Origin of the sequence: Sporosarcina sp. P29 (assembly GCF_002743265.1) — a bacterium.
GTDB lineage: Bacteria > Bacillota > Bacilli > Bacillales_A > Planococcaceae > Sporosarcina.
This window is the reverse complement of record NZ_PDYX01000007.1, coordinates 115,343-167,945: the sequence shown is the minus strand read 5'-3', so window position 1 is coordinate 167,945 and position 52,603 is coordinate 115,343. Positions and strand designations below refer to the sequence as shown.

Genomic DNA, 52,603 nt, shown 5'->3' with positions numbered 1-52,603 from the left:
CAATACAAATGCACCTGTAAATAAAGCCATGCCTATACTTCCTCTTCTCAATAATAACGCCCCCCATGTAGATTAATCTGGCCCGATTGTTTAATTGTTTCATCTTTCAATGTCCCATAAATGCTTATCGTTGTAAATCCGCATTTTCCTGACGCTCCCCTTTACTTTAAAAGAGAGGAGGTTGTCGGATAGATAGAGCAATAGACTTTCATTTCCAGAATGAAATATAATAACCTGTACGCTACAGGTGTCTATTGAAAGTTTCCGACCGCAAATCAAAGGAGTGATTATTCCAAGAGTGAACCAATGGAAAGCGTGTATTGTAATGAATACAAAGAAGCTTTTAGTTATTGAGGTGGATAAAGGAACGGATATTCAGCAAAGGAGAACTGTTACACGAGCTTCTAAAACTGCAACCCTTTCCAACAGGAGAAAAAAAGATTCCTTATAGAATATCATGGAGACGAGGAGTGGTACTTATCACACTTCGCTTTTTGCTTTATACTCGCTATTAGAGTTAAAAAACTGTAGACATCTCCAAAACTTCTGGAGCTCGTCTACAGTCATAGAGCACCCTTGTATGTGATAAACAGCTAAGATATTCTGTCATGAACTAAATTATTTATTACCTTGGAAGCGTTGCCCAAACCTTTGCATATTCATATTTAGTTTTCGCACTGAAGCTGACACTTACTGTAGTTCCTGATGATATGGAAAATCCACTAAGAGCTACGTTTTCAACTCCATGAGCGTATTGAGCTGTTGCTGAACCATCATCACCAAACTTACTAGGAGTATACCATCCAGTATAGGCATAAACATTTGCTTGACGTAAAACGTGTCTCTTTCCACCAATCGATGGCAGGGCGTTCAATTTATATGCAGCAGAGGTTGTACCTTCATCAGTGTGAGTTGCTGGCTTGACTGTCTTCTTTGCTGTACTGTATAAATCTTCGTAAGTTAAACTAGCATTTCGATATCCTGAAGTACCTGTTGGACCACGATTCCATGCAAGGAGTAATATCTCATTTTCTTTAAAATCACTAGCAGTATTTACTACATCACCAGCAGTTCCTTTGTTAGGCCAAACGTATTTGCCATGGAGATAATTCCTCTTAGTTGTCCCAGACTTTTCTTCATAGACATAAAGATATGCGGTCACCTGTTTGTAGACTTTATAGCCCGTTTGTACATGTACTTTTTTAGCTGAATACTCAGCGGAGTTTCTTTTTATTTCCTTAATTTCTTCTTCCAATTCCCACTCTTTAATCTCTTCAAAAGTAGGATTTTCACCGATCCCTAAATTTCCCGCATCTAAAAATGTCACTTTGCCTTTTTCAGCAATCATTCTTTCAATATCACTTTCGGTTAACAATTTACCATTGCTATCTACGTACTTGGTATTTGCAACCACTGATACCAAGTCGAGATCACTGCCACTATCAATCGCAATCTTTTTAGCTTCTAGAATTTCAGCATCCATCGTAAGGTCAATATCTACTGAATCAAGAAACTCTAATTTTTCGTTTGCAATTTCATTCTTTGTTGGTAGCAGAATATCTGTCGTACCCAACTTATAATCGCCCATTTTATTAGAAAACAAGCTAGTTTGTTTGTTGGTCAAGTCTTCCTTCCCAATGACTATACTTTTTTCAAAATAAGGGTCCACGTCTTTTGATGGTTCGGCCTTTGCCACTCCTGAAAATGTCGATGAAAATAGTAGTGCTGCACCTAAAAATACTCCAGTAAATTTATACATTTTCTCTCCTCCTAGTATTGAAAATTAACACTATAGTGTTAAAATTAATTTTATTATGATTAGGGAGATGATTCAATGAGGAGAAAGAATATACTTTTATTGATATTTTTTACAATCATTCTGGCGTTGGTTCTTATTTACCAATATAAAGTTACGAAAAAAGAGAGTTTTGAAGGAGTAGCTATTGGGGAAGAATACCAAATTAATTACTCTTTGAATAAAGAAAAAAATGCTAATTGGACAATTGATGTTGATTTTTCTTCATTGAACAATGAAGAATTTGTTATAGAAGATACAGTAATCATATTCGCGAAACCTGTTTCCGATGAGATTCATTCAGTAGGGGATGAGCTAGTTAATCATCGTTTAGAAGGAAACGTCCTGAATAACACTAAGTTATTTAGTGAAAGTAAGATGAAAAAAGTTTTAGAAGAATCATACGTTAAGATTCAAGGTGTTTCTACAAACGGAGAAAAGAACTCAGATAAAATTAAGTTTGGAATATAGATAGAGCACCTCAAATAGGAAACACACTTGTGATTTGAGGGATCAGTTGGGTCACAACACAATTGACACCACTGTTCTGTACACAAAGGCTTTGTTGTCTTATATTTCTCAAAGGGGAGTACTATAAATTTACAAAACCGTTTGGATGAATTAAACACACGAGTAATCACCATTGAAAAAATGTTAAAAGAAGTAGATTGACTTAATAAGACCTCAAAGAATTTTGGGGTCTTCTTTTATTTGGCCCGATTATGTAATACAGGGCACAGATCCTTATTCCAGAATTGCGCCCGATTGTAAAGTTACTTTCTAGATTAATAAGGTCTTATAAAAAAATGAGTTCTTTTTTCTTTTTCAATAAATAATGTGCTCTTTATTAAAATAAATAATTAATAAGGTTAAAATAAAAATTAATATCCACCCATAATCTATAATTATCTTCCCTGTTTTCTTATCATACTTTTTATAATCCAAAAATTTCTCTATGATTGCGAATGAGCCTCCAACTAAGAAAAATGTCCCTACAGTAAAAAGATTAGAAAATAACAATACTAAAAGTACAGTACACAGAAATGTATATCTAATAATCGGTAGCTTAAACATCACCCCACCTTCTCCTTTCTTTTTTCTAGTATGTTTACACTAATTTTATGTCCTCTTATTAATCAATCTGGCCCTATTACTGAAATGGGTGCAGATCTCTTATACAAGAATTGCGCCCTTTTGATGAACTATTTAGTTGAAAGTCCTTCTATAGTTGACGTTGATATAGTTTGCTCTCTACTTTTTCCGTTTACACTATAATGGATTTTCAACTGCCTGTTAGTATTTTTATTTACGTTACTTAATTTCACTTTCAGAATAAGACGTCCTTCTTCTTTGATCTCATATCCTTGAATATTTTGTTTTCCACCTATAGTATTCTCGGGATAAACTCCAATGGCTTTATTTGGACGTCCCGCGTAAAACTCGTAAGAGATACCCTCTGTATCTGGTATCTCTGCATCGCCAATCACTATCTTAATAGAGTCAATAACAGCAGGTTGGCTTCCGGTCCATTCAATAGGCATAACCAAGAAGTAAGACTTATCTGGAGGGAAATCATCAGTGGACATACTGCCAACTGTAAACCTACCTTTATTTAGATCTCCTGCCTCAGTATTCGAACAGGCAGCGAACAATATTCCAGTAAGTAGAAACATAAAGCTAATGAATGACACCGTGAATACTTTTGCATTTCTATTTGACATGAAATTTCCCTCGCTATGTTTAATTACGCAATTCATTTCCGTGAATATTCAATTATCATTACAGATCATCTTCACTAACCCATCAATTAGGCTCTATTATAATAAAACTCTAATTCATTCTAAAGCGTGCCCGATTGCAGTACGGACGCAGTCGCTTGTATAACAATCGCGCCCGTTAACGGAAAACTAACTTATCCTTTTAACTTTGGGATTAGCTTAATAATTGGTGTTATTAAAAACATAAAACCAATAAATGAAACTGCCGCTAGTGTCTTAGCAATAATTGAATCTTTACTTATAAAAACATATATATCTGTCACTAGAAACATGATAATTATTATGTAGGCTATCGCAAATCCAATTATTTCGTCGCCTTTATTCAACTCTTTTTTCTTCACAAACTAACCCCTTTCCCACAGCAAACTATTTCACAATTTGGCCCGATTGCGGTATGGGCACGATTATTTTATGCAGCAATCGCGCCCGATTGCGATACTCGAAAACGTTTAAGTAATAATTTCTGCAATTAACTTTTCATTTCGGAAATGTAAATTTTCATTGTCGTTTAAAGAATATAACTTAATACCTGTTTGATTGGCTGACCAATTATCAAACGCTTCACGTCGCTCTTTGTCATTGTAATGAGGACACAAACTACCTTTCAGTAATCCTAAACCCTCAAACTCTTCGTACTCTTGATCGTTTTTTTCACTGAAACAAGTTTCGAACCAACACATTGCACCGGCACTTATTCCAGCTAAGATGACGCCATTTTGATATGCATTTTTTAATACAACATCGAAACCTGTTCTCTTCCAAATTTCTAGCATATTTTGAGTATTGCCTCCACCTACATATACAATATCTAAAGAATTTACGTTTTCTTGGATGTTTTGTGATTCAAAGTCTTTGATAGTGAGGTGGCTTGTATGTTCCGTTTTGAAAGCTTCATAAAATTTATCTATGTATCCTTGCGCGTCATTACTAGCGGTTGGAATAAACGCAATCTTTAATGGTCCCTGTCTTTTTGCGATTTTTAGTAGGTACTCATCAATATAGGCTTTATCTTCTTTAGAAAAACCTCCGCCGGAAATTGCAAGGATATTTCTTTCCAATTAATCATCCCCCCTTAACACCTTTGTTTCGTTAACTGGCCCGTTTGTTGAACACTGACTTCACTTCAATTAGCCACATTTATACCAATAGTATATCATTACCATTTTAAAAATCATATCTATTGTAAGAAATTTGCCAATATAAAAAGCGATAAAAAATTTATCGCTTTACAGAAAAAATATCTTGAGTCCTATATTTCATTAGCTGTTACCATCCGCAGCAAGACGGAATTTGTTTTCGAATAGACTCGCCATTAAAGCACCTATCGTTAAGTTCATTACCATATTGGCAACAGCTGGAACGGCCGCGAGTGATCCGAAGTGTTCCATCGCAAGTGTTGCGGCAAGCGCGGTGTTGCAAATACCTGTATGGAATAAAATTGCGCGAGCGTTGCGCTCAGGTACGCCTAGCCATCTGGAGATGAAGTAGCCAGCGCCCATTGGGATGCTGACTTGTAATGTGACCGCTACGAATACAAGCGGCAGCACAGACAAGTTCTCAGACAAGGCTTGCTGGGCATTGGATATGACCGATAGGATGACTAGAAATAGTGCAAGTTGAGACAAGACTCCGGTATATGGTTTGAACTTCTCCACTTGACGCTGAAACTTCCACTGAATTAGTAAACCGCCAATCAAAGGGAAGAACACGATATAAATAATGTTAAGAAATAAAGGCCAGAATTCAATAGGTATAAACCGTCCCGCAAATGTCTGCAATAAAACCGGCGTCAGCACAGGTGAGATGAATGTATCAAGTGTCGCCATCGTAATACTGAGCGCGACTTCTCCTCCTGCAATGAATGTATAAATGTTCGCGGATGTTCCGCTTGGTACTGTACCTGCCAAAATAATACCGGTCGCGATCTCTGCTTGATTGCCGAAAAATATATAGGCAATTCCTATTGATACTCCGACCATGATCGTCCATTTCAGCATGACACCAAGTAAAGCGTATTTCGGGTTTTTAATGACCTCAAGCAACTTTTCCGATGAAAGTGACAAGCCCATCAGAAAGAAGATCGTCCCTAATCCAAAGCCCGTCAATTGCCGAATTGAAATGAACGCATCCGGAATGATGTAGGCGATGATGGATAAGAGTACGATCCAAAGTGGTAAATACTTCGAAATGATTTTTGATAGAGTTTGTATGGTTTTCATTTATTTCTCCTCCTTGCGAGGAAATCCGTCTGCGTGTTTTTGCTATGAGCGGTTAGACCGTCGCTATGAGCGCTTATCGAAGCACTATGATCAGTCAAAGGTCGTGTATGAGCGGTTAAAGCATTCGATAGAGCACTCGATCCTCAACTATGAGCGCTTATCATGAATCTTTGAGCGCTCACCATAAAAACCTCGCTTCCCACTCAGCATTTCCGATAGATATACGCCCTATCCTCTACATAATCCAATTCCGCCACATCGCCAATCTGAACATTTCCATCCGTTCTGACCGTAACCTTCGCTTTGGATTCATCCAACTGAATAAGTGCCACTGTGTAAGGAGCTAGATGAGCAAATTCAGCAGGTGCAATATGGATATCCGTGTAACTATAGACCGTACCTTTCGAAGACACGTCTCGCTCTTGCAGCTTGCCTGTTCCACAACTCGGACAACGGTATTTATTCGAGACACTGGCATATTCACACTGATCGCATTGATAGACTTTCATCTCTTCACAACCTTTCCAGAATATGAACAGTGGAGTATGAACCTGTTCCACCCAAGTTTTGTGCCAAAGCGAGGCGGGCGTTTTCTACTTGATTTGGTGCAGTACCGCGAAGTTGTTGGACGAGCTGATACATTTGTGCGACACCGGTTGCGCCGATTGGGTGACCACGTGATAATAATCCCCCACTCGTGTTCACTGGTTTATCGCCAGTCGCCTTCGTTCGACCTTGCTCCACCGCTAGCCAGCCTTCTCGTTTATTGAAAAAACCTAACTCCTCAATTGCAAGCATTTCCGTCATCGAGAAACAGTCATGAATTTCCACGACGTCGATATCTTCCGGACCTACGCCTGCTTTCTCATATGCTAAGCGACCTGATTCTCGTACTGCGGGCAATGAAAGTAAATCATCCGCGTCTTGCATTTGTGTAGGCCCTGAACTTTGTGCAGACGAACGGATATGGATTGCACCTTTTTCACGCGTAATGACCAATGCCGCCGCCCCATCCGTTGTTGGAGAACAATCAAATAAGCCTAGTGGAGAAGTAATAATACGTGCTTCCATAATCTCTTCCATCGTCGTCGGCTTCTGGAATTGCGCCAATGGATTATGTAAAGCATTTTCACGATTCTTCAATGCAATCATCGCCAAATGCTCTTTCGTAGCATCCGTTTCATAGAAGTAACGGTTCGCGAGGACGCCAAAAAATCCAGGGAATGTGAGACCTGCTTGCTTTTCATTGGATTCGTTATCCATTGCGGCATTGATCGCCTGTGTAACGTCAGCAGTCGAAGCATGTTTCATTTTCTCCACACCTGCTATTAAGACAGTATCGTATTCGCCACTTAGAATCCCCATGATCCCTTGACGAAGCGCAATCCCTCCTGATGCACAAGCGCCTTCTACTTTGGCCGTCGGGATATGGCCAAGTCCTAGTTCATTGGCAACTAAGGCACCGAGAATTTCTTGATTACCGATCGAGCCACCCATAAAGTTTCCAACAAACACCGCATCAACTTTCGGATTTCCTGCATCTTCAAGTGCTTCTATCGACGCTTCAACTAACAGCTGCTTCATAGACTTGTCGACAAACTTCCCGAACTTCGTCATGCCAATTCCTTCGATATAGACATTCGTCAAGATTGCACCTCCACATGCTGATTGCGTAATTCCCGTTTCAAGATTTTACCGTACGAGCTTTTCGGTAGTTCATCCACAATATACATCTCTTTCGGTTTTTTGAAGCTCGCCATATGGTCTAGACATAATTGAAGTAATTCTTCTTTCATCACAGGCTTAGTACCATTCGGCACCACATACGCAATGACACTTTCGCCCCACTTGTCGTCAGGTACCCCGATGACGCATGTCTCTTTTACCCCGTCATGCTTATTGAGGACTTCTTCCACTTCCCTCGGATAAATATTGACACCTCCAGAAATGATGACGTCTTTTTTGCGGTCCACGATATGCACATAGCCCGTCCCACTTTTCCAACCGAGATCGCCAGTATGCAACCAACCGTCACGTAACGTTTCATTTGTCGCCTGCTCGTTATTCCAATAACCTTTCATGACAAGAGAGCCTTTACAAACGATCTCTCCGACTTCACCTGCCGGCAGTTCAGCTCCTTGCGCATCGACAATCTTCACATCGACAAAAGGTCCGACACGCCCACAGGACTCCAGATGATCACCTAGTTCGCGTTTTGGCATCATCGTAATGCACATCGGTGCCTCCACTTGACCGAATGTCTGTGCAAACATCGGGCCTGTCAGAGCGAGTGCTTGTGCGAGTTTACTTGCGGCAATTGAGGAACCGGCCATATTAATCGTCTTGATCGTAGATAAATTCTTCGGATCAAATTTCGGATGCTGGATCATTAAATTAACCATCGTCGGTACAAGAAAAATAACAGTGACCTTTTCTTTCGTTAAATTATGCACGAATTCTTCAGGCTCAAACTTATTGAACACAACTTGCGTTAATCCATACAGCCACGCTACATGCGACAGAAAGTTACTGCCGTGAGTCAATGGTGCGACATGTCCTATCACATCGTCATAATTGGTCTCACAAGCAAGCGCTAGTGACAAAGCTCCTGAAATGATATTGCGATGACTTAGCATCACACCTTTTGGATTTCCTGTCGTACCGGATGTATACATAATTGCAAATATATCCTCTTCCATAATCTCCGTTGTACATGTAGCACCTCTGTTTTGTTCAATCGCTTGTTCATACTGCTCACCGATTGTCAGTGCTTGGATGACTGTATCGATTGGATTAATTAACTCGGATTCACCAATGATCAACAGAACATCTGCATCGTTCAGCATATATTCATGCTCTTTCGGATGAAGCCGATAGTTTAACGGCACTTTGATGACACCTGATATCGCTGCCGCCACGTCAAGCTCAATATGTTCCAAGCGATTAGATGATAGAACAGCGAAGCGGTCCCCTTTTCGAAGTCCGACTTTCGCAAAGTATGCCGTCAGCGCAAGTGCTCGTTGCATCAGTTCTTGAAACGTAAGGGAGCGTCTTTCATCTTTCACTGCAATTTTATCCGGATAAGCTGCAGCTGATTTCATTGCCAGTTGACCAATTGTCTCCAATGTCACTCACTCCTTTTCGTAAAATGAAATAAGGGAATACCTGAATACTCATCTGGTTTTCTATGAACATGTGTAGTAGAGACCGGGAATATAATGAATTCCACTGTAATCGCCACAGGATTTTCCCCTCTAAGGAAGTGACCGCCATTCATCTGTTTATTGCAGTCTACATATAGACCGTGGAAGTGGATGTCCAACTGTCCTTGTTCATCGTAGCCAACAAACCCTGAACCTGAAAGCAGTTCGACGGGAGTATCTGTGACAAGCCGTTCGGAATACTGTAAACTTTTATCTGGATTTTGCTGGGGTTGTACAATGGTCGCAAACGCAAGAGAGCCTATACATTGAAAGTGAGCTGCTTCAACTTGATGTTGCTTACACACTGCAAGAATCCCTTCAAATAGATCGGTATCTTTCGTCAAACGACCGATGATTCGATTCGTTGTCTCGTCATACACCGCTTCAATTGGGTGATTCAATACAAAACCCTCCATCCACTTTCAGTATTTGTCCTGTCGTATAACTAGATTCAGATGAAGCAAAGTACAGCACGGCTTCTGCGATACTAACCTCTGTACCTGTTTGATGAATTTTAGTCTCGTCAAAATTTGTCATAGCTATCGGCGTGATCGAATTACAAGTGATTCCATACTCGCAAAGTTCTTTAGCGGTCTGCTTCGTCAATTTACTAATTGAACGCCTAGAAGCTGTAAACGTTCGTTCTTTGTCGCAACTTGATATCGAACTAATATTAATGATACGACCATACTTCTGCTCCACCATATACGGTGATACTCCTTGAATGAATAGAGAAGTTGCTTGTGCCTTCAAATCTGCTTCGAGTTGCCATTGATCAATAGATGACTGATTTTCATTATGAATACCACATATACACATATTGTTTACTAATATATGTAGTTCCCCGAAGGTATCCGATGCTCTAGCGATTGCCGCGTTCACAAATTCTTTATCACGAACTTCGCCCAAGCATTCTAAATAAATCGCTTTGTCCCTGAATGATTGAATGGCTTGCAACGTCCCCGCACAGCTCGCTGAATCCACCAGTACGACATTGGCTCCTTGTTGTGAAAGAAGGAGGGCCGTCTGGGCACCAATACCATTGGCAGCCCCCGTGACGATTGCCGTCTGTCCTTTCAGTTTCATAAGCCACCCTCCTCAATCTACTTGATATTTAGTAAATCCGGTAAAAATGTAGAGATCTGTGGAATATACGTAATGAGTAACAAAATAATGACGGAGGAGACAACGAAAGGCAAAACTCCTTTCGATATTTGCCCTATTGAAGTATTCGATATGCCCGCGGCTACGAATAAATTGAGGCCAACCGGCGGAGTGAAAAGTCCAATGGCTAAGTTGACTGTCATGAAAACACCGAATACAGTTGGATCAACATCGAACAGTAGCACAATTGGCAATAAGATCGGAATGAAAATATAGTAGGCAGAAATTGCATCGATAAACATGCCCGCAATTAATAGAATAATATTGATCAACAATAAGATAATGATTTTATTTCCTGAAATACTTAACATCACATCTGAAATCTGCGTAGCAATTTGCTCGGTCGTGATGATGTATGCATAGACACTCGCCGCACTGACGATAAACATGACGACTGCCGTCTGAATACCTGCAGCTACTAAAATGTCGTATAGCTTTTTCAATGTCAGTTCGCGATAGATGAAAAAGCCGATGAACAGACTATAGAATACCGCCACTACTGCAGCTTCTGTAGGTGTAAAGAATCCACCGTAAATACCACCTAAAATAATAACAGGAATCAATAAGCCCCAAATTGCATTGCCGAGAGCTTTAAAACGTTCCGCACTTGTTGCAGGTTCCACTATGTACTGTTGTGATATCGGGCCCTCACGTTTTTCTTGTCGATACCTAACGAACATGGCGGCTACAATAAATCCAACACCCAATAGCAATCCAGGAATGACTCCTGCCATGAACATCCTTCCGATTGAAACCGGAATCTGATCACCCGCCACTACAGCAAAGACAATAAACGCAATACTAGGTGGAATGATGATACCGATTGCTCCAGAACTTGCCACCAAACCTGCCGCAGTTTCCGTCTTGTAACCGTTCTTCACCATACCCGGAATTAAAATACCGCCAATCGCAGCAACTGTTGCAGGGCCTGACCCTGAAATGGCTGCAAAGAAAATTGCCGTCATAACGGTTACAAAAATAATCCCGCTTTTGCGATGCCCAACTAACGCCTGGGCAAAATCAATTAGTCTTTTTGAAATTCCCGCATGCTCCATTATGACTCCTGCTAATATGAAGAACGGAATCGCAAGCAACGTAAATTTCGCTACGCTCGTATACATGATATCTGCAACCAATTCCAAACCAAACAATCCACTGCCTGTAAATAGCACCACAATGGAAGAGACGGCTAAAGCCACAGCAATTGGCATTCGAAGCATGACTAAAATAAAAAATACGCCGAATAAAATGATTGCTGTCATATTGGCTGCTCTCCCTTCCCATTTTGCTGTCGAAATTCAACAATTGTTACTTGGATGGAACGAATTAAACAAAACAGTGCACCAATTGGCATCGACATCGAGAACCACCATTGTGGCCAACCAAGCGAAGGTGTTTTCTGTCCCATATCCATCTGATACTGCACCATCTTCAAACCAAAATATAAAAGAATAAAAAATAATAGCATCATCATCAATCCAACCAAAATCGTAATTATATTCTTCAGCAACAGATTGCCTTTATCATAAATCAGAGTAAAGCCAAGGTGTGCGTACTTACGCACACCAATGGCTGTTCCGACAAATGTTAACATCACAAATAAATTAACGGTAATTTCTTCTGTGAAAGAAAATGAATAATTGGCAAATCCTCTGGATAGCACGTTAACGAATGCAATGGTGGACATGATGGACAGTACAATTACGACAATCCATTCTTCTACCCTATTGAATATCTTTCCCATACATCCACCCTCCAGTTCTTATTGGTCTTGGAACTTGTCTAATAGATCCTTGCCCCAGATATCTTCATACTTTTCATAAACCGGTTGTACCGCTTCTGTGAACTCTGCTAATTCTTCGTCTGTTGGTGCGTAGAACTGCATACCCGCATCTTTCAACTCAGCGATTTGTTTCTCTTCCTTTTCACGTGCCATTTCTACTTGATACTCAGCCGCTTCTTTACCTAGCTTCTTCACAAGCTCTTGGTCTTCTTCACTCATCGAATCAAACAACTTCTTATTGATGCCCAATACGAGTGGATCATAGGAATAGTTCCACGTCGTTAAGTAGTCTTGGACTTCATTCAACTTAGATGAATGAATCACATCGATCGGATTTTCTTGACCGTCAATCGTACCTTGCTGTAGAGATGTAAAGACTTCAGAGAACGCCATTGTCGTTGGATCTGCACCTAGTGCACGGTACAAGTCTGTATACATCGTAATTCCAGGAATACGTATTTTCAGGCCTTTCATATCTGCAGGTGACTTGATTTCCTTTTTACTGTTTGTGATCTGACGGAAACCATTCTCGCCGAATCCAAGTAATTCTACGTTCTTTTCATTAAGGATTTCTGCGAGTGCTTCTCCACCTGCTCCATCAAATACTTTGTCTACTCCGTCTTTATCTTTAAATAGGAATGGCGCACTCGCTACACCAAAGCGATCATCTAAAATCGAGTAAATAATAGTAGAGTGAAGGCTCAAGTCGGTCTGCCCTTTTGTCAGAAGCTCTACACCTTTTCCTTGATCGCCATTTGATAATTGTTCATTCGGAAACACTTCAATATTAATACGACCATCCGTTTGTTCTTTCAAGTCCTGCGCTAACTTGTCTGCAGCCTGAAACCAAGTAGACGAATCATTAACCGTGACAGACATTTTCAGATCATAGGATTTCCCTTCTGACTCTCCCGCCCCGTCCGTTGTTTCTTCTTTGTCTGACGAGCAAGCTGCCAACATCAGCATGGCAGATAAACCAATTGCGCTTAACACACTCTTTTTCTTCATTTTCATTTGATGTTCCCCCCAGTTTTTTCAAAAGTCATCTAGATACTTACTGTTAAAAAAGAGTATCTATTCAAAACATTTTGTTAGTGTATATAATTCTAATAGTCTGACAGTTTAATTCATATAGACTTTAGCACAATGATATATAGGAAAACACTTCTATTTTTTGTGTCAATGTCTAGTTTCTATAGTAAAGCTTCTTTTTGTCACCTTCTATTATACTAAAATCATTAGAACGCGAAAAAGAGGAGCAATTTATTGCTCCTCTTTTTGTATTTTATTGAACTTTTCCCTAGCTCTCACTAAGTAATACGCATTGATCCAAGATGCAATTGGTATCACTAGCGCTATGCCAAGTCCCGCGCAAAGTATTAAGATCATTTCCGAACTGAATATCTTTGAATTGACGATATCCCCAATGGAATAGTGCAAATCCTTGAACCAAATGAGCAATGCCAAATATCCCCCAAAGAAAGCGAAGAATAAGGTATTCGTATCGGTTCCTAAAATATCTCGGCCAATGCTGACACCTGACTTGAACAATTCTTTCTTGCTTAAGCTAGGTGTATGCTTAAATACTTCATGCATGGTCGTAGCGATTGATATAGCGACGTCCATGATCGCGCCAATGGTACTCATTATAATGACAGAAGCACCTATTTTTATGAAGTCTACACCGATATAGAGAGACATACCCGCGATTGCCTCTTCTTCTTCTTCGCCAAATCCTTGTATCATAAGCTTTTGGGATACTACTACAATGAAAAACAATAATATACTAATGGTAATCATCGTTGCGATAAATGCTATTACCGTTTTACTGTTCACTTCATTAATATAAAACAAGCTGACGCAACCAATCACGATACAAGCAATAAATGTTATTAAGATAGGATTAGCGTTTGGATCCAACATAAAAAACATCGTGAAGAAGACCACACCAAAATTGAAAAACAGCGAAATGAATGATCTTGCTCCACTTTTCCCACCAACCCAGATCATCAATACGAGTAAAATAACCGCAAGCCATACGAGTACATTCATATTCTCGCCCTCTTTCGTTCAATGAAGAAGATGGCTGTATAGAGTCCTATGGGGATAGTCAAGACGATTCCAATCCCACCAGCTAAAGCGCGCGCTAATTCCAATGATAGATTCATCGAAAGTGCAAATCCTACAGGAGAAGCGTTTTTCAAATAGAGGATCAGCATGGGAATAGATCCACTTATATATGCGAAAAACAGAATGCTTGTAATGGTACCCATAATGTCTTTACCAATGTCTATGCCAGATGCTCTTAGCGCTTTAACGGATATAGTGTGATCTCTTTCATATAATGCAAACATCGAAGACGACATCGTAATAGCCACATCCATAATGGCCCCGAGCGATCCAATAAACAACCCTGCCATGAAGATGGTGTGATAAGGACGCGTCAAAAACTGCATTTCCTCATAACGCAAACCATTCCCTGAAGTAATCCAGATGACAAGAGATGTGATGGAAAGAGATACGACTGTTGCGACTAGCGTAGCCACAATGGCGGCATAGGTTTTTTCAGTGCGGCCGCTAACTAGCAGAAGCGAAATCGTTGTGAATAGCAGGATGCAGATTCCGCAAACTACAAGTAAACTGACCTCATAATATTTCACATAAATATCTAAAGCGAATGATAGTACCATGACGTTAATCACAAAGCCTACTATAGCTAATAGCCCTTGCTTATGACCGACAATTAATAGTGTAAAGACGAAGATCCACGCAACGATCAATACGTACTTATCACGTTTTACGTCAGTGACACTTCCCATCAATTGTTCACCAGCATTAGAATCAATGGAGACAAATACCTCATTTCCTATACGGTACTGCTGATCGTATGCTCCGGAAGAGGAATACTCATTGACCAACTGGACTTCTCGACCTTTTTCTTCTCCGTTCATGATCTTAGCTACGATTTTCTGGACAAATAGCTTATCTTCATTACCATGCATATCTGTTACGTCGGTTTCTTCCTCTATTGTTGTATCGATCACCTGAGCGATCGGCCGATCATAAAATGAATGATTTTGATTTACAAATGCAATGGAACCAATACAGCAAATTGCTAAGGTCAAAAACAGGATCCATTGCCATGTTGTGATTTTTCGGATTCTATTCAAAACAATCCTCCTGACACTCTTAGGATAAGACACAGCTTAATCCTACCATGAATTAGACCTGGAATTGAAAAAAACCTGTCTCCACATCCAATGAGAAAAGCTCCGTTTCCACACTAGGAAACGAAGCAATTGATCACTTATTCCTGGCTAAACGACGGCTCTTCCATTAAACGCAATGACAAGTATAGCAAAAAAACGTCATGCGTATTGGAAACAGATAATCCGGTTAACTGCTCGACCTTTTGCAGGCGGTAAGACAATGTATTTTTATGGATATGCAGACGTTGCGCGGTATTTTGCATCGACTGATTCTCTTCGAACCATACCGTCAAATTATTCAGCAAGTCTTTATGATCTTCTAGTGGCGCAACTGTGCGCTTAAGGAATTCCTGCTTAACCGTGTCCGGAATACTTTGCAAAATAATTTCAAGACGCAGTTCATGCTCAAAGACAATATCCCCAGATTCCTTCGCAGCATTGACCGCACGTTCTGCCTGCGCGAATGATTTAGCTAAGTCGAAATAGCGCGCTGATGCACCTATACCTGCGACGACTTGTACTTTCTTGCGCCGTTTTATATGAAGCAATAGAAACTCTAACTCGTTTTTCACTGTTTCCTGATTCATTTCAGGTAATAATAGCAAGATTTTATTTTGCGCCCAGCGGATCATCTTCATGGAAGGATGGATGTTTTGAATCGATGCGAACGTCTCTATTTCCTCAACGGAGAACTGTTCCAATAAATCTAACACTTCCAAAACCACCACTTGACTGTAAAGTGTCACGTCGATTCCGAGCAGCGTCCCTCGTTCCATAAACCGTTCATCTTTCTTTGATCCTGTCAGCCAGTCAAAGACGAAGAACTCTACATCACGTACTTTTTCATCCTTCTGCTTTCGTTTCAGTGAATCTTGAATGAACAGTTCCGCTACGCGTAAGATCAGTTGAGCCTGCGGATGAATCACGTCTGGATCACCCGTCACGCCAAGTACGGCAATCGGTTCTTCTTCAATAATGATTGGCAAGACAATTCCCCTACGGACACCTTGCAGACGCTCTACTTCTTCGTCTCCCATACGGAGCATCGTTTTCTGGCGCGTACTTAACAGTGCACCTTCATGGAATTGATTGATTCGATCCGGTTCTGTACTCGCTTGAATGAAGCCCCTTCGATCCGTTAAAATCACTTGTTGCTGTATCAGCTTCGATAATTCCGTTACTATTTCATGTCCTAATGTATCAAATTGAAACACCTGTCTCACCTCGGATGGAAACTGCTAGTAATACTTAGTTTACGCCACTTCAGTTTCCACTACAATAGAGGAGATTCAGCTAAGTCGGACTTCCGGAATTCCACTGCTCCATGCCTTTATGAGCAGCTGCAATAGTTCTGCTGTTTCAATGGTTGTAGACTTCTCTAGCGTGACAGATCCGCCTTGATCGGTATGGCGCTGTTCTGCAGTTATTCGGTCAATCATCGCGTTTTGTTGTTGTTTTGTCGCCTGATTTATCGAACGATGCATAACCGAAGCCGCTTTGCGCAAAGGTATTTGCATTCCACTTTGACTAGATGCGTTCTCCAAGTACCGATTAATTTCTGCAGCTACTTCTTCAATAAACAGAATGGCCTTCTCTGAATGTAAACCAATTTGCTGGTCGGCTATAGCGGCTTCCCAGCCTGCCACTTCAATTTTTATAGTATGTCCCCATATACTTTCAATGCCGTTTAGTAAACGTACAAGTATGGTACAAGTACGTGCCAACTCTGTTTCCTGCATTACGTACGGTAATTGAATATACGAGTATAACACTGCTTTTTCCTGTCGCTCTTTATCGGGAAAATGTACTACAATTCCTTCACTTCCAAGCAGCCGTTTCATCAAACCAATGGCTGAGACTTTTTTATGAGTAATAGAGGAGCTGCCGATGGTTTGAGAATACCTTTCACTGTTAAAGTCTCCAAGGGAACATCCCAGACTGCGTTCTACTTGTTCAGCATCAAATAAACGCCAAGAGCCGCACGCTTTTACTTGTTCCATAAAATAGTCAGGTATACGTATATGCTTTTCTTTTACCTTACTTAATAAAAATGATTCAATTCTATTGTCAGCAATATCCATAGTATATTGCTGTACTCTCGTCTTTCGCTGATAAAACGTCTTACCAAAGAACGACATAATTTCTGCTGGTAAAGTCACATAGCCATGGCTCAGTATCCAATATGCTTCCTGTACTTTCTGCAAGCGACGGACGGTTTCATTTTGCATCGCAGCCATTGCAATGAGCATCAGCCGTTCCTGCGGCAGTCCTATCCGCTGGTTATAATGATCGGATGTTACAAATTCATTCATATATTGCTGCAATTGTGCAGAAGGTATCAATCGGTCGCGTTCAGCTACGATCTGTAAGCCGAGCCATTTAATTTCACTTGCCGAATAGTTATTGATCCATTGACCGTATAATCCGTCTTGTAACAGCTTCCGTACCACTTGATGAAATCCTGAATACACGGGTCTACCACGCCGTTGTTCTGCCTGTTTATACAATACCTGCAGTAGCGCATGTTCATGTATTCGTTCCTTTGTCTGTTCAAATACTCTCATGTCGTAGTCTCCTTTCGTAAACAACAAAAAACAATCATTCCGCCTCTTCGGCAAGATGATTGCAATAGTTGTGAATGAGGAAACAAATTCAGGCAACTTGAATAGACTCCATACAAAAATGCATAGATGCAGATACCTTTTTTGCTTCCACTCCTCAACCCCCGAAGAAAGTGTCGCTTTGACGATACGTGGCAGGTCTCCTGGCTTCACTTCATCCTTCCGCCAGTGCCTTCCCATGTCTCCATAGTGGCTAATTCTAGCGGTCGTCCGTGTGTACAGTTGCGGGGACAGCTCCGGTTTACGGATTCCCTTTTATACCTTGATAGGTACCAGCGCATCGTGCAAACTCATTTATTTGATTGACTTCATTTTATCATGGATAACATAGAGAGTGGTAGCGTTTGTTTTCAATGAGAACGAAGACATAACTAAACAGGGTGCCTATGCAGAAAACTACTGTGCGTACATCCACAATCGTTTTTTTGCTAGGCACCCTGTATCGAGCTTTCGTCATTATTTACATTAGTTGTTGTTCGCATAAACAGCCACACTCCGCCAATCCTTGAACATATGCTTCTTCCCATGTGATCCCGTGGATGAAACCATTCTCCGAGTAGCCTGTGATCAAATAGAACGTCTCGTTTTGCTCTGGTAATGATGAATTGCTTTGATAGGTGTTGTTATTCATAATAATTACCTCCTGGATTTTGTATTTTTCATAGTATATGCCATGTCGGGGAATTAAAGAACATTTTCTAAGCTTCTATTAATAAAAGGCTAATTGACAGCGCTTACATTTAGAGAGCGAAAGAAAAAAATTCTATATATATTTCCGAGCTAGTATAATAAGGCACACTCTATTATTCAGTTAATTCTGTTTATTGTATCACGTAAATAAATAATTGTAAATAAATAAGCGATGATTTCCTATTAACTTTTGTTAGTTTTTAAAATCAACCTATGACTTCCCTATCATTCATCGACTGAAATGCGCCTAAAAAACTTCTTTATATACAAAAATATCTCCCTAAGTCCACTTTACGACTTAGAGAGATCAGTAGTTATTACGACATTTGTTTTTCACAAATTTCGATGACTGCTTTGACAGAGTCAGCTGAATGATCAAGCGCTTTTTGTTCGTCTTCTGTTAATGGGAGTTCGATCACACTCTCAATACCATTGCCGCCAAGAACAGTAGGTACACCTAAGTAGATATCTTGATATCCATATTCGCCTTCTAAATAAGCGATAGATGGCATAATCCGCTTTTTATCTTTGATAATTGCTTCAGCCATCTCCACCAAAGCGGCAGCAGGTGCATAATACGCACTACCATTACCTAGCAAAGAGACGATCTCCCCGCCACCCTTTCGAGTACGCTCCACAATTGCTTCTAGTCGTTCATTCGAAATGATTTTATCCAACGGAATGCCACCAGCATACGAATAACGCACAAGTGGAACCATATCATCACCGTGCCCACCAAGAACAAAGCCGGAAATATCTTCCACAGAAATATTCAATTCTTCTGAGATGAACGTATTAAATCGTGCAGTATCGAGCACACCTGATTGTCCGATTACACGATTTTTAGGAAAGCCAGTTGTCTTATAGCAAACATACGTCATCGCATCTACTGGGTTACTTAAAATTAGCACGATACTGTCTGGAGCATAGCGTTTCACTTGTTCAGAAACAGAACGCATAATCTTTGCATTGGTCGCAACTAAATCATCACGACTCATGCCTGGTTTACGCGCGATGCCTGCAGTAATGATAACCATTGCAGCACCTTCAATATCCTCATAATTTGAAGTACCTGTAATACGGGAGTTGAACTGCTGCACAGGACTTGTCTGAAGAAGATCCAGTGCTTTACCTTTTGTCGGATTGGAGAGGTCAGGGATATCAACTAAGACGATGTCGCCTAATTCCTTCTGAGCCGCCATCAATGCGGCAGTCGCCCCTGTGTGACCAGCTCCGATGACTGCGATTTTATGTCGTTTGAAAGCCATGGAAACCACTCCTTTCTATAGATTTCATTATGAAAAGTATGCTAATAAGCATCCGTCAGTCTTTCTTCGGTGCCTTCTTAGCTTCTGTAGATTTCTTTATTTGTGGAATTTCTGGAATAGTCGGCGCTAGGGGTTTCACCATGCCGTATACTGAATCATCAGGACGCGGTATCACATGCGCACCTAGCAATTCACCTACACGCGCTGCTGCGTCGCGACCTGCATCAACAGCTGCCTGAACCGCACCGACGTCGCCTTGGACGATGACCGTGACGATTCCGCCATCCACCATCTCTTGTGATACTAACTCCACATTAGATGCCTTCACCATTGCATCCGCCGCTTCAATCGACCCGATTAATCCTTTTGTCTCAATCATTCCGATCGCTTGACTCATGTATATCACCTCTCTTTACTTCTGTTGAATCGATAATACCAATAATGACCGCGTCGATTGGGATCGGGTTTTCTTTCGGTAAAATAAAGCGTGAAGAACCGCCACTCGTAATGAGTACCTCGTCACCAACCCCTGCTCCAATACGATCCGCCGCGACCATATGCGACTGTATACTATTGCCGTGCGCGTCAATCGGCTGGATGATTAACAACTTAAGTCCTGATAATCCATCCTCTTTACGGGTTGCCCATACATTACCAATCACTCTACCCATTCGCATGCGTAATCACCTTTTTCTACTTTCTACTCGTTATCGTTTTACCGAGCTCTCGTGCTGTATCTCTTGCTAATGCCGTAACAATTGTACCTTTATTGATGACGATCTCTTTTTCTGAAATCACTGCTACGTCTTCTGCCGACAAAAGCTTTTTAGTAAATTCTAATGCATTCGGAACACTTACTGTCTGAGATGTCTTCACTTTTTCTATTTTCGTTTCCGTCTCTGCTTGCATAGGTTTCGTTTCTTTCGCATCATTCGACTTCACGAGACGACCGATCGATCCCTGTGTAATGAAACCTGCATTCGCTTCATCAGTATCGATATGCATTTCAAGACGATATCGCTCATTCACCCGAATACGTACATTGCGGAATGAAATGGATCGCACTCCGTCCGCTTCCACCGTGACATATTCCCCGTCCTCCACGCCAAAACGCGTAGCATCTGTAGGTGCCATATGGATATGCGCTTGTGCAATAATCAGACCTTGGTTTATATGCACACTACCTTTTGGTCCAATTAAGGTGATGGGTGCAGATCCTTCAATATTACCGGATTCCCGAAGTGGGGGCTTGACGCCGAGCTTCATGGCATCCGTAAAGCTGACCTCGACTTGAGTCGCTTTTCGGACAGGTCCTAAAATACGTACACGTTCAATACTGCTTTTAGGTCCTGCAATCATCACCGTTTCATTGGCGGCGAATTGGCCCGGCTGTGAAAGCTCGGACCGCTGTGTCAATTCATACCCTGCACCAAACAATACTTCCACATGTTCAGGCTGTAAATGTACGTGACGGGCGGAAACCGCAATGGGAACCGCTCGTTCCGGCAATTGAACGGGACTTTTCCCCAGCTGCCCAAGAATTTCTCCGACAATCTGCTCAATCAATTGCTGATTCATTTAGTTCACGCCTTTCTACTGTGTCAGCAGTGATTATTCGCTTTTTGGTAACATCATTTCTAATTCATTATGTGGTCTTGGGATTACGTGAACTGAAAGCAATTCGCCCACACGTTGTGCAGAAGCCGCTCCTGCGTCTGTTGCTGCTTTTACTGCGCCTACATCGCCACGTACCATAACTGTTACAATTCCGCCGCCAACATGTACTTTACCTACTAAGTTTACGCTTGCCGCTTTCACCATTGCGTCTGCTGCCTCGATTGCACCGATTAACCCTTTAGTTTCTACCATTCCTAATGCTGTACCTTCTCTGTTCATAATTGTTTCCTCCTAATAATGTTTTATTTTGAAAGTTGCTTAACAATTTCACTGACTAAGTTCTGTACTAATACCGGATCGATGTTGCTGTTTGTTGAGGCTGATACATTGTTCATGACACTGGATACAAGTTGATCATTAGAGCTCTCTACCGGCTCAGAGTGCTTCGGTAACTGTACTTCCTTCGTACCGTATGCCATCCGCTTAATGTTCAGCAAATGTTTAGCCGTGACATTGTCGGATGTAATATTGCCACCGAAAGTTCCGCATCCTAATGTGAACGATGGCATTAAGCCTGTAGTTCCACCCACTGCACCAATGGAAGCCATTGTATTGACCAAAATACGTGATACAGGCATTTCCATCGCGAATTCTCGTGCAACTGCATCGATTTCGGTGTGTAGTGCCAAACTGTGTCCACGTCCACCTAGGTTCAGCAAGTCGAGACACACTTCTTTCGAATGCTTCACACCATCAACGATATACATAGCGAAAATTGGTGATAATTTCTCCAATGAAAATGGTACATCTTTGCCGACTTTTGTTTCCATCCCAACTATCAGGCGCGTGCCTTCCGGTAATGAAATACCTGCCATTTTGGCAATGAACTGTGGGCTCTTGCCAACCACTTTCGGATTCACCTTACCGGGTACCGGTGAGATAACTCCTTCCATGATCTTTTTCTCTTCATCAGACAAAATATACGCACCATTTTTTTTCAATTCGCTCGTAACGAGATCCGCGATATGCTTATCGACAACAATCGCTTGCTCCGTCGCGCAAATCGTACCATAGTCAAATGATTTACTGTCGACAATATCTTTTACTGCTTTTTGGACCTTCGCAGAACGCTCAATATAGACCGGAACATTACCAGGACCTACACCATACGCTGGTTTCCCAGAGCTATATGCCGCTTTGACTAGTGCACTACCACCTGTTGCGATGATGAGATTAACGTCTTTATGTGACATCAATTGCTGTGTTGCCTCCATCGAAGCCAACGTTAGGCACTGGATTAATCCTTCTGGTGCACCTGCTGCAACAGCCGCTGCATCACACACTTTCAATGCTTCATGTGTACATTCCACTGCATACGGATGAGGACTCACAACAATGGAATTTCGTGTCTTCAGTGAAATCAATGTTTTGAAGAACGCTGTTGACGTCGGGTTAGTTGTTGGAATAATTGCCGCAACTACACCGAATGGGGCAGCGATTTCCACGACTTTATTCAAATGATCTTCTTTGATGACACCAACTGTTTTCAAATCTTTGATGCTTTCATACACATCACGTGAACCGACTTCATTCTTTACTTTCTTATGAGCTGCTACTCCCATACCTGTTTCATCTACCGCTAATTGCGCTAGACGACCGGATTGTTCAAAAGCAGCATCCGCTACAGCTTTAACAATCTTATCGACTTGTTGCTGGGTATAGCCCATGAACTTCTCTTGTGCTTCTTTTGCAGTTTGAACAGCCAAGCGCATTTGCTGCAAGGCCAATAAATCATTATCCACTAATTGAACCAAATCAAAACACTCCTTCCTACATGCTTCTCTATCAATAACTTAACGGATGATCCGCCATGTTCTGTACGGCTTCGCGAAACGCGTCAGCTGCTGCTTCACAAGAAGATTGACTGCCTGTGAGCAGACCGCCACCGAAGTTTGTTTCAGAAGGAGGCGCATAGAGTTCGCATAACGTGACATCCGCAGCTTTTAAGGCCGCATCCAAACCGATAATCGCTTCAAGAGGTGGTGCAATCAAGTATGCAATCGATTGGCCGACCGGTATGTTAGCCATGTCAGCCAAGTAACTACCACAGCTAGAAATGGTATGCGCAAATAACGCATGATCCGGGTTTCCATTAATTGCTTCGAAATACGCTTCGTGCTCTATAGTGATACGAATCGAATCAAGACCACTTTTCACTTCTTCCGGTGACGGTCCAGCAATGATTCCGATAAACTCACCAGACAGCGGTCCGGAAGAATGTGCAGCACCTGCGTAAAAACTTTTCGCGTAGACTACTTCCACGTCGCTATGCTTCGTAGCTGCATCAATTGCTGTATAACCAATGTCATCAATTGTCGTTGTCATCAATCCAAGACTGCGTTGATAGGGCTTCAGTTCAAACTTCTCAGCCAGCTCTGGACTAACGTTTGGAATGACTTGCATTGACAAGATGTCCGCGTGGATTTTCATTCGTCCTCCCCCTTCCTCAACCTTCTTTTTGAACAAGCGATACACCGCTCGCTTCGTATTTTAAGATTTTCTGAATGATTGTTCCGAGGAATGCCCCGGCTTCAACAGGTGGGATTCCTCCTTTATGGATATTGGAAATCACCATACGATCCGCTTCAATCGTGCCGTGCCTTGGCTTGTAGCACATATAAGCACTCAGTGACTCTGCAGATACTAGACCAGGACGTTCACCGATCAACATGACCACTACATCGGGCTGCAATAACTCACCGATATCATCCATCACAGCCACTCGCCCTTTATCAACGTAAAATGTCGTTCCCATTTCGATATTCAAGTTGTTTAACGATTGTTCCAGAGACAAGTAGACGTCTTCCAGATTTTCTTCAATCGCTTTCGCACTTAGACCATTTGACGCGACGATCTGTACGACAGGCGATTTTTTACAGCGTTCTTGAATAATAGACTTCGCTTCATCTGAAAGTTTTCTACCAAGATCCGGACGTCGAATATATTCTTCTTTATCCACCACTTTGGATTGCACTTGGAATAATCCTAGCTGCTCAAGCAAGTCATCCGGCACTTCACCGTAGACCGCATCAACAGCCGCCGCGTGGTCCAGTCGAAACTGTAGCCACGTCTTCGTTTTAGGACGTGAACCTGCGCGTCCAACCCCTACTCTAGCTGGGGTCTTTTTGCGATACTCTGCCCATTTATCTTCTACAGGCTCTGCTTCAGGTGCTAGCTTCGGTTTCGGATTACTGTATGCCGTCGTTGGTTTTGGTTTTACCGTAGCGATATTCCGCTTTGGCTCTTCCGTCGTACTATGGAATGTCACCAATCCACTAGGTGACTTTTTCACAGTTTCTGCGTTCAAATGTCCAATAGGCTGTTGTGAAAACAACTCTATTTTCTGCTCGTTCGAGTTCTGTTGTACCGTTTGACTGCCGCTTGCAGCTTCTAGCTTCTCTACCACCATTTTTGTGATCTGCTGAATTAGTTCCTCATTCAAGTTCATCCACCTCCTATCGATTGAAGAGTGTGAGATCTCCGGCATGTTTACTCAGCATGCCGTTTTCATAAATCCCCATCTTTTCAAGCCATTTCAAATATTCAGGTGCTGGCGTTTTGCCCATCGTCTGAAGAACCGTCGCCACGTCATGGTAGCTCATGGACTGGTAATTCAGCATAACGTCATCGCCCATCGGTGCTGCGATGATGAAGTTCACACCTGCCGCTGATAATAGGATACTTAAATCTTCAATATCATTTTGATCCGCTTTAATATGGTTCGTATAACAAATATCTACACCCATCGGCAGTCCGTGTAGCTTGCCCATGAAGTGATCTTCAAGGCCTGCACGAATCACTTGCTTGCTGTTGTATAAATATTCCGGCCCAATAAATCCGACAACTGTATTGACGATGTACGGATCATAATGCCGTGCAAATCCGTAGTTACGCGCTTCCATAGTTACCTGATCCACGCCGTAATGCGCTTCAGCCGATAATTCCGATCCTTGCCCTGTTTCAAAATACAAGGTTTGAGGACCGGTACCCGTACCCATTTTCAGTGATAGATCTTTCGCTTCTGCAATTAATTCCGCTGAAATTCCAAATGAACGGTGAGCTTTTTCCGTTCCCGCGATACTTTGGAAAATCATATCGGCAGGTGCCCCTTGTTCGATTGCTTTCATCTGTGTCGTAACGTGTGCGAGTACACAGTTTTGCGTCGGGATTTCCCATTCATCGATGAAATCTTTCGTTGCGTTCAACACACGTTTTACACTTTCTACGGAATCGTCTACGGGATTGATCCCAATTACTGCATCACCGATACCGTAAGACAAGCCTTCTTTTAACGAAGTGATGATGCCATCAATATTGTCTGTCGGATGATTCGGCTGCAAACGGGAAGACAAAGTGCCTTTTTGGCCGATTGTAATATTACATGTTGATAAGATTTCAATTTTATTAGCCGCATGTACCAAGTCAAGATTGGACATCAGCTTTGTGACGGCTGCGATGACTTCCGAAGTCAATCCACGGCTGAGACGCTTTAATTCACGGTCGCCTACTTCATTACTCAAAATGTATTCGCGCAGTTCTGCGATACTCCAGTTTTGGATCTCGCCATAGACCTTCTCGTTAATATCGTTTTCAATAATGAGTGATACTTCGTCGCTTTCAATTGGAATCAGCGGATTGTTGCGGATATCGCTTACAAGCAATTCACTGACGACTGTTTTGGCTGCAATTCGTTCTTGCACGGTTTCCGCTGCAATTCCCGCGAGGCGATCTCCCGACTTTTCTTCATTCGCTTTTGCTAGTACTTCTTTCAGATCATGGAACACATATCGTTCGCCGCCTAATGTAGTGGATAAATTCACGTACGAGACCTCCTTTACGTAGTGTGGAAAGTTAAGGTTTTCACGACGACCGGTACTACACCCGAAGTGAGCGCATTGCCGATATCGATGTAATCTCCTGTTTCCACATTGATTTGATCTATGCAAATAATACTTTGTTTCACTTGTAATGCTGCCAGTGTTTGGCCAATCACTTTGGCATGATCGGATTGAATGACCAAAATAATAGGTTGTTCTGGACGTGGTCGCTTGTTCATGACTTGAACAACTGCTTTGGCAAGCTTCTGCACATCGCGAAATCCGAGATAAGGAAGATTGCATAAGTAGAGCGCAAAATTTTGTCCCTCTTTGGCTGAGTCATATAAAGTTACCGCCTGCTCGACCGCGTCTTCAAAATGGGATAAACCTGTTTCGAGATTTGCTTCAAAGTCATATTCGTAAATAGGGATATTTTTTAATGGCAACTCATGTGGTGCAACTTGAATGGTGGCTCCGCTAATTTCAGTCGTCTGCGTTCCTGCACCTAATACGGTTGCACGTACAGTTTCTATAGGCTCCTGCCAAGTGAAATGCTGAAGTGAAGTGTTACGCAACAAGGCTTCCGCAAGCTGAACACCTATATCATCGTATTGTGCCTCCTGAACTTCACCGGATTCATGATGATACATGCACTCCGAAATCCCACCTGAAAAAACGATTGTATCAACCGTTGGCAACCAATTCGGTTCATGACCAAGCAGTAGTACTTGATCTTGCGCATGGACTTCTTTTTTTAAAACTCGTCCCATTGCTTCCGCCATATACGTCGTTACGAACGTTACGGCTGAAGAACTTTGCGGATCACCTACCCGTAATTTGTACCCTTGATCTTGCAATAGTCGCTCGACTGGCGGGGAGATGGTACGAACCTTACCGCCTTCAAACTCGATTAATCGGCCACCAATATGCATCGTACATGTACCAAGAAGCTGCTTATCCTTGAACACAGCGATATTTGCTGTTCCTCCGCCGATGTCAATATTGGCGATGACCTGACCACTTTTCCCGGATAATTCATAGCTCCCAGAACCTTTAGCTGCAATAATACCTTCTAAGTCAGGTCCTGCGGTTGCTACGAGAAAATCACCTGCTTCGTTAGATAACTGATGTAACATTTCACTGGCATTCCGCTTGGTAGCGGTTTCACCAGTGATAATGACAGCGCCTGTTTCAATTTGTGAAGGCTGAACTCCAGCTTTGTCGTATTCGGATTGGATGATTTGTTGGACACCCGCTACATCAATCGTCACTTCGTCTTGCAATGGCGTTCGGAATACTGGACTTTTATAAAGTATTTCTTTGTCTGTAATTTCTATTCGTGGCACATGTGATGCGCCCGCCACATTACGTAGGGAAAACCGACTGATAATCAGTTTCGTCGTGCTTGTGCCAATATCAATTCCTGCACTCATAATTGTTTCGTGCTTATTGAAATTGCTCACGCCCACACCCCTTTCTGATTACTTACTGCAACGCCTGTCGGAGCTAAGCGGCGTTCTGCACTGTTGATTGTATCTAGTTCCGGACGCCAGCTCCTCGGGTCGTTTCAGTATTGCCGAGAAAGTGCAAAGTACACACTTTTTCAGCAATACCTCCAACGCCTGTCGGGGCTAAGCGGCGTTCTGCACTTTTGATATAAAAAAGACGCCTTTACAAACCCATGGATTTTCCCACGGGATGTAAAGGCGCCTTTGCCGTTTTTATTCACTTGTATGCAATTTACTATATCAAATTCCTTACTAACTGTAAAGAAGATTAGCCGAGAAAGATCAAGTGTTGATCGGCCTTTGATTCTACGTATTGTTGCATGGCGGCAAGGTCGTTCAGCTTGGTTAATTCTCTCAGGTGCTCGATTCCCATTCCAGTTACAGATGAAATCATGACGATTGGTCCTTGGTTCATGACGGTCTTAAGCATTCCGAGTGAACGTTCTAGGTCGGCTTCCGGAAGATCACATTTGGTAATGACACCAATTGGCAGTTTCGGAATCCCCATGCTGAAACCCGGTGGAAAAATAAGCTTTTCACTCGTTGCGTCTTGTAAATACAGTACGTGCGTCACTTCAAGTGCAGTGGCCATGATATTTTTATAGAACATCGGATTTTCCGAATACTCACCCGGCGTGTCAACAATCCAATCATAATAACTGAGCGTTTGCGTTTTGAAAGCTTCTACTTTTCGGCCTAGTAAAGCATTTGTCAATGTTGACTTCCCAGCCCGTACCGCACCGATTAGCATTGCTTTATTTCGCATCGTCTTCACTCCTTATGATTTTGTAATTTCAGCTGGCGTATAGTTTAACTTCTCCGATAAAAATCGGTTGATTTCAAGCATAGCCATCTCGACTTCTGAGACACTGCCCACAATGACCAGACTTCCCGTAAATCGATCGAGGAATCCAATTCGAACATTTGCCGCTTTTGTCGCCAAGTCTCCCGCGATAATGACTGTTTCACTCGGTGTACACGTAAGGATACCTAAGGCACCCGCTTCTTGTATACCTAACTTCTGAAACATATCTGGATCGGGGTTAGCGATCAAATGACTGAGTGTAAGCTGTTTTCCCGGAACAAATTCCTGTATAAATCGTTTCTTTTCTTCGCTCATTACACACACTCCCTATATATAGTTTTACGCTTTAGCAACAGGAGCTTCTGGTTCAACGTCTTCATTTTCGTACTCACCTTTTTTAATAATTCCCGCTTCACGATCTTGCTTCTCTAGCTTTAATGCCGTTGGTACAGAAAGCTTGTACGCAATAATAATTGCAATGATACCTGCGCTTAATTTACCTAGTATAACCGGTAAAATAATATTTGGCTGGAAATTCGCTGTGAATGATAAATGATCACCCAATAAGAATGCAGCACAGACCGCGAATGCGATATTGACAACTTTATCTTTTGGTCTCATGTAACGAACTAATGAGAACATCGCCAATATATTTGCAACCGTTGCAAGTAGTCCTGCGCTCCCTTCAGGTGAAAGTCCAATTTTCTTCCCTGCAGATTCCAAAGGTTTCCCCATATACTTCCGAATTAAATAAATCATTGGGAATGCACCTGCTAGCATGATACCAATGTATCCCGCTGTTTCAAGTGCACGGAATTGGTCTGCTTTATCTGCCATAATCGGATCGAAGCCCCAAACACCAAAGATTTTAGTGAAAATACCTGTAAATACTTCAACGATAGAGAACACTAAAACAAGTTTAATGGCAGCATCCATCACGCGACCAAAAATCATAAACCCGTTAATCATAATACGCGGGACGAACTTTAATCCGACCGCAATCAAAACAACAAATATTAATAATGGCAATAAATTTATAAAGATCTGTAAATAACTAATTGCAAACTCATAATTGGATGTAGCAGTCGTGCTGATTACATCACGCACATCCGTATTGAACAACACTACTAAAACAGATGCAATAAAAGCACCGATTGGAATCGTTAGTACACCCGACATAATACCAAGCGCCATATACTTATGGTCCCTTTTATCAAGCATTGCAAGTCCCATTGGAATAGAGAATACAATGGTTGCTCCGGACATGAAACCGACGATCAGCGCCATGATCCATCCTTCATTTGTTACCTTTAACGCTTCTGCTAACTGGTAACCGCCCATATCTGAAGCCAGAATAGTAGTTGCGGCAAGTGCCGGATCTGCTCCGATTGAATTAAAGATTGGCCCAATAAACTTACTTATAAACCAAGTCAAATATGGTATGGACGCCATGATTCCTGCCGCTGGAACGAAGATATGTCCAACTGCGTGTAATCCAGACATGAATTCCTTACCTAATCCCTCTTCTGGATTTTTTATTGAAGCAAACGCCCCTGCAACCGCACAGGCCATGATGATATATACAATCACCGTTCCAATCATTTCCATATAAGTTTCCCCCTCTTATTGTCATCTTATGTTCTCTTTTGTCGTGCAATAATTTACTAGCCACCACCCTCTAGCTTGTTTATAACTCGCGAAAAAAGACAAAAAGACGCTTAAAGAATGTAGCTCTTTAAGCGTCTTTGCTTAGATCTATTTACTTGTGCGAATCTATTATTTCCAAGGCAAGCGACTCCATTGTCATTTGCCGCGACATACTTGTATCACGCATTTTTTTAAATGCTTGTTGCTCGGTTAAGAGCTCTGTATTCATTAGAATACCTTTTGCTCGTTCTATGACTTTCCGCTTTTCCACTTCCTGCTTCGCTTGCTGAATAGTGTCCTTCAACCGTTTCGCTTTACTAGATTGGTGAAGCGCGACTTCAATTGCAGGAATTAAATTAGCTTCAGAAATAGGTTTAACTAAATAGCCGACCACACTGTCTTGCTGTGCCTTTTCCACAAATTCCTTTTGACTGTACGCGGTGATGATTAAAATTGGTATATCCAGTTGCTCTCCAATGATTCGACTCGCTTTTAGCCCATTCATCTTCGGCATTTTAATATCCATTAGAATTAAATCAGGCTTATGCAAAAAAGCCAGCTCAATCGCCCTGTCCCCATCACCTGCTTCTCCAACGACTTCATAGCCATGGTCTTGCAAGGTCATTTTCAGGTCCATGCGAATAATTGATTCATCTTCTGCAATTAAGATTCGTTTACTCATCAAAAGTTTCCACCTCCGCACCCACTGGAAAACTGATTACTGCATGAGTCCCGATTTCCCTAGGCACATATAGAAACTCACCATTCAAATCATTGGCCACCAAATTGTGGATGATTTCCGTGCCAAGCGAAGTTTGCGGATTCTTCATTCCAACGCCGTTGTCGGATACGTGAAGCTCTACAAAATCATGATCTACGGTAAATTCCACATCAATAATCCCCTCTTCTTTGCCTGTAAATGCATGTTTTAAAGAGTTTTGAATAAGCTCATTAATGATTAGCGCAATTGAAACCGCTTTCTTAGAGGTTGTTACTATTTTATTGCCATTCGGCTCAATAATCAAGTCTACTTTTAAATTATATTCGTTGAGCACCATAGTAGAACATATTTTCCTTGTCAAATTTATAATATTTACATCATCATCATCCGCATGTTCCTTCGTGAGAATAATTTCATACACAGACGAAATACTATATATCCGATTCAGTGTTTCTTCAAAAGAAGAGCGGCTTTCAGCAGGCATTCCATTGCGCATTTGTAGCCTAATCAAGCTTGCCACCGTTTGTAAATTATTTTTTACACGATGATGAATTTCTTTAATCACGACTGACTTCATCATTAATTCTTTTTCCTTTGTCCGAAGTTCCGTAATGTCTTGGACAATTAATAAAGTTTCTTGAGATTTGTTTTTCTCACGCAATCTTATCTTTTTAACTATTAAATTTTTGCGCTCAATTGTTAGTTCAAAGACAAACACATCATCTTCCTGCTCATAAACCGTCTTCAAAAAAGGTAAAAGTTCTAACAAATCACGATTTAGGACATCATCTTGCTCGCTCATTTCAGTAATCAGTTTTAAGCCTGAAGGATTTGCGTATACTAGCCGATTACTTTCATCTGTCAAAATAAGCATTTCCATTAATAAATCTGAAACGACACCTAAACCCGAATTTGTCAGCTGATCTTCCGCTGTTTCTGTTATTACGGAAAACCTCTTTATACTGTCTGTTGAAGTCGTTGAAGTAACCTGCTTTTCTGAAATCAGTACACCAATCACTTGATGGCTTGTATTCTTAATGGGCACTACGGTCTGATCCACCAAGATGCCTTCTTGTGTCATAGCCTGTCGTATGATTGATTTCTTTCCATTGCGATAGGAATAAAATACACCTGGCTCAAAAGATTCAAAAACAATCTTTCCAATAACTGAGTTATTATAAAGTGGTGTACTACCAACTGGAAAAGCTTCTGCAACGACAATTGCTTGATTACTTGGTTTTAATTTACAATCAATGAACATATACGAATCTGACAAGTCCGCATAGGTCTGTAAGCTAAACGCCATCTCCTGAAGAATCTGCACATCTTGACTAGACAGTTCGGTATGCTGTTTACAAAGTTGTTCAACTGTTTCTTTTACCAATACGTCACGACCTTATAATGAGGAATGTTGCTTCACTTACTTTGTAAAATAGTATAGGACGGTTAACGAGTGGGGTCAATTGACAGGTTCGATGTCGGTAAATGAGTCTTAAGAAAATCATCTACCTTACTCTTATATGCTGCCTGATCCATCACGAATGCTTCGCCGTGATTGGCGTCATCCACTAAAAACAAGTCCGCCTCACTCTTAGTCTTCTCATAAAGCTCTTTCGTCATTTCTGTCGGCACAAACGTATCTGCATTACCATGGATATACAGAATCGGTACAGTCGCACGTTGTACTGCGCTCAACGCATCCGCTTCCTTCAATGAATATCCTGCTTTTGTGTTTGTTAGTAAACTCATATTGTCTAGTAAAGGGAAGGCTGGTAAATGAAACATTCGATTCAATTGATAGGCAAAAAGCTGATAGACGGATTGATACGGACTATCTGCAACAATTGCTTTCACCTGCTTCGGAAGATTTTCACCGCTTGCCATCAAAACCGTTGCAGCACCCATAGACAAACCGTGATAGATTACTTGTGTGTTAGTACCCGTTTTTCCGGTTAGCAACTTCGTCCAATCAATCAGATCTAAGCGATCAGGCCAACCGAATCCATAATAATCACCGCCACTTTTTCCATGTCCTCTAGCATTTGGCATGAAAATATTATAGCCGAGTTCCTCATAATAATATTGGCCGTATAAACCCATTTGTTTGGCATGTCCTAAGTAGCCATGTGTCAGAATCACCAATTTTTCGCTAGGTTGTTTGGCAGGAAGGTAATAACCCATTAAATCTAAACCATCTCTTGATGTCAGATGCATTTCTTCAAACTTCTGTTTGTCAACCCAATCCAGCCAGTCTCCATTTAAAAACACATCCATGGTTTCGGCCGATACTTTCAAGTCTGCATTGCTTGCCAGGAAGTCTTTGGGCCCGCGTTTAATCGCCAAGTTGTAAAAGAAAAAACTTCCCGCTATTTGAAAAACGATGAAGAAAGCAACTAGTATGACGATAACCTTTTTCCATCCAATTCTCTTCATTTCTATATCCTCGTTCTCTTAGTTTAAGCATTTATTATTAGTATACAGCGAATACGATGAATACGGCAGGTCTATTTCATGAGAAAAACCCCAGTAGTTGGATAGCAACTACTAGGGAACGTCTCATTCACTATTTTCGCATCTTACTTCTTCTTGTTGTCGCCTTGCTCTGTAGCCTTATCTGCCCGTTTGAATTCTTTGGCATACAACACTTCCTGTGTGGATGAAAGACCGTTATTCTTATCAGTCAGTGTTTTGTGTGGCGGTTTGTTTTCACTCAAGTCTCAACACTCCTTTCCATCTGATTTTTTAGTCTCCCACAAATTCTTGATATTAAACACAGAAAGACAGTTATCGTTCTTTGGGTTTCTTTCTAAAACAACGTATACTAACTGTAAAAGGAGCTGATCCACATGAATTTTCATATGACAGAACACGGATTTGAAACCAAAACAGAATTTGGTACATTACACATTTCATCAAATGAAGAAAAAGGGTTTCGTCCCTATCAGCTAATGGTTGCGTCGATCGCAGTTTGTGGTGGTGGCGTCATGCGAAAAGTCCTTGATAAAATGCGTATGCCAGCAGAAGATATTGCAATTGATGTAAAAGAGGTTGTGCGTTCTCAAGATGATGCAAGCCGTCTACTAAAGATTCATCTTCATTTCACTGTTATTGGATCGGACGTTACAGACGAAAAAATGCCGAGAGTCATGAAGCTGACGGAAAAAAATTGTTCTATGTTGCAATCCGTGATGGGTTGTATAGATGTTGTGAAAACATACGAGCTTGGTACAAAGTAAGTTTCATAAACCTGACAAGAGAGTTCTTCCTTTTGTCGGTTTTTATGTTTAAAGGACCTTATTTTTCCAATGGAAATCCTGTATAATTAATAGAATACCTAAAGGAGGTCTACTTATATGAAGAATAAACTAGTCGGGTTGTTAGCAGTTTTATTGGTCTTTGCAGCAACACCATTTCAAGCGCAGGCGGCCACACAATTTTCTGACGTAGACACGCATTGGGCAAAGAAGGAAATCATGTATTTAGCTGATCGGAATATCATTGGAGGTTTTCCGGACGGTACTTTTAAACCAAATGATCCCATTACACGGGCACAGGCATCTTCCATGCTTATAAAAGCATTGAAAATTCCATTGGTTAAAAATCCTACAGTACAATTCAAGGACGTCTCGAAAAAGTCTCCATATTATCAAATTCTCGCAACAGTGAATGAAAAAGGCATCATGCGTGGAGATAACGGCTTCATGCGTCCTGGTGAAGATACTTCACGTGCACATATGGCTGCGATTATTCGTCGTTCATTTAACATACCTGTCGATAATCAAGCGACATTTGTAGACGTTTCACCGGCCCAATGGTCATTCCCTGATATTAATGGGATTGCAAAAAAAGGGATTACTGGCGGTTCAGAAGGGAAATACATGCCGACTAACTCCGTTACACGTTCTCAGTTCTCAGCATTTTTAGTACGTGCATTAGACGACTCTATGAAGCTAAATGATTATCATTCCTATGTAAGTGTTAAAGGTAAAACAGTTGAACAGAATGGCTTTACTTATACCATTGCAAAAGATAAAACATCAACTAAGTTATTTAAAGAGAATAAAAAGGCAGGAACACGTTCAGCAATCTTAGATAGCGCGACTATGCCAGATAACGGAATAAACCGAGTACTACTCATGTCCGGCTATCAAATGGTCCTATACAATGATGAGATATTCATTCCGTATTGGAACTCGATCAACCCAGGAAATAAAATGCCTGCAAATTATAATCTAGTGAAATTGAATGTCAATGACTGGAGTTACACGATCGGTAGTATTCCAATCGATCAAAAGTTCCGTAATATGTTCATTTGGAACGATCGCATCTACTATACACTCGAAAAGAACAAAGACCGTGTTTTCGATTCCAAATTCGATCCTACTGCTCCACTGGATGATCCATTGACGTTATACTCGGTTGCCATGGATGGAAAAAACAAAAAGACATTATTGAACTTTGATGCGCGTGTTATTTTCGATGGAGTGGAAGCTACTACGAAAACCAATCAAGTAAGTCAAAACAATAAGTCTGTAGCGTTCGACCTTTCTACGATGTATTATTTTAACAAAACAGGTGTGTATAAGTATAATCTATTAGATAAAAAGACAAACAAGGTCTCCAATGTTCTTGCGAAAGATATGGAAGTTACCGCTACCCAATTAATCGTAACGGATCAAGCAGGTAAGAAACATACACTTAAGAAATAAGAAATGGCATGCCTCTATTCTAGCGGCATGCCATTTTTTCTATCGATCTATAATAAGCTTTGCCATCATCCGAATGAATAATTGCCCAATGAAAAATGGGATAGCCGTTAACAAAATGACAAAGTCTCGGCCAAACGGCTTGAACCATCCACCATCATCTGAGATAAAATTCATAGCCAGTACGAGAGAAACTATGGCTGTAATCACATGAATAAGCAACATATAACGGACCCTGATAGGGCAAGATAAAATGCCTGTTATTACAATATATAAAACAGATACTACTACTAAATACTTTGCATCTTCTCGCTTCATAAACTGACCATATTCATAGAAGTGAAATAGGAACGGTGCTGGTATCAAACTCATTACGAGCCACACTAAGTGCCAATTTCGTTTCACCATTACTTCATCACTCCAATTAGCTAACAGTAAAAACGCCCTTTTTGTTCAATACCATTATAGAACCATCACATTCCCGACATACCTGCAACGACTACAAAAGTAGTCCACAAAAAGCCTAGCCCAATAGCTAAAACTGCGAGTGCTCTCAATGATATGAGTAAAATGGTTAGCCAGTTTTTTTCTACAGGCGCATCAACTTTTAACGACTGAAGAATGAATGCAGTTCCTACCATTCCGGTTATGAAAGTTAGTACAACACCTATCCAATACCATGTCAATCCGTTACCCCAATAGGCCATACTTTGAAATAAACCACTTAGAAAAAATACACCTGCCGCACATATGAAAGCAAGCATGATAAATACCAGTTGTTTCTTTTCTCCTTGCATAATGTACATCCTCTTTTCATTCTACTTGGCTGCCCTTTTCACGGTTTCTTCACCGGCACGTAGCCGACCTTCTCTACTAACTCCTGTCCTTGTGGTGAAACTATCCATTCAATGAATTTTTCCACATTCGGATTATCTGTCCCTGCTGTAATGACATAAAACTCAGATGCAATTGGATATTCATCACTTCGTATGGTTTCTTTTGTCGGCTCTACTCCATCGATTGCAAGCAATTTAATCTCATCATTCCCTACCATTTCCGTTGAGTAATAGCGAAATGTATAGCCGATGGCATTTTTATAATTTCGATAATTTGAGACCTCTGATAGTATACCCCCCATTCCTTCGGCCACATTTTCTTTTGGAGCATCCATAATCGGAATATCCCCCATCAGTCGTTCCAAGCCTGTTTGACTACCACTGTCTGCCGGTCGTTGGAATGCACGGATTGGCTCGCTTTTCCCTCCGACTTCTTCCCAATTCGTGATTTTGCCCGCATAGATATCTTGAATTTGTTTTAATTCTAAATGATCAACAGGATTCTTTTGATTGACGAAAAAGACAAATGCTTCTCGACCAATTGGTGTTAATTTCAACTCAAGACCTAGTTTCTTCGCCACTTTCATTTGGGCGTCTGAAGGTCCTGCCGCCAAAATCATATCTACCCTACCAGCGAATAGATTTTCATAGGCTACAGGGGTTGTATTAACCATTACCTCACTATCATACGGGTTATATTCTTTTCTAGGATAAACTGCTTGAACAAACGCTGCATACAATGGATATAACGCGGTAGCTCCGTCTATTCTCGGTAAATCATCCTTCAGCTCGAGTGTAGCCGCTTCATCGAGGACGGCAAGCTTTGATTCCTGTCCAATGGTAAACGGTTCATAATAACGCACCTCTACTTCGGCATTCACTGTTGAAATACTCTCCTTATAAATGTGCATCATCGGCCAAACAGCTGATCCCAGTAGAATTACTCCAGCTACAATACCGAACAATCGCTTTCGTTGCTTCGTGTTAAAGAAATGAAAGATCATCATGACAACCCACACATATAAAATGATCACCGCGCTTAGCGCTAACGGAATATAGTGGATCAATCCCATTAACAATAAATACAGCAACCCTATTCCTGTGAAAAATAATAACGCGATGAATAACAGTACCGCAAATGCTATAGGTGCAACCATATGCGTCCCTCCTCTTATTTTCCTCCCAATTCCCCCAGTCGGTGCCATGCCTCGTCTTCATCGAACGAACTATACCAGCGATAATGCTCTTCATCTAAAATACGAAAGTGTTGACTGATCAAGTTTTGCTGTAAACGGAAACGACCTTTTGTTTCCAATTCACGCCACCATACTTTACCGCCCATCGATTGGTCCATTCGGCGGTCAATGCCGTTATGCGCAATGGTCTCCAGTACTTCTAGCGGATCCCCACCAACTGTAGCTTGTAAAACTTCACTTTCACGAAATAAAGCACAGACTGCTATAACAGCTGTCCAACTAGCCAACGCTCTCGCTTTTTCAATTTGAATCAACGTCTTTTTGGAAAGCCCCAGTACATCCGCCATTTTTTGTTGAGAGTATTCTTTCTCCAATCGGATCACCCGCAACTTTAATGAAATCAATTCTATTAATTGTTGTTGATTCACCTGATCACCCCGTAGTTACAATTTATATCCGATGGTGTAATATTACACCTGTGTAATTGTATAAGCAAATGAATTTTTTAAATTCCCAGTTAATATTGCAACTATCGATTCTTTCTTAAAATTATGATAAGATTTATTGACTTTGTAATTTAGTAAAAGAAACGAGGACTCTTATGAAACAGCGTGAACAATGGACATCCAAGATTGGTTTTATTTTAGCAGCTGCTGGTAGTGCCATCGGTTTAGGAGCAATCTGGAAGTTTCCTTATATGGCCGGAACGAACGGCGGCAGCGTGTTTGTGCTGTTATTTATCATTTGTACATTATTAATCGGTCTACCGATTTTATTGGCTGAGTTTGTCATCGGACGAAGAGGACAGGCAGACGCGGTCACTTCATTAAAGAAATTATCAACCAGACGCAGTTGGGGATGGGTTGGATGGATGGGACTTGCCTCTTCTTTCATCATCTTATCTTTTTATAGCGTCGTCGGCGGATGGATTTTATCTTATTTAGCGCGTGCCTTTACGTTTACGCTAGGCGGGCTCGATTATAGTGAACTATTTAATACGACAATCGCGAATCCATGGGAAGTATTATTGGCCCAAGCATTATTTATGGCGTTGACGATCTTCATCGTTCAAAGCGGTATTCGTGGAGGGATTGAACGAGCTAGCCGCTGGATCATGCCTTTATTATTCTTGTCATTCATTGTATTGGCAATTCGTTCGCTGACACTAGACGGCGCGATGGAAGGTGTGCGTTTCCTATTCGTACCGGATTGGAGTTATCTTAACGGAACCACATTCCTTGTTGCATTAGGTCAGGCATTCTTCTCACTGAGTGTCGGTGTGACTGCGATGATGACTTATGCTTCCTACCTATCGAAAGAGGAGAAGCTTGGACAGTCCGCGTTTAATGTATCCATCCTAAACATCGGGATTTCAATTCTAGCAGGACTTGTCATTTTCCCAGCTGTTTTCGCATTAGGACATTCACCGGAAGCGGGCCCTGGACTGATTTTCGTCATTCTGCCGGCTATTTTCAATGAAATCCCATTTGGCAGTGTGTTTTTAATTATTTTCTTCCTCTTAATGCTGTTTGCCACACTGACTTCTGCTATTGCGATGCTTGAAATTGTAGTTTCTACAGGCATCCGTAAAAAGCATGATAGAAGAAAACGTGCTTCATGGGTGTTTGGCGGACTGATCTTTTTAGTCGGAATTCCAAGTGCACTATCATTTGGTTTGCTGTCCGATGTGAGTATTTTCGGCAATTCCATTTTCGATTTTGCCGATTTGCTGACGAGTAGAATTGCGATGCCGCTCGGGGCATTGGCCGTGTCTTTATTTGCTGGCTTCGTGCTGACAAAAGAGGATACAGCAGAAGAGTTAGGGATGAGCCCCACTCTTCACACATTATGGAAAGTAATTGTACGTTATTTCGCACCTATTGCGATCGTCGTCATTTTCTTTACTTGGGTTTTAGGTATGTAAAAAGCACGCTGGAGAACTTTACTCCGGCGTGCTTTTGCTTTATATAATCTAATCAGTGCTAGTCGACGTTACAATCGCGGATTTTCATGAGAAATAGCAGTGAACCTTTGGAAGTCGTCTTGCATTTACGAGAATAAATGTAGTTTTCTTTAAAGAAGGCGCTCATTCTGCCACGATATCCGATCAATAAACCCTCATAAGCGCTCTATCTATTCATTTAATCGCTCTATGAACCTCGGTAATTGCTCTATCCTGTCACTTAAGCGCTCTATCCCCTTTAGCAACCGCTCTATCTATCTCCAGAACGCGTCCGCCTAGAACGCAGTGTAAAGACTTTCTCACCTTCAGCCTTTCTTTTCCACTAGATATGCTTCATAAGCGCTTCCACTACATGCGTCAATCCCGCCAAGTCGTCTGCCGTAAAGCGATCTAGTTCAGGACTGTCGATGTCGAGTACGCCAAAGACTTCTCCATCTTTAATCAGGGGTACAACCACTTCGGAACGGGATGCCGCGTCGCATGCTATATGCCCCGGGAACGCGTTGACGTCCGGTACGACCAAGCCTTCTTTTGTCTTCGCAACTGTTCCACAAACACCTCTACCGAGTGGAATACGAATACATGCCGGTAATCCTTGGAACGGGCCGAGCACGAGCTCATCGCCATCCATCAAGTAAAAACCTACCCAATTGATGCGATCGAAGAATTGATTAAGTAATGCGGATGCGTTGCTTAAGTTTGCGTATACATTTGGCTCTCCTGATAAGAGTGCATCCACCTGTATTGCTAGTTGCGCGTACTTCTCTTGTAGATTATTCGAGTAATCAATAGGTGTGTACATACTAATTCCCTGCTTTCTGTGTATAGATCTAACTGTAATCATACACAGAATAGCAGACTTGGAAAAGTAATCGAACTTCATTCGTTGTTTCAAGTCAATCCAATTTCACTCTCAGTACCTCTCCGGTCACTGCATCTATCTTAACTTCATACTTATGCCCTTCTGCTGTGCGGATATCTACTTCAAATACCAACATACCGTCATCGAATTCCAATTCTGATTTCACCACTTCACCCGGTACTCTTTGTCGGGCAATTTCGTTTGCCTGTTCCATTGTAATCCTACGATACTGCGGATGTTGCCAGTGATTCATCCAATACTCACTTTGCTGATTCAATGAACGATCCCTCCAATTTCATTCTACGTTGTTACTCTATGCGAAAGAATGAAAAAGTGCCCCACAGCTGAGTTTGTCGTTTACGAAAGAAAAACGGATTATTTCCGAGGAAATAATCCGTTTTTGTCAGGCCGCCTGCGATGAAATATTCTTTTGTTTATAACGCATCCAAATAATGAGCGGAATAAGTAGTAAGGAAATATAGGTTCCAAGGAAGCTTAACATGGAAAAACCTAAGTACGCCATGACAATTCCTGAAGCAAGTCCACCTACTGTTCCTGCTAGCGCGACAAATACGTCGATGCTTCCTTGGATCTTCGCACGAGTCAACACATCAGTAGAATCGATAATAATAGCCGTTCCACTGATTAATCCAAAGTTCCAACCAATCCCTAGCAATATGAGCGATACGGACATCCAGAATATCGATTCCCCTGCTACGTAAGCTGCGAGAACACCTGCCAACGCAAGTGTCACACCCGAAGCAATTACCATAATTGGCCGTCCAATCCGATCTACTAATACACCAGTAAAAATGGAAGGTAAATACATACCTGCGATGTGTAAGCCGATAACCAAACCAATACCTGATATTGAAGCACCGTGATGTTGCATATGGACAGGGGTCATCGTCATAATAGCGACCATGACACCATGTGACAGTACGAGTACGATGCCCCCTACCCAAATCCCCATCCTATTTGCCGTTTGTTGATGGGCAACATGCCCTTCGTTGGATTCTACACGTTCTTTTTGTTCAGCCAGTTCAATCTCACGTGCAACGAGTAAAGGATCTGGTCGTAAAAACAGCAAGAATGTCAGCCCGGACAATACGTAGGCGAAACCTGCCAGTAAAAACACACCAGTCAATGAAGGTATACCGATGAAATCTGCCACATAACCCATCGGTAAAACCAGATTGGGTCCCGCTACCGCACCCACTGTGGTTGAAACAAGGGCAACACTGACCGCAGTAGCCCGTTGCTTTTCATTGGCGAGATCTGTTCCAGCATAGCGAGCTTGTAAATTCGAGGATGTGCCTGCACCATAGATAAACAGAAAGGTGAATAACACAGCAAGACTTCCGGTCATCACTGCAAAGATTACACCGAATGCACCGATACCACCTGTAATAAATCCTGCACCGAGACCGAGACGACGACCGTAACGCTGAGACAACCTACCCACGAGATAGGCAGAGAATGCGGAACCAAAAGTAGACAGCGCAATCGGCATGCCCGCCAGGCTTTCATTGCCCGTCATGTCTTGAATTAATAGCGCCCCTACTGTGATTCCTGCTGCAAGTCCGGCACCACTAAATATTTGGGAAATGATCACGACAAGTAAGGAGCGCTTATACAATTGCTTCTGCGCTTCTTTGGATTTAGTGTAGTACGAATAATCTTGCCCTCTCGACATGGAATTCCCACCTTTTCTCTTACTATGTAATGGATCTATAAATTTATTAATTTTTTACGCTTTATTCATCTTATCATACAGTAGCAACTAGAAAGAGAAGTCCTTTCCATACACAAAAACTAGCAAGCCTAATTTTACTAGGCCTGCTTGTTCTTCTTATAACGCGATTTTTATACTAGCGGTGCGATGAAAATAGGATGATCAGAAAACTTTGCTATTCTCGCTTCCCCTTCATGTACCCACTTTTCGTCGTATTCAATAGGTCCGTCTTTGTCTTCAGGCGTTTGGAACTGGTCGAGGCCGACAGCTGCTAATACGGGGCTGTCATCGTCATCCAATCCAATATTGACTACATGGTTGATGATAAATGGTACGTCAAACTCGATCATAGCACTATCTTCGTCGAGTTCACCGTCCACTACGTGAAAAGGTATTCGTAAGTAAATCGTATCACTACCATCCTGATTCAAGATAGTATCGAAATTTCCGCGGTCGAAGTCCCAATTCCCCCCCATTTGGATATCATGTTCTATGAGTATGTTCCGCGCATCTCCAAATAATGATTTTTTGCCCGGTAGATTAGTTTTCAGTTCGATCATGGCATTTCCTCTTTTCTATGTCAGTTTTTCTTGTTGAATGTCTGGTTGATTAATAGTCTTAAGAATACCCTCGTTAGTTGTTTTACAAACTCTTCTAGTGGACTAAATTGAATAATCATAACCAGAAGTGAGAATATTTTTGATCGACGCTGGCGGACTACATTCGACTTATTTATGTTCACAAAAAAAGACTACCCAATAGGATAGTCTAACTTCGCTTATTTCATTAGCTCTTTATACCGTTTCAAACATTCTTCATACGCTTCTTGTACAGTTTCAGCCTCGATGACGTCTTGGCTAATTGTAGCGAAGCGGGCTACTGAGTGTTCGTACTGCGGATCGTAGTAGTGAGTCAATAACTGTTCTACAGCTTCTGCGAAACGTCCATTTTCTAGGTCTTCCTGGATTTGTGCTGCAATGGGTTGGTGAATGCGTTTGCGAATTCTTGAGAATGCTTCCAGAAACAGTTCTGGTTGTTTTTCCGGTTCGTACTCGGAAAGAATTTCTTCGACCCGCACTTTGATCGGTAGTCTAACAATCCACTGCGGACTCTGTCCTTTTTTCTCAAACAGTAGTTCCGGCATATGTACTTGCCCTATGCGTTTGCTTTCGCCTTCTATGAAGATATATGGTTCGTTTTCATACTTTTCCAGTTTATCCGCAATTAGCAATTCGAATTTCTTCTGGTTGTTCGGCTGTACACCGATTTGTCCGAATATGGAACCTCGATGTCCTGCCATACCTTCTAGATCGATGACCGGACAGCCGTCTTCCATCAGCTTGTGAAGAATCTTCGTCTTGCCGCTTCCTGTATAGCCGTTTAGTACAAGAAATTTAGGTTTAATTGGCTCTTGCAGTTTCGCAATAACCCACTGGCGATATGTATGAATACCGCCACTGATTCGGCTTGAGCGAATTCCCATCAATTCCAGTACAGTCATTGCTGTTTTGCTTCGCATACCGCCACGCCAGCAAAACACAGTAACTTGGGTGTCAATTTTTCTGAATTCTGCTATGAAATCGGGTAGTTTTTTAGAGAAAATGGCTAGACCATGATCCATAGCGGCTTGTTTTCCTACTTGCTTATAAAGCGTACCTACTTCCGCGCGTTCTTCATTCGTGAAAATCGGAATGTTAATACTGCCCGGAATAGTTGCTTCTTCAAACTCTTTCGGAGAGCGTACATCGACTAATGTATGTGAATGGTTTTTCTGTAATTCGAGTGCGTCCGTCAATGTAATATCTCGTACCATGTTATTTTCCATCTCCTTGATTTACTGCACGATAATTCGACCGGTATGTTCGTCGGTTACTTCTCCAATAATATGCGCATCGACTCCAGCTTCACGTAACTGTGCATGCAAACGATCTGCTTCATCTCCAGCAACTGCTACTAGCAATCCACCAGAAGTAACTGCGTCACATAAAATCCATCTGCCGATTTGATCCAATGATTCTGGATATTCGACCATATCTTCTATATGTGCAAAATTGTTTTTCGTACCGCCTGGAACCGAACCAGCTTCTGCTAGTTCTCTTGTACGTGGTAATACAGGAACTTTCTCATTATCAATTCGCAAGCATACGCCACTACCTGTTGCCATTTCAGAAGCATGTCCAAGTAAACCGAAGCCCGTTACGTCTGTTGATGCATGAATGCTGTAATCATCCATCACTTCAGCCGCTGTTTTATTGAGTGTTGTCATCACCTTTGTCACATGAATTTCTTCTTCTTCAGACAATAATCCATTTTTCAGTGAAGTGGTCATGATACCTACACCAATCGGTTTTGTCAGAATCAAGCGATCGCCTGGTTTCGCACCTGCATTTGTACGAATCTTGTCAGGATGTACCGTTCCAGTTACTTGCATACCGAACTTTGGTTCCTGATCATCAATGGAGTGGCCACCGACAAGAACTGCACCCGCTTCTTTCAATTTATCAGCAGCCCCGCGCAAGATCTCTGTCAAGATACTGCGGTCAAGTGTATGGATCGGGAATGCGACGATGTTCAACGCTGTAATTGGTTTACCGCCCATTGCATAGACATCACTGATCGCATTCGCCGCTGCCACTTGTCCAAAATCATACGGATCATTGACAATGGGTGTGAAGAAATCTAGTGTCTGCACGATAGCAGTCGTATCATTTATCTTATATACACCTGCGTCGTCGCCTGTATCCAATCCGACAAGTAAATTAGGATCCGCGAGACCAGGAGGCAATGTTCGTAGAACTTCAGCTAAATCAGCCGGCCCTATTTTACAACCGCATCCTCCTTTTGAAGATAATGAAGTAAGTTTTACAGAAGAATTTCGCATTACAGATATCAACCTTTCAATTTGTAGTCCCTCAATTTTACCATAGAGTTTGCATTCTAGATCTGTTGGGCACTTGAGATTCTTATGGTTAATGAAAAAAAGACTACGCTTTAAGGCGTAGTCTTAGCTGTTATAAATGTATTATTTTACGTATAGTACATACCAACGATCGTCCTTTTTCTCGATATATTCCCCAATCCAACCTTCATTCAGCAAATTTTGCTGCTGTTCAGTATTCTCCATTAGAACAAATTGCTGTTCTGACGTCGTTCCACGGGAAGGCTCTTGCAGATCCTTGAATAAAATATAGCGCAGTTTATTGCCGTATTTCATTTTGAGTTCTTTAATACGTAAACCCAGTGCAAACTTATCTTTCAAACTTGGAATATTAAAGGGCGCAACGGTTGTACAAATATAACGATAGCGATCTCTCTCAACATGTTCCATTAGCCACTTCCCGAGTATCGTTTGCAGTCCATGTCCTCTATAGTCCGGATCCACACCCGAAATCTCCGAATACAGCACGCTAGATAATTCGTTTAGTGATACTCCAGCGTCAATTCCTAAATGTTCTTCATCTTCACCAGGATCCAACATAGCACGGAACGCGATAAGATGATTATCGACAAAAGCCCCTGCCATCATGCCATTGCCGCGTAGAATATACACAAATTCTTCTTCCGTTAACGGTTGAAGAAAATCAGGTTGCTCAAGAACTGCAATGATCCGTTGTTGTAAAGCTAGAACTTCCGGCAGCTGATCTTCCGTTAAAAGTGAAAGTGATGCTTGTAACGTCATAATGTCACCTTTTCTTTACGCACCGTCAATTCTTCTAGCGCTTGCTCATCTACGTCAATACCAAGTCCAGGCTTTTCATTGAGTTCAATAAACGGTACATCATAGTGCAGATTGCCGACGTCTTTACTGAATTTCAACGGACCGGTCAATTCTACACTTGTCATTGCTTTTTGTGAGAATGCTACATGGAAGCCCGCTGCAGATCCAATAGACGACTCCACCATGGATCCAACCTGACATTCGATACCTGCCATCTCCGCCATATGTGCAAGCTTCATTGCAGGATACATACCACCGCATTTCATAAGCTTGATGTTCACTTTATCCGCTGCACGCTTTGCGATAATTTCACGCATCTCGCGTACTCCACGCAATCCTTCATCTGCCATTAGAGGCGTCGCGATTTTCGATTTGATTTCTACCATTGCATCGATATCGTCCGCTTTAACTGGTTGCTCGAGCCAATCTAGTTCACAACTCTCCAATTGTTTCATTGCCTGCAATGTTGTCGCACTGTTGATCCAACCTTGGTTAACATCTACTCGGATTGCGATATCTTTGCCAACACGCTCGCGTACCGCCTGAATTCGCTTGACGTCTACGGCTACGTTAGTACCGACTTTCATCTTTAACGAACGATAGCCAGCTGCCACACGATCAGCAGCCTCTTGTGCCATATGTTCAGGTGAAGCGATACTTAGCACATGTGTAATCGGAAATTTCTCATGATAACGTCCACCAAGCAAATTATAGGCAGGGATACCATATGCCTTCCCTACTGCGTCAAAGCAAGCCATGTCTAGCGCAGCTTTCGCTGTAGGCACACCGTAAATTGCTTGATCCATCACTTCATGAATTTTCCCAAAGCGACTTGGGTTTTCTCCAAGTAAAGCAGGAGCAAGTGTATGACGAAGTACAGCAAATGTACCTTCCCAACTTTCCCCTGTGACATGGTCGTCTGCTACCGCTTCACCATAACCCACATAACCTGTGTCCGTTGTTAGTTTTACAATAATAGAAGGCATATCATCATAGGATGCATAGCTGATTACAAATGGTTCATAAAGTGGTAATCTAATCGCAAAAATTTCAATTTCAGTTATTTTCATTATTTTTCTTCCTTTCCTATTGGCAGCTTTTCATTCGTATTGTATGATTGTCGTTAAATAGTCGCTAATGAAAAGAGGAGATCCCATTATGAAGGTTACCATTGCATTGGTCGGCTCACAAGAATTTTGTCGGCAAGCAGAGAGTATAGTGTTGCCCCACAATATGTGCATTGATTATTATCAATATGACAGCCCGTCCGAAGCCCCTCGTCTACTAGAGGTACTGAAACCCTGTCACGCCATATTATTCTCTGGGTCCTTACCTTACGAAGCGTCCGAGAAAATTCTTCAAACGATCTCGATTCCGGCATTTTATATTCAGCAAAATGAACATACAATAGCGATCACTTTATTATACCTTGCTTCAGAAAAGAATATGGCAATTCATGATATTTCTATAGATATTAAAGAAAGAACACATATCGAACAAATCCTGCAAGATCTTGATCCTCTCTCTTCCATGCAGAAGCCTGCTATACATGAACTGCAATCCAACAGTGATTTACAAGCCGTTGTAAACTTTCATTTAGAACATTTCAGAAACGGGATGTCTAAAATGGCATTGACCAGTGTGCATGCCGTATACGATCAATTACAAGCGGCGGGCATTCCAGCATTCCGGATGCTGGATCCTGCAAGCAATATTTTACGCGCGATGGAACACGCCGTTCAACAAGCAGATTTTGCAAGGAGTGAAGCGACTAAAATTGCTGTAGGCGTACTGCAAGTTCATCAACCTGAGGAACTTCCACAGGAAACTATAGAAACACTAGCGAACTACTTACAGGCTCAATGGAAAGAAAAAGAGGACAACTTCTTTTTCTACACTACTCTAGGCACCATCGAATTTGTTTTAGCCTTAAAGGCCTTCGTCCAGTTCTGTGAATCGCTTCACCCAGTATCCACTTTATCTTTTGGATTAGGACAAACAATGATAGAAGCTAGTGACAATGCGATGAGTGCACTGCAACTCGGCAAGCAAGAAATCCACAAAGGAATCTTTATGCTAGATGAACATAAGAAGCTACACGGTCCTTTGCCAGCTACAAAACCGTCAGTTGCGATGAGGTTGGACGACCCTGATTTGCTTAAGATCAGCGAAAGGACGACATTGAGCCCGGCGGTCATTTCCAAACTTAAGCAGTTTGATCAATTCAGGCAATCTACGCCGTTCACCGCTAATGATTTAGCAGGATATTTAGCCGTTTCCAGAAGAACTGCTGAACGTACAATTAAAAAGCTTATGGATCAACAATATATCGATACGGTTGGCGAAGAAATGACCTACAGCCAAGGCAGACCACGCGCATTATACAAATTGAAGATTGCTATCAACTAAAAAGGCAAGGCCGTTACATATCACGGCCTTGCCTATTAAAGTTATTCGAGTTGTGCCTCAAGTTCCAACTTCGCTTCCTGCTCATTCATTTCCACAATTTCTTCAGACGTCATTTTGACAATAGAAAATCCGGTTAGAGCATAGATAATTGAGATGAGTGGAACAGCGAAATTCAGAATAGCGTATGGGCCGTATTCTACTACACTGACACCGAGCGTACCGAATATAAACACACCACATGTATTCCATGGAATAAATACAGATGTAAGTGTTCCACCATCTTCTAGTGCACGCGAAAGATTCTTCGAGCTCAATCCCATATCTTTATAAGTTTTACTGAACATTCTGGAAGGTACAACAATGGAAACGTATTGTTCAGAACAAGTTGCATTGGTCATGACACACGCACCAATCGTTGAAATAATTAATGTAGACGTGGACTTCACAACTTTCAGCAATTGCTTCATAATTGCCCGTAACATACCTGAATACTCAAGAATACCACCAAAGGTCATGGCCACAATAGTCATAGAGACGGTATACATCATACTATCTAGGCCGCCACCATTAAAAAGTTTATCAACTAGCTGGTTACCTGTTTCAATCGCAAAACCACTCTGCAGAGCACCTAGCGCATCCGCAAACGTCCCAGACTGAAGCGTTACATGAGATAAGAAACCTAGGACGATTCCGATAATCAGTGCCGGCACCGCGGGAATCTTCATTGCTACCATCACGATGACAGCCAAAGGAACAAGCAATAACCAGGGTGATATAACGAAGCTATCTTGCATGACCTGAGATGTGTTTGCAATTGATGTTAATTCTGCTTCACCTGAACCAAATCTTCTTCCGAGGAATGTAAACACACTAAGAGCAATTAGTAATCCAGGAATCGTCGTATACAGCATATGCTTAATATGATCGAATAAATCTGTTCCAGTAAGTCCTGCAGCTAAATTGGTTGTATCTGATAACGGTGACATCTTATCTCCAAAGTATGCGCCAGAAATGACAGCACCTGCTACCATACCAGCAGGGATTCCCATACTGAGTCCAATACCCATACCGGCTACACCAATCGTAGCCATTGTCGACCATGAGCTACCTATTGCCAATGAAACAATTGCACAAATTAGTGTAATGGCTACCAGGAACCAAGAAGGTGTAATGATCTTCAATCCGTAGAAAATCATTGTCGCAACTATTCCCCCACCCATCCACGAGCCAATCACCAAGCCGACAAGCATAATAATAATGACTGCTGGAAGAGCTAAACGAATTCCTTTGTACATCATTTCCTCAATTTCTTTCCAAGAGAATCCATGGCGCCAGGCTACGAGTGAAGCAATGGCAGTTCCTACGATTAGTGGCATATGCGGTCCCTCTTTAAGCTTTACTACAGTTATAATCATAACTAGAATCATTAATACTAACGGCAGGATCGACCACCAGAACCCTATTTCTCTTTTTTGCCTCTGATCCACTACGCAACCCCCATTCAAATTCAGCCTATTAAAACACGTCGTTATATAGTCGTTTAATCTATTTTAAACGTTTTCTAAATTGTTTGTCAATGAAAATATGAAAGCGTTTACTATTTCTGTTTTTCAATTTGGATGTCAGCCATTAAGAGAAAATCTTCCTGTGCGTATTTAAATTTTACTATCACAATGGATTAACAACATTCTAAAACAGTGGAATCAAAGGATCAAAGAAGTTTATAAAAATGGGTAACGGGAATAATACAAAGTACTTTCATGAAATGGGAGGCGTACTATCCATTGATAGCTAACAGCCAAAATGCAAATACGATAAAATGTGTAACAGAATATGATACTCTGCGCCGAGTCATCCTATGCCAGCCGGAATTCATGGCAATTGACGAGGTCATTAACGAAGTGCAAAAAAAGTATGAAGATGAAAACATTGATATACAACGTGCGATGAGTCAGCACGCAGAATTCGAAAAATTATTGAAGGAAAACGGAGTGGAAGTGATCACCCTTCCTACTTCTGAAAAATATCCTGAACAAGTCTTTACACGAGATATCGGCTTTACGATTGGCAATGAAGTATTTATCGCTGACTTGGCTGCAAATATACGAAAAGGTGAAGAAATCACGCTAAAAGAATGGCTGAGTGCGCAAGACATTCCTTATCAGTCCGCCACGGATCGAATGGAAGGCGGCGACATTATTGTCGACCGTGATACTATCTACATCGGCATCAGTAGTCGTACGTCCGAGGAAGCGGTCAACAAGCTGGAAGTAAAGCTTCCCGACCATCAGCTAAAGCGAATTCCATTTGACGGACGATACTTGCATCTAGACTGCGTGTTCAATATCCTTTCTTCCGAAAAAGCGCTAGTTTTTCCAGCAGCGTTTGATCAGGAAACACTCCACTTACTTGCTGACTCGTATCAATTGATTGAAGTAGCGGAAGATGAACAGTTTTCGCTAGGTACGAATGTACTTTCAATCGGTAACAATAAAGTATTCAGTTTGCCACAAAACAAACAAGTAAATAAAAACTTACGCGCAAATGGATTTGAGGTCATAGAAGTCGACTTCTCTGAAATCATTAAATCAGGCGGTTCTTTCAGATGTTGTTCGATGCCTGTTGAACGCGGTTAAAGTGAAAGACCGAAGCCAATCCCACACGTTTTGTTGTGGTGATTGCGCTTCGGTCTTTTTTATTCGAGTATATCTATATAGTAATTTTGCTCATGATCCAGATCGGGTATATCGAGCTCAATTGTATCAGGAATTAACAAGTGAATCGTCATGACTCCTGATACACTCCCAGAGGAATTCCCGTGCGTCTTTTCACCGGTAAACTGATTCAATATGTTTGAATCATGGTAAAACGTATACTCTAGACGGTTTTCTGGTTGCTTTGGAACAGACATGGAATTGCTATTCCAAACAGGCAGATTAATTTTGAGTTGATCGGATAAATCGTAATACATACTGTCTTCACCATTAAACATCGTCATCAATTCAGGGGAATAGACCGTTTCTTCTATTGTTCCACTAATTTCAGGTGTGCGCTTTATCAGAATATATGCACCTGGGAAAGAAGAGATCGTGAATTTCCCTTCTACCTCATGTGACCGCTTTGCCAATACTAGGTTTTTAGGAATTGGTAACTCTTCTACAATTGCATTATATAGATCAAATCCGACTTCATTTGCCCCTACTTCAGGGGGATTTACGCCCTCTATTCGTTGTTCCATCGCTTCCGCTACGACAAGTCCAATTAACAGTAACACAAGGTACCCTGTGATCAGCTTCCAATGAAATGATTTTTTTATGCGTACACGCCCCATATTCTTTGTCACCATAATAATTGTCAGCAACCCAAGAAGCAGAACGACTGGAACCAGAATAGTAATAAACATCAAGGGTTCCTCACCTCCAAGCGATTTGTGACGAAGAAGCTGATAGCAAACAGAACAGCAATTGTTGCTACTATCTTCAACGTGAATAGTAGAATCGATGTTTCTCCATAGTAGAAATACAATAATCCACTATTCTCATTGTCTGCTACAGCGAATGTGCTCTGCGTAAATGCATACCAAATCACTCCAAACAGCGCGATGAACAGTTTGCTCCATTGGATAAGTGAACCCAGTGTATAACCAATTAGCATGAGCAACAGCGTATAAGCCATCATCACAAAAATACGTGACAAGAAATCAAGTGGTGAAGATAATAAACCAGCTGTTTCAATAATCATATTATCTCTAAACATCGCGATAATCTTCATCACTGAACCAAGTAAAACAGTCGTCACCCCACCGAGCAATGCAGCCGTACAAAAGAAGTAGAAATTAGCCAATTGAAACGTCAAACGATTCGTTACAAACGAAAAGGATTCATTCCGTTGCGCGGCAGATGTCAACAAGAAGCCGACAATGAATGCCCAGAATAGTGTCAGCCCTAGCTGTGCGTCGTTCGATATGGAAGTGAAATTGAAGGAAATAGGCTCCCCCCAATCATTCATGGAGGTAGTTGTAACTGCCCCGCTTATAAATACAGTTGCGATAATTTGCAGTACAATCAACATGGTGAAAATCGCCCCATTGGCGTTCAATTTAAGAAAAAACTGTCGTTTTGCAAGTTCATTCACGCTCCATTGCGTCGAATACATCATCTACTCCTCCTCTCGTCTGACCTGTCATTGCAAGATATGCCTCACTTGCTGAAACCGCTGACACGCGTATTCCTGCTTGCTTTAATTCAGTTAGCTCTAAGTTTGTATGGTCATT

57 protein-coding genes and 1 riboswitch (1 of these 58 only partly in view) are annotated in these 52,603 nt (G+C 41.6%); of the genes, 6 read left to right on the top strand and 51 right to left on the bottom strand.

Translation table 11 applies throughout. The features are described from left to right. Window positions 1–625 precede the first annotated feature (625 nt). Window positions 626–1,759, bottom strand: coding sequence for a hypothetical protein (locus CSV68_RS08630; protein WP_099635661.1), 1,134 nt, complete (start codon window positions 1,757–1,759; stop codon window positions 626–628). Between the two features lie 75 nt (window positions 1,760–1,834). On the opposite strand from CSV68_RS08630, the gene CSV68_RS08625 reads away from it, so the two are divergent. Next, window positions 1,835–2,266, top strand: coding sequence for a hypothetical protein (locus CSV68_RS08625; protein ID WP_099635662.1), 432 nt, complete (start codon window positions 1,835–1,837; stop codon window positions 2,264–2,266). 731 nt (window positions 2,267–2,997) lie between these two features. Here CSV68_RS08625 and CSV68_RS08615 read toward each other — a convergent pair. From CSV68_RS08615 to CSV68_RS08455, 34 genes are all read right to left on the bottom strand, one after another. Continuing rightward, window positions 2,998–3,516, bottom strand: a complete 519-nt coding sequence (locus CSV68_RS08615) for a hypothetical protein (RefSeq protein ID WP_099661904.1) — start codon at window positions 3,514–3,516, stop codon at window positions 2,998–3,000. A gap of 191 nt (window positions 3,517–3,707) precedes the next feature. Further along, window positions 3,708–3,914, bottom strand: coding sequence for a hypothetical protein (locus tag CSV68_RS08610; protein WP_099661903.1), 207 nt, complete (start codon window positions 3,912–3,914; stop codon window positions 3,708–3,710). A 108-nt stretch (window positions 3,915–4,022) separates the two neighbouring features. Then, window positions 4,023–4,631: a Type 1 glutamine amidotransferase-like domain-containing protein gene (locus tag CSV68_RS08605; protein WP_233192892.1), complete on the bottom strand. Its 609-nt coding sequence runs from the start codon at window positions 4,629–4,631 to the stop codon at window positions 4,023–4,025. Between the two features lie 201 nt (window positions 4,632–4,832). Beyond that, window positions 4,833–5,792 (bottom strand): bile acid:sodium symporter family protein, encoded by a 960-nt coding sequence (locus CSV68_RS08600; RefSeq protein ID WP_099661902.1) that lies wholly within the window; start codon window positions 5,790–5,792, stop codon window positions 4,833–4,835. A gap of 203 nt (window positions 5,793–5,995) precedes the next feature. Continuing rightward, window positions 5,996–6,301, bottom strand: coding sequence for a Zn-ribbon domain-containing OB-fold protein (locus CSV68_RS08595; protein WP_099661901.1), 306 nt, complete (start codon window positions 6,299–6,301; stop codon window positions 5,996–5,998). A gap of 4 nt (window positions 6,302–6,305) precedes the next feature. Continuing rightward, the gene (locus CSV68_RS08590) at window positions 6,306–7,439 is read right to left on the bottom strand and encodes a thiolase domain-containing protein (RefSeq protein ID WP_099633615.1); all 1,134 of its coding nucleotides are present in this window, start codon (window positions 7,437–7,439) and stop codon (window positions 6,306–6,308) included. Beyond that, complete coding sequence (locus CSV68_RS08585) at window positions 7,436–8,923, bottom strand: class I adenylate-forming enzyme family protein (RefSeq protein WP_483315674.1); 1,488 nt, start codon at window positions 8,921–8,923, stop codon at window positions 7,436–7,438. The genes CSV68_RS08590 and CSV68_RS08585 overlap by 4 nt, the downstream gene beginning before the upstream one ends. Next, entirely contained in the window at window positions 8,920–9,396 is a 477-nt protein-coding gene (locus CSV68_RS08580) for a PPC domain-containing DNA-binding protein (RefSeq protein WP_099633617.1), read from the bottom strand. The genes CSV68_RS08585 and CSV68_RS08580 overlap by 4 nt, the downstream gene beginning before the upstream one ends. Further along, window positions 9,380–10,081 (bottom strand): SDR family NAD(P)-dependent oxidoreductase, encoded by a 702-nt coding sequence (locus CSV68_RS08575; protein WP_099661899.1) that lies wholly within the window; start codon window positions 10,079–10,081, stop codon window positions 9,380–9,382. Before CSV68_RS08575 ends, CSV68_RS08580 begins: the two co-directional genes overlap by 17 nt. A gap of 17 nt (window positions 10,082–10,098) precedes the next feature. Next, on the bottom strand, window positions 10,099–11,421 hold the full coding sequence (locus CSV68_RS08570) for a TRAP transporter large permease (RefSeq protein ID WP_099661898.1): 1,323 nt from the start codon (window positions 11,419–11,421) through the stop codon (window positions 10,099–10,101). Next, window positions 11,418–11,903 carry a TRAP transporter small permease gene (locus CSV68_RS08565; RefSeq protein WP_099633620.1) on the bottom strand — a complete coding sequence of 162 codons (486 nt, stop codon included), beginning with the start codon at window positions 11,901–11,903 and terminating at the stop codon, window positions 11,418–11,420. Before CSV68_RS08565 ends, CSV68_RS08570 begins: the two co-directional genes overlap by 4 nt. An 18-nt stretch (window positions 11,904–11,921) precedes the next feature. Further along, on the bottom strand, window positions 11,922–12,956 hold the full coding sequence (locus CSV68_RS08560; RefSeq protein WP_099661897.1) for a DctP family TRAP transporter solute-binding subunit: 1,035 nt from the start codon (window positions 12,954–12,956) through the stop codon (window positions 11,922–11,924). A 249-nt stretch (window positions 12,957–13,205) separates the two neighbouring features. After that, complete coding sequence (locus tag CSV68_RS08555; RefSeq protein WP_099633622.1) at window positions 13,206–13,994, bottom strand: YibE/F family protein; 789 nt, start codon at window positions 13,992–13,994, stop codon at window positions 13,206–13,208. Next, the gene (locus CSV68_RS08550) at window positions 13,991–15,112 is read right to left on the bottom strand and encodes a YibE/F family protein (protein WP_099661896.1); all 1,122 of its coding nucleotides are present in this window, start codon (window positions 15,110–15,112) and stop codon (window positions 13,991–13,993) included. Before CSV68_RS08550 ends, CSV68_RS08555 begins: the two co-directional genes overlap by 4 nt. A 137-nt stretch (window positions 15,113–15,249) precedes the next feature. Next, window positions 15,250–16,365, bottom strand: coding sequence for a CdaR family transcriptional regulator (locus CSV68_RS08545; RefSeq protein ID WP_158233004.1), 1,116 nt, complete (start codon window positions 16,363–16,365; stop codon window positions 15,250–15,252). A 75-nt stretch (window positions 16,366–16,440) separates the two neighbouring features. Beyond that, window positions 16,441–17,715, bottom strand: a complete 1,275-nt coding sequence (locus tag CSV68_RS08540; protein ID WP_099633625.1) for a hypothetical protein — start codon at window positions 17,713–17,715, stop codon at window positions 16,441–16,443. 173 nt (window positions 17,716–17,888) lie between these two features. Then, a riboswitch (cobalamin riboswitch) is annotated at window positions 17,889–18,065 on the bottom strand. A gap of 167 nt (window positions 18,066–18,232) precedes the next feature. After that, the gene (locus tag CSV68_RS17155; protein WP_158232187.1) at window positions 18,233–18,403 is read right to left on the bottom strand and encodes a hypothetical protein; all 171 of its coding nucleotides are present in this window, start codon (window positions 18,401–18,403) and stop codon (window positions 18,233–18,235) included. A gap of 376 nt (window positions 18,404–18,779) precedes the next feature. Then, window positions 18,780–19,730, bottom strand: a complete 951-nt coding sequence (gene mdh, locus CSV68_RS08535) for a malate dehydrogenase (RefSeq protein WP_099633626.1) — start codon at window positions 19,728–19,730, stop codon at window positions 18,780–18,782. Between the two features lie 55 nt (window positions 19,731–19,785). Further along, window positions 19,786–20,127, bottom strand: a complete 342-nt coding sequence (locus CSV68_RS08530; RefSeq protein ID WP_099633627.1) for a BMC domain-containing protein — start codon at window positions 20,125–20,127, stop codon at window positions 19,786–19,788. After that, a complete protein-coding gene (locus CSV68_RS08525; protein WP_085427580.1) occupies window positions 20,102–20,407 on the bottom strand; it encodes a EutN/CcmL family microcompartment protein in 306 nt (101 codons plus the stop codon). The genes CSV68_RS08530 and CSV68_RS08525 overlap by 26 nt, the downstream gene beginning before the upstream one ends. A gap of 16 nt (window positions 20,408–20,423) precedes the next feature. Then, on the bottom strand, window positions 20,424–21,308 hold the full coding sequence (gene pduL, locus CSV68_RS08520) for a phosphate propanoyltransferase (RefSeq protein WP_099661895.1): 885 nt from the start codon (window positions 21,306–21,308) through the stop codon (window positions 20,424–20,426). A gap of 33 nt (window positions 21,309–21,341) precedes the next feature. Continuing rightward, complete coding sequence (locus tag CSV68_RS08515) at window positions 21,342–21,626, bottom strand: BMC domain-containing protein (RefSeq protein ID WP_085132129.1); 285 nt, start codon at window positions 21,624–21,626, stop codon at window positions 21,342–21,344. Window positions 21,627–21,649: 23 nt separating this feature from the next. Further along, window positions 21,650–23,119 carry an aldehyde dehydrogenase family protein gene (locus tag CSV68_RS08510; RefSeq protein WP_233190407.1) on the bottom strand — a complete coding sequence of 490 codons (1,470 nt, stop codon included), beginning with the start codon at window positions 23,117–23,119 and terminating at the stop codon, window positions 21,650–21,652. A gap of 73 nt (window positions 23,120–23,192) precedes the next feature. Then, window positions 23,193–23,837, bottom strand: a complete 645-nt coding sequence (gene eutL / locus CSV68_RS08505) for an ethanolamine utilization microcompartment protein EutL (protein ID WP_099633630.1) — start codon at window positions 23,835–23,837, stop codon at window positions 23,193–23,195. 16 nt (window positions 23,838–23,853) lie between these two features. Then, a complete protein-coding gene (eutC, locus tag CSV68_RS08500) occupies window positions 23,854–24,855 on the bottom strand; it encodes an ethanolamine ammonia-lyase subunit EutC (protein ID WP_483315673.1) in 1,002 nt (333 codons plus the stop codon). Between the two features lie 7 nt (window positions 24,856–24,862). Continuing rightward, window positions 24,863–26,227, bottom strand: coding sequence for an ethanolamine ammonia-lyase subunit EutB (locus tag CSV68_RS08495; protein ID WP_099633632.1), 1,365 nt, complete (start codon window positions 26,225–26,227; stop codon window positions 24,863–24,865). A 14-nt stretch (window positions 26,228–26,241) separates the two neighbouring features. Then, window positions 26,242–27,657 (bottom strand): ethanolamine ammonia-lyase reactivating factor EutA, encoded by a 1,416-nt coding sequence (locus CSV68_RS08490; protein WP_099661907.1) that lies wholly within the window; start codon window positions 27,655–27,657, stop codon window positions 26,242–26,244. Between the two features lie 343 nt (window positions 27,658–28,000). After that, complete coding sequence (locus CSV68_RS08485; RefSeq protein ID WP_099633633.1) at window positions 28,001–28,498, bottom strand: EutP/PduV family microcompartment system protein; 498 nt, start codon at window positions 28,496–28,498, stop codon at window positions 28,001–28,003. Window positions 28,499–28,510: 12 nt separating this feature from the next. Further along, the gene (gene eutS / locus CSV68_RS08480) at window positions 28,511–28,852 is read right to left on the bottom strand and encodes an ethanolamine utilization microcompartment protein EutS (protein ID WP_085427588.1); all 342 of its coding nucleotides are present in this window, start codon (window positions 28,850–28,852) and stop codon (window positions 28,511–28,513) included. Window positions 28,853–28,876: 24 nt separating this feature from the next. Next, a complete protein-coding gene (gene eutH / locus CSV68_RS08475) occupies window positions 28,877–30,145 on the bottom strand; it encodes an ethanolamine utilization protein EutH (RefSeq protein ID WP_099633634.1) in 1,269 nt (422 codons plus the stop codon). Between the two features lie 151 nt (window positions 30,146–30,296). Beyond that, window positions 30,297–30,866 carry an ANTAR domain-containing response regulator gene (locus CSV68_RS08470; protein WP_099633635.1) on the bottom strand — a complete coding sequence of 190 codons (570 nt, stop codon included), beginning with the start codon at window positions 30,864–30,866 and terminating at the stop codon, window positions 30,297–30,299. Then, entirely contained in the window at window positions 30,859–32,289 is a 1,431-nt protein-coding gene (locus CSV68_RS08465) for a sensor histidine kinase (protein WP_099661893.1), read from the bottom strand. The genes CSV68_RS08470 and CSV68_RS08465 overlap by 8 nt, the downstream gene beginning before the upstream one ends. Window positions 32,290–32,351: 62 nt before the next feature. After that, complete coding sequence (locus CSV68_RS08460) at window positions 32,352–33,338, bottom strand: alpha/beta hydrolase (protein WP_199175019.1); 987 nt, start codon at window positions 33,336–33,338, stop codon at window positions 32,352–32,354. Between the two features lie 143 nt (window positions 33,339–33,481). Next, on the bottom strand, window positions 33,482–33,619 hold the full coding sequence (locus CSV68_RS08455; protein WP_099633638.1) for a YfhE family protein: 138 nt from the start codon (window positions 33,617–33,619) through the stop codon (window positions 33,482–33,484). Between the two features lie 132 nt (window positions 33,620–33,751). Here CSV68_RS08455 and CSV68_RS08450 point away from each other — a divergent pair, with 132 nt between their 5' ends. Then, the gene (locus CSV68_RS08450) at window positions 33,752–34,141 is read left to right on the top strand and encodes an OsmC family protein (protein ID WP_099633639.1); all 390 of its coding nucleotides are present in this window, start codon (window positions 33,752–33,754) and stop codon (window positions 34,139–34,141) included. Window positions 34,142–34,258: 117 nt separating this feature from the next. Continuing rightward, a complete protein-coding gene (locus tag CSV68_RS08445; protein WP_099633640.1) occupies window positions 34,259–35,614 on the top strand; it encodes an S-layer homology domain-containing protein in 1,356 nt (451 codons plus the stop codon). Window positions 35,615–35,653: 39 nt separating this feature from the next. Here the strand turns inward: CSV68_RS08445 and CSV68_RS08440 are convergent, their stop codons facing one another. The 4 genes from CSV68_RS08440 to CSV68_RS08425 all read right to left on the bottom strand — a co-directional run bounded on the left by CSV68_RS08440 (window position 35,654) and on the right by CSV68_RS08425 (window position 38,071). Continuing rightward, a complete protein-coding gene (locus CSV68_RS08440) occupies window positions 35,654–36,019 on the bottom strand; it encodes a hypothetical protein (protein ID WP_099633641.1) in 366 nt (121 codons plus the stop codon). Window positions 36,020–36,084: 65 nt separating this feature from the next. Further along, the gene (locus CSV68_RS08435) at window positions 36,085–36,408 is read right to left on the bottom strand and encodes a hypothetical protein (protein WP_099633642.1); all 324 of its coding nucleotides are present in this window, start codon (window positions 36,406–36,408) and stop codon (window positions 36,085–36,087) included. A 38-nt stretch (window positions 36,409–36,446) separates the two neighbouring features. Further along, window positions 36,447–37,604 (bottom strand): PstS family phosphate ABC transporter substrate-binding protein, encoded by a 1,158-nt coding sequence (locus CSV68_RS08430; RefSeq protein ID WP_099633643.1) that lies wholly within the window; start codon window positions 37,602–37,604, stop codon window positions 36,447–36,449. Between the two features lie 14 nt (window positions 37,605–37,618). Further along, a complete protein-coding gene (locus CSV68_RS08425; RefSeq protein WP_099633644.1) occupies window positions 37,619–38,071 on the bottom strand; it encodes a helix-turn-helix transcriptional regulator in 453 nt (150 codons plus the stop codon). A gap of 173 nt (window positions 38,072–38,244) precedes the next feature. On the opposite strand from CSV68_RS08425, the gene CSV68_RS08420 reads away from it, so the two are divergent. Next, complete coding sequence (locus tag CSV68_RS08420) at window positions 38,245–39,567, top strand: sodium-dependent transporter (protein ID WP_099633645.1); 1,323 nt, start codon at window positions 38,245–38,247, stop codon at window positions 39,565–39,567. Between the two features lie 361 nt (window positions 39,568–39,928). On the opposite strand, the gene CSV68_RS08415 is transcribed toward CSV68_RS08420, so the two are convergent. From CSV68_RS08415 to CSV68_RS08380, 8 genes are all read right to left on the bottom strand, one after another. Continuing rightward, the gene (locus CSV68_RS08415; protein WP_099633646.1) at window positions 39,929–40,408 is read right to left on the bottom strand and encodes a GAF domain-containing protein; all 480 of its coding nucleotides are present in this window, start codon (window positions 40,406–40,408) and stop codon (window positions 39,929–39,931) included. A 94-nt stretch (window positions 40,409–40,502) separates the two neighbouring features. Further along, window positions 40,503–40,745, bottom strand: coding sequence for a PepSY domain-containing protein (locus CSV68_RS08410; protein ID WP_199168407.1), 243 nt, complete (start codon window positions 40,743–40,745; stop codon window positions 40,503–40,505). A gap of 126 nt (window positions 40,746–40,871) precedes the next feature. Beyond that, complete coding sequence (locus CSV68_RS08405; RefSeq protein ID WP_099633647.1) at window positions 40,872–42,164, bottom strand: MFS transporter; 1,293 nt, start codon at window positions 42,162–42,164, stop codon at window positions 40,872–40,874. A 170-nt stretch (window positions 42,165–42,334) separates the two neighbouring features. Then, window positions 42,335–42,763, bottom strand: coding sequence for a YugN family protein (locus tag CSV68_RS08400; protein WP_099633648.1), 429 nt, complete (start codon window positions 42,761–42,763; stop codon window positions 42,335–42,337). Between the two features lie 218 nt (window positions 42,764–42,981). Further along, entirely contained in the window at window positions 42,982–44,016 is a 1,035-nt protein-coding gene (gene mnmH / locus CSV68_RS08395) for a tRNA 2-selenouridine(34) synthase MnmH (protein WP_099633649.1), read from the bottom strand. Between the two features lie 21 nt (window positions 44,017–44,037). Further along, window positions 44,038–45,084, bottom strand: a complete 1,047-nt coding sequence (gene selD / locus CSV68_RS08390; RefSeq protein ID WP_099633650.1) for a selenide, water dikinase SelD — start codon at window positions 45,082–45,084, stop codon at window positions 44,038–44,040. A gap of 141 nt (window positions 45,085–45,225) precedes the next feature. Beyond that, complete coding sequence (locus CSV68_RS08385; protein ID WP_099633651.1) at window positions 45,226–45,882, bottom strand: GNAT family protein; 657 nt, start codon at window positions 45,880–45,882, stop codon at window positions 45,226–45,228. Continuing rightward, a complete protein-coding gene (locus tag CSV68_RS08380) occupies window positions 45,879–46,991 on the bottom strand; it encodes a mandelate racemase/muconate lactonizing enzyme family protein (RefSeq protein ID WP_099633652.1) in 1,113 nt (370 codons plus the stop codon). Before CSV68_RS08380 ends, CSV68_RS08385 begins: the two co-directional genes overlap by 4 nt. A gap of 88 nt (window positions 46,992–47,079) precedes the next feature. On the opposite strand from CSV68_RS08380, the gene CSV68_RS08375 reads away from it, so the two are divergent. Beyond that, on the top strand, window positions 47,080–48,330 hold the full coding sequence (locus CSV68_RS08375) for an HTH domain-containing protein (RefSeq protein ID WP_099633653.1): 1,251 nt from the start codon (window positions 47,080–47,082) through the stop codon (window positions 48,328–48,330). A gap of 41 nt (window positions 48,331–48,371) precedes the next feature. Here the strand turns inward: CSV68_RS08375 and nhaC are convergent, their stop codons facing one another. After that, on the bottom strand, window positions 48,372–49,817 hold the full coding sequence (nhaC, locus tag CSV68_RS08370; protein ID WP_255397617.1) for a Na+/H+ antiporter NhaC: 1,446 nt from the start codon (window positions 49,815–49,817) through the stop codon (window positions 48,372–48,374). A 297-nt stretch (window positions 49,818–50,114) separates the two neighbouring features. On the opposite strand from nhaC, the gene CSV68_RS08365 reads away from it, so the two are divergent. Further along, on the top strand, window positions 50,115–50,966 hold the full coding sequence (locus CSV68_RS08365; RefSeq protein WP_369823494.1) for a dimethylarginine dimethylaminohydrolase family protein: 852 nt from the start codon (window positions 50,115–50,117) through the stop codon (window positions 50,964–50,966). Between the two features lie 59 nt (window positions 50,967–51,025). Here the strand turns inward: CSV68_RS08365 and CSV68_RS08360 are convergent, their stop codons facing one another. The 3 genes in view from CSV68_RS08360 to CSV68_RS08350 are tightly spaced (each overlapping or abutting the next) and all read right to left on the bottom strand, a layout consistent with a single transcriptional unit that may run on beyond the window. Further along, a complete protein-coding gene (locus tag CSV68_RS08360) occupies window positions 51,026–51,733 on the bottom strand; it encodes a hypothetical protein (protein ID WP_099633655.1) in 708 nt (235 codons plus the stop codon). Beyond that, window positions 51,733–52,485 (bottom strand): hypothetical protein, encoded by a 753-nt coding sequence (locus CSV68_RS08355; RefSeq protein WP_099633656.1) that lies wholly within the window; start codon window positions 52,483–52,485, stop codon window positions 51,733–51,735. The genes CSV68_RS08360 and CSV68_RS08355 overlap by 1 nt, the downstream gene beginning before the upstream one ends. After that, window positions 52,457–52,603, bottom strand: the 3' portion of a protein-coding gene (locus CSV68_RS08350; RefSeq protein ID WP_199168409.1) for an ATP-binding cassette domain-containing protein. 762 nt of this gene lie beyond the right edge of the window; only the last 147 of its 909 coding nucleotides appear in the window; its start codon lies off the right edge, out of view; it ends in the stop codon at window positions 52,457–52,459. Before CSV68_RS08350 ends, CSV68_RS08355 begins: the two co-directional genes overlap by 29 nt.

Bases quoted from the DNA above. Each gene is read 5' to 3' on its own strand.
- CSV68_RS08375 (WP_099633653.1), top strand. From the start codon at position 47,080: ATGAAGGTTACCATTGCATTGGTCGGCTCACAAGAATTTTGTCGGCAA.
- mdh (WP_099633626.1), bottom strand. From the start codon at position 19,730: ATGGCTTTCAAACGACATAAAATCGCAGTCATCGGAGCTGGTCACACA.
- CSV68_RS08555 (WP_099633622.1), bottom strand. From the start codon at position 13,994: ATGAATGTACTCGTATGGCTTGCGGTTATTTTACTCGTATTGATGATC.
- pduL (WP_099661895.1), bottom strand. From the start codon at position 21,308: ATGAATCAGCAATTGATTGAGCAGATTGTCGGAGAAATTCTTGGGCAG.
- CSV68_RS08490 (WP_099661907.1), bottom strand. From the start codon at position 27,657: ATGAGTGCAGGAATTGATATTGGCACAAGCACGACGAAACTGATTATC.
- CSV68_RS17155 (WP_158232187.1), bottom strand. From the start codon at position 18,403: ATGAATAACAACACCTATCAAAGCAATTCATCATTACCAGAGCAAAAC.
- CSV68_RS08570 (WP_099661898.1), bottom strand. From the start codon at position 11,421: ATGACAGCAATCATTTTATTCGGCGTATTTTTTATTTTAGTCATGCTT.
- CSV68_RS08430 (WP_099633643.1), bottom strand. From the start codon at position 37,604: ATGGTTGCACCTATAGCATTTGCGGTACTGTTATTCATCGCGTTATTA.
- CSV68_RS08525 (WP_085427580.1), bottom strand. From the start codon at position 20,407: ATGCGAATGGGTAGAGTGATTGGTAATGTATGGGCAACCCGTAAAGAG.
- CSV68_RS08470 (WP_099633635.1), bottom strand. From the start codon at position 30,866: ATGAGTAAACGAATCTTAATTGCAGAAGATGAATCAATTATTCGCATG.
- CSV68_RS08380 (WP_099633652.1), bottom strand. From the start codon at position 46,991: ATGAAAATAACTGAAATTGAAATTTTTGCGATTAGATTACCACTTTAT.
- eutC (WP_483315673.1), bottom strand. From the start codon at position 24,855: ATGAACTTGAATGAGGAACTAATTCAGCAGATCACAAAAATGGTGGTA.
- CSV68_RS08540 (WP_099633625.1), bottom strand. From the start codon at position 17,715: ATGAGAGTATTTGAACAGACAAAGGAACGAATACATGAACATGCGCTA.
- CSV68_RS08530 (WP_099633627.1), bottom strand. From the start codon at position 20,127: ATGAGTCAAGCGATCGGAATGATTGAGACAAAAGGATTAATCGGGTCG.
- CSV68_RS08440 (WP_099633641.1), bottom strand. From the start codon at position 36,019: ATGGTGAAACGAAATTGGCACTTAGTGTGGCTCGTAATGAGTTTGATA.
- eutH (WP_099633634.1), bottom strand. From the start codon at position 30,145: ATGGAAATGATTGGAACGGTGATTGTATATATCATCATGGCCTGTGCG.
- selD (WP_099633650.1), bottom strand. From the start codon at position 45,084: ATGCGAAATTCTTCTGTAAAACTTACTTCATTATCTTCAAAAGGAGGA.
- CSV68_RS08415 (WP_099633646.1), bottom strand. From the start codon at position 40,408: ATGTACACACCTATTGATTACTCGAATAATCTACAAGAGAAGTACGCG.
- CSV68_RS08385 (WP_099633651.1), bottom strand. From the start codon at position 45,882: ATGACGTTACAAGCATCACTTTCACTTTTAACGGAAGATCAGCTGCCG.
- CSV68_RS08435 (WP_099633642.1), bottom strand. From the start codon at position 36,408: ATGCAAGGAGAAAAGAAACAACTGGTATTTATCATGCTTGCTTTCATA.
- CSV68_RS08445 (WP_099633640.1), top strand. From the start codon at position 34,259: ATGAAGAATAAACTAGTCGGGTTGTTAGCAGTTTTATTGGTCTTTGCA.
- CSV68_RS08405 (WP_099633647.1), bottom strand. From the start codon at position 42,164: ATGTCGAGAGGGCAAGATTATTCGTACTACACTAAATCCAAAGAAGCG.
- mnmH (WP_099633649.1), bottom strand. From the start codon at position 44,016: ATGGTACGAGATATTACATTGACGGACGCACTCGAATTACAGAAAAAC.
- CSV68_RS08510 (WP_233190407.1), bottom strand. From the start codon at position 23,119: ATGCGCTTGGCTGTTCAAACTGCAAAAGAAGCACAAGAGAAGTTCATG.
- eutS (WP_085427588.1), bottom strand. From the start codon at position 28,852: ATGAGCGAAGAAAAGAAACGATTTATACAGGAATTTGTTCCGGGAAAA.
- CSV68_RS08625 (WP_099635662.1), top strand. From the start codon at position 1,835: ATGAGGAGAAAGAATATACTTTTATTGATATTTTTTACAATCATTCTG.
- CSV68_RS08450 (WP_099633639.1), top strand. From the start codon at position 33,752: ATGAATTTTCATATGACAGAACACGGATTTGAAACCAAAACAGAATTT.
- eutL (WP_099633630.1), bottom strand. From the start codon at position 23,837: ATGAAAATCCACGCGGACATCTTGTCAATGCAAGTCATTCCAAACGTT.
- CSV68_RS08355 (WP_099633656.1), bottom strand. From the start codon at position 52,485: ATGTATTCGACGCAATGGAGCGTGAATGAACTTGCAAAACGACAGTTT.
- CSV68_RS08485 (WP_099633633.1), bottom strand. From the start codon at position 28,498: ATGCGAAATAAAGCAATGCTAATCGGTGCGGTACGGGCTGGGAAGTCA.
- CSV68_RS08600 (WP_099661902.1), bottom strand. From the start codon at position 5,792: ATGAAAACCATACAAACTCTATCAAAAATCATTTCGAAGTATTTACCA.
- CSV68_RS08420 (WP_099633645.1), top strand. From the start codon at position 38,245: ATGAAACAGCGTGAACAATGGACATCCAAGATTGGTTTTATTTTAGCA.
- CSV68_RS08515 (WP_085132129.1), bottom strand. From the start codon at position 21,626: ATGAACAGAGAAGGTACAGCATTAGGAATGGTAGAAACTAAAGGGTTA.
- CSV68_RS08630 (WP_099635661.1), bottom strand. From the start codon at position 1,759: ATGTATAAATTTACTGGAGTATTTTTAGGTGCAGCACTACTATTTTCA.
- CSV68_RS08615 (WP_099661904.1), bottom strand. From the start codon at position 3,516: ATGTCAAATAGAAATGCAAAAGTATTCACGGTGTCATTCATTAGCTTT.
- CSV68_RS08360 (WP_099633655.1), bottom strand. From the start codon at position 51,733: ATGTTTATTACTATTCTGGTTCCAGTCGTTCTGCTTCTTGGGTTGCTG.
- CSV68_RS08560 (WP_099661897.1), bottom strand. From the start codon at position 12,956: ATGAAAATGAAGAAAAAGAGTGTGTTAAGCGCAATTGGTTTATCTGCC.
- CSV68_RS08565 (WP_099633620.1), bottom strand. From the start codon at position 11,903: ATGGGAAAGATATTCAATAGGGTAGAAGAATGGATTGTCGTAATTGTA.
- CSV68_RS08595 (WP_099661901.1), bottom strand. From the start codon at position 6,301: ATGAAAGTCTATCAATGCGATCAGTGTGAATATGCCAGTGTCTCGAAT.
- CSV68_RS08460 (WP_199175019.1), bottom strand. From the start codon at position 33,338: ATGAAGAGAATTGGATGGAAAAAGGTTATCGTCATACTAGTTGCTTTC.
- CSV68_RS08400 (WP_099633648.1), bottom strand. From the start codon at position 42,763: ATGATCGAACTGAAAACTAATCTACCGGGCAAAAAATCATTATTTGGA.
- CSV68_RS08575 (WP_099661899.1), bottom strand. From the start codon at position 10,081: ATGAAACTGAAAGGACAGACGGCAATCGTCACGGGGGCTGCCAATGGT.